Source organism: Amycolatopsis sp. cmx-4-83, from assembly GCF_046548815.1.
GTDB lineage: Bacteria > Actinomycetota > Actinomycetes > Mycobacteriales > Pseudonocardiaceae > Amycolatopsis > Amycolatopsis pretoriensis_A.
The window spans coordinates 112,686-169,622 of the sequence record NZ_JAEBEF010000010.1 but is presented as its reverse complement, the minus strand read 5'-3'; the positions used below and the strand labels follow the sequence as shown (position 1 = coordinate 169,622).

At 72.0% G+C, this 56,937-nt stretch carries 52 protein-coding genes (2 of these 52 running past the window's edge); 28 read left to right on the top strand and 24 right to left on the bottom strand.

Translation table 11 applies throughout. From position 1 onward, the window contains the following. Together ACLJQM_RS30355 and ACLJQM_RS30350 are read left to right on the top strand one after the other, a co-directional pair. Positions 1 to 1,258: the 3' portion of a PLP-dependent aminotransferase family protein gene (locus tag ACLJQM_RS30355; RefSeq protein WP_410633720.1), read on the top strand. It extends 113 nt beyond the left edge of the window; only the last 1,258 of its 1,371 coding nucleotides appear in the window; its start codon lies off the left edge, out of view; its stop codon occupies positions 1,256 to 1,258. 360 nt (positions 1,259 to 1,618) lie between these two features. Further along, positions 1,619 to 2,713, top strand: coding sequence for a D-alanine--D-alanine ligase family protein (locus ACLJQM_RS30350; protein WP_410633719.1), 1,095 nt, complete (start codon positions 1,619 to 1,621; stop codon positions 2,711 to 2,713). On the opposite strand, the gene ACLJQM_RS30345 is transcribed toward ACLJQM_RS30350, so the two are convergent. Beyond that, positions 2,710 to 3,246: a DUF3515 domain-containing protein gene (locus tag ACLJQM_RS30345; protein WP_360774298.1), complete on the bottom strand. Its 537-nt coding sequence runs from the start codon at positions 3,244 to 3,246 to the stop codon at positions 2,710 to 2,712. The two genes, ACLJQM_RS30350 and ACLJQM_RS30345, sit on opposite strands and share 4 nt — an antisense overlap. Before the next feature lie 67 nt (positions 3,247 to 3,313). Beyond that, on the bottom strand, positions 3,314 to 3,547 hold the full coding sequence (locus ACLJQM_RS30340) for an Lrp/AsnC family transcriptional regulator (protein ID WP_247013365.1): 234 nt from the start codon (positions 3,545 to 3,547) through the stop codon (positions 3,314 to 3,316). Positions 3,548 to 3,672: 125 nt separating this feature from the next. Between ACLJQM_RS30340 and ACLJQM_RS30335 the strand changes: the two genes are divergently transcribed. Both ACLJQM_RS30335 and ACLJQM_RS30330 read left to right on the top strand, forming a co-directional pair. Beyond that, positions 3,673 to 4,629: a thiamine-phosphate kinase gene (locus tag ACLJQM_RS30335; protein WP_247013364.1), complete on the top strand. Its 957-nt coding sequence runs from the start codon at positions 3,673 to 3,675 to the stop codon at positions 4,627 to 4,629. 115 nt (positions 4,630 to 4,744) lie between these two features. Further along, a complete protein-coding gene (locus ACLJQM_RS30330) occupies positions 4,745 to 5,224 on the top strand; it encodes a GNAT family N-acetyltransferase (RefSeq protein ID WP_360774292.1) in 480 nt (159 codons plus the stop codon). Here the strand turns inward: ACLJQM_RS30330 and ACLJQM_RS30325 are convergent. Further along, complete coding sequence (locus ACLJQM_RS30325) at positions 5,211 to 6,365, bottom strand: glycoside hydrolase family 27 protein (protein WP_410633718.1); 1,155 nt, start codon at positions 6,363 to 6,365, stop codon at positions 5,211 to 5,213. The two genes, ACLJQM_RS30330 and ACLJQM_RS30325, sit on opposite strands and share 14 nt — an antisense overlap. 91 nt (positions 6,366 to 6,456) lie before the next feature. Here ACLJQM_RS30325 and ACLJQM_RS30320 point away from each other — a divergent pair, with 91 nt between their 5' ends. The 3 genes from ACLJQM_RS30320 to ACLJQM_RS30310 all read left to right on the top strand — a co-directional run bounded on the left by ACLJQM_RS30320 (position 6,457) and on the right by ACLJQM_RS30310 (position 8,527). Further along, positions 6,457 to 6,987: a gamma carbonic anhydrase family protein gene (locus ACLJQM_RS30320; protein WP_410633716.1), complete on the top strand. Its 531-nt coding sequence runs from the start codon at positions 6,457 to 6,459 to the stop codon at positions 6,985 to 6,987. 30 nt (positions 6,988 to 7,017) lie between these two features. Then, positions 7,018 to 7,695: a uracil-DNA glycosylase gene (locus ACLJQM_RS30315; RefSeq protein WP_360774284.1), complete on the top strand. Its 678-nt coding sequence runs from the start codon at positions 7,018 to 7,020 to the stop codon at positions 7,693 to 7,695. Positions 7,696 to 7,756: 61 nt separating this feature from the next. Beyond that, positions 7,757 to 8,527 carry an alpha/beta fold hydrolase gene (locus tag ACLJQM_RS30310; protein ID WP_410633714.1) on the top strand — a complete coding sequence of 257 codons (771 nt, stop codon included), beginning with the start codon at positions 7,757 to 7,759 and terminating at the stop codon, positions 8,525 to 8,527. A 50-nt stretch (positions 8,528 to 8,577) separates the two neighbouring features. On the opposite strand, the gene rpmB is transcribed toward ACLJQM_RS30310, so the two are convergent. Next, positions 8,578 to 8,769 carry a 50S ribosomal protein L28 gene (gene rpmB / locus ACLJQM_RS30305; protein WP_003091970.1) on the bottom strand — a complete coding sequence of 64 codons (192 nt, stop codon included), beginning with the start codon at positions 8,767 to 8,769 and terminating at the stop codon, positions 8,578 to 8,580. A gap of 134 nt (positions 8,770 to 8,903) precedes the next feature. Between rpmB and ACLJQM_RS30300 the strand changes: the two genes are divergently transcribed. Together ACLJQM_RS30300 and recG are read left to right on the top strand one after the other, a co-directional pair. Next, positions 8,904 to 10,481 carry a DAK2 domain-containing protein gene (locus ACLJQM_RS30300; protein ID WP_410633713.1) on the top strand — a complete coding sequence of 526 codons (1,578 nt, stop codon included), beginning with the start codon at positions 8,904 to 8,906 and terminating at the stop codon, positions 10,479 to 10,481. A 4-nt stretch (positions 10,482 to 10,485) separates the two neighbouring features. Next, entirely contained in the window at positions 10,486 to 12,639 is a 2,154-nt protein-coding gene (gene recG / locus ACLJQM_RS30295; protein ID WP_410633712.1) for an ATP-dependent DNA helicase RecG, read from the top strand. A gap of 4 nt (positions 12,640 to 12,643) precedes the next feature. On the opposite strand, the gene ACLJQM_RS30290 is transcribed toward recG, so the two are convergent. Next, positions 12,644 to 13,255, bottom strand: a complete 612-nt coding sequence (locus ACLJQM_RS30290) for a TetR/AcrR family transcriptional regulator (RefSeq protein WP_410633711.1) — start codon at positions 13,253 to 13,255, stop codon at positions 12,644 to 12,646. Positions 13,256 to 13,327: 72 nt separating this feature from the next. Between ACLJQM_RS30290 and ACLJQM_RS30285 the strand changes: the two genes are divergently transcribed. The 5 genes from ACLJQM_RS30285 (at position 13,328) to ACLJQM_RS30265 (ending at position 22,413) form a co-directional block, all read left to right on the top strand. Next, on the top strand, positions 13,328 to 14,425 hold the full coding sequence (locus ACLJQM_RS30285; protein ID WP_410634070.1) for an erythromycin esterase family protein: 1,098 nt from the start codon (positions 13,328 to 13,330) through the stop codon (positions 14,423 to 14,425). Between the two features lie 55 nt (positions 14,426 to 14,480). Then, positions 14,481 to 17,180 (top strand): caspase domain-containing protein, encoded by a 2,700-nt coding sequence (locus ACLJQM_RS30280; protein WP_410633710.1) that lies wholly within the window; start codon positions 14,481 to 14,483, stop codon positions 17,178 to 17,180. A gap of 43 nt (positions 17,181 to 17,223) precedes the next feature. Further along, positions 17,224 to 18,120, top strand: a complete 897-nt coding sequence (locus ACLJQM_RS30275; protein WP_247025266.1) for a S8 family peptidase — start codon at positions 17,224 to 17,226, stop codon at positions 18,118 to 18,120. Between the two features lie 133 nt (positions 18,121 to 18,253). Continuing rightward, entirely contained in the window at positions 18,254 to 21,631 is a 3,378-nt protein-coding gene (locus tag ACLJQM_RS30270; protein WP_410633709.1) for a pyruvate carboxylase, read from the top strand. Beyond that, entirely contained in the window at positions 21,628 to 22,413 is a 786-nt protein-coding gene (locus tag ACLJQM_RS30265; protein ID WP_360774266.1) for an arginase family protein, read from the top strand. The genes ACLJQM_RS30270 and ACLJQM_RS30265 overlap by 4 nt, the downstream gene beginning before the upstream one ends. Here the strand turns inward: ACLJQM_RS30265 and ACLJQM_RS30260 are convergent. Together ACLJQM_RS30260 and ACLJQM_RS30255 are read right to left on the bottom strand one after the other, a co-directional pair. Further along, entirely contained in the window at positions 22,381 to 22,773 is a 393-nt protein-coding gene (locus tag ACLJQM_RS30260) for a GntR family transcriptional regulator (RefSeq protein ID WP_360774263.1), read from the bottom strand. The genes ACLJQM_RS30265 and ACLJQM_RS30260 overlap by 33 nt on opposite strands. Then, a complete protein-coding gene (locus ACLJQM_RS30255) occupies positions 22,770 to 23,465 on the bottom strand; it encodes a hypothetical protein (RefSeq protein WP_410633707.1) in 696 nt (231 codons plus the stop codon). Before ACLJQM_RS30255 ends, ACLJQM_RS30260 begins: the two co-directional genes overlap by 4 nt. Positions 23,466 to 23,771: 306 nt before the next feature. Here ACLJQM_RS30255 and ACLJQM_RS30250 point away from each other — a divergent pair, with 306 nt between their 5' ends. Then, positions 23,772 to 25,049: a PucR family transcriptional regulator gene (locus ACLJQM_RS30250; RefSeq protein WP_247013334.1), complete on the top strand. Its 1,278-nt coding sequence runs from the start codon at positions 23,772 to 23,774 to the stop codon at positions 25,047 to 25,049. A gap of 65 nt (positions 25,050 to 25,114) precedes the next feature. Here ACLJQM_RS30250 and ACLJQM_RS30245 read toward each other — a convergent pair whose 3' ends face one another. The 4 genes from ACLJQM_RS30245 to ACLJQM_RS30230 form a co-directional block, all read right to left on the bottom strand. Then, positions 25,115 to 25,690 carry a DUF6801 domain-containing protein gene (locus ACLJQM_RS30245; RefSeq protein ID WP_360774257.1) on the bottom strand — a complete coding sequence of 192 codons (576 nt, stop codon included), beginning with the start codon at positions 25,688 to 25,690 and terminating at the stop codon, positions 25,115 to 25,117. Next, the gene (locus ACLJQM_RS30240) at positions 25,687 to 26,250 is read right to left on the bottom strand and encodes a hypothetical protein (RefSeq protein WP_247013330.1); all 564 of its coding nucleotides are present in this window, start codon (positions 26,248 to 26,250) and stop codon (positions 25,687 to 25,689) included. The genes ACLJQM_RS30245 and ACLJQM_RS30240 overlap by 4 nt, the downstream gene beginning before the upstream one ends. A gap of 9 nt (positions 26,251 to 26,259) precedes the next feature. Then, positions 26,260 to 27,663: a DUF6801 domain-containing protein gene (locus ACLJQM_RS30235; protein WP_410633705.1), complete on the bottom strand. Its 1,404-nt coding sequence runs from the start codon at positions 27,661 to 27,663 to the stop codon at positions 26,260 to 26,262. 76 nt (positions 27,664 to 27,739) lie between these two features. Further along, positions 27,740 to 28,378 carry a DUF6801 domain-containing protein gene (locus tag ACLJQM_RS30230; protein WP_410633703.1) on the bottom strand — a complete coding sequence of 213 codons (639 nt, stop codon included), beginning with the start codon at positions 28,376 to 28,378 and terminating at the stop codon, positions 27,740 to 27,742. Between the two features lie 404 nt (positions 28,379 to 28,782). Between ACLJQM_RS30230 and ACLJQM_RS30225 the strand changes: the two genes are divergently transcribed. Next, positions 28,783 to 29,694 carry an RCC1 domain-containing protein gene (locus ACLJQM_RS30225; RefSeq protein ID WP_410633702.1) on the top strand — a complete coding sequence of 304 codons (912 nt, stop codon included), beginning with the start codon at positions 28,783 to 28,785 and terminating at the stop codon, positions 29,692 to 29,694. A gap of 44 nt (positions 29,695 to 29,738) precedes the next feature. Here ACLJQM_RS30225 and ACLJQM_RS30220 read toward each other — a convergent pair whose 3' ends face one another. The 12 genes from ACLJQM_RS30220 to ACLJQM_RS30165 form a co-directional block, all read right to left on the bottom strand. Then, positions 29,739 to 30,383, bottom strand: coding sequence for a hypothetical protein (locus tag ACLJQM_RS30220; RefSeq protein ID WP_360774244.1), 645 nt, complete (start codon positions 30,381 to 30,383; stop codon positions 29,739 to 29,741). A 78-nt stretch (positions 30,384 to 30,461) separates the two neighbouring features. Continuing rightward, positions 30,462 to 31,532, bottom strand: a complete 1,071-nt coding sequence (locus ACLJQM_RS30215) for a hypothetical protein (RefSeq protein ID WP_410633700.1) — start codon at positions 31,530 to 31,532, stop codon at positions 30,462 to 30,464. Next, positions 31,529 to 32,032 (bottom strand): hypothetical protein, encoded by a 504-nt coding sequence (locus ACLJQM_RS30210; RefSeq protein ID WP_410633698.1) that lies wholly within the window; start codon positions 32,030 to 32,032, stop codon positions 31,529 to 31,531. The genes ACLJQM_RS30215 and ACLJQM_RS30210 overlap by 4 nt, the downstream gene beginning before the upstream one ends. Next, positions 32,020 to 33,216 (bottom strand): MCE family protein, encoded by a 1,197-nt coding sequence (locus ACLJQM_RS30205; RefSeq protein ID WP_247013316.1) that lies wholly within the window; start codon positions 33,214 to 33,216, stop codon positions 32,020 to 32,022. The genes ACLJQM_RS30210 and ACLJQM_RS30205 overlap by 13 nt, the downstream gene beginning before the upstream one ends. Then, on the bottom strand, positions 33,216 to 34,277 hold the full coding sequence (locus ACLJQM_RS30200; protein WP_410633696.1) for an MCE family protein: 1,062 nt from the start codon (positions 34,275 to 34,277) through the stop codon (positions 33,216 to 33,218). Before ACLJQM_RS30200 ends, ACLJQM_RS30205 begins: the two co-directional genes overlap by 1 nt. Next, a complete protein-coding gene (locus ACLJQM_RS30195) occupies positions 34,274 to 35,308 on the bottom strand; it encodes an MCE family protein (protein WP_410633694.1) in 1,035 nt (344 codons plus the stop codon). Before ACLJQM_RS30195 ends, ACLJQM_RS30200 begins: the two co-directional genes overlap by 4 nt. Further along, positions 35,305 to 36,297 carry an MCE family protein gene (locus ACLJQM_RS30190; RefSeq protein ID WP_360774232.1) on the bottom strand — a complete coding sequence of 331 codons (993 nt, stop codon included), beginning with the start codon at positions 36,295 to 36,297 and terminating at the stop codon, positions 35,305 to 35,307. Before ACLJQM_RS30190 ends, ACLJQM_RS30195 begins: the two co-directional genes overlap by 4 nt. Beyond that, the gene (locus ACLJQM_RS30185; RefSeq protein ID WP_410633692.1) at positions 36,294 to 37,298 is read right to left on the bottom strand and encodes an MCE family protein; all 1,005 of its coding nucleotides are present in this window, start codon (positions 37,296 to 37,298) and stop codon (positions 36,294 to 36,296) included. The genes ACLJQM_RS30190 and ACLJQM_RS30185 overlap by 4 nt, the downstream gene beginning before the upstream one ends. Beyond that, entirely contained in the window at positions 37,295 to 38,569 is a 1,275-nt protein-coding gene (locus ACLJQM_RS30180) for an MCE family protein (RefSeq protein WP_360774226.1), read from the bottom strand. The genes ACLJQM_RS30185 and ACLJQM_RS30180 overlap by 4 nt, the downstream gene beginning before the upstream one ends. Beyond that, positions 38,566 to 39,411 carry an MlaE family ABC transporter permease gene (locus ACLJQM_RS30175; RefSeq protein ID WP_247013306.1) on the bottom strand — a complete coding sequence of 282 codons (846 nt, stop codon included), beginning with the start codon at positions 39,409 to 39,411 and terminating at the stop codon, positions 38,566 to 38,568. The genes ACLJQM_RS30180 and ACLJQM_RS30175 overlap by 4 nt, the downstream gene beginning before the upstream one ends. 3 nt (positions 39,412 to 39,414) lie before the next feature. Beyond that, on the bottom strand, positions 39,415 to 40,209 hold the full coding sequence (locus ACLJQM_RS30170; protein ID WP_360774222.1) for an MlaE family ABC transporter permease: 795 nt from the start codon (positions 40,207 to 40,209) through the stop codon (positions 39,415 to 39,417). Between the two features lie 815 nt (positions 40,210 to 41,024). Further along, on the bottom strand, positions 41,025 to 42,020 hold the full coding sequence (locus tag ACLJQM_RS30165) for an LLM class flavin-dependent oxidoreductase (RefSeq protein ID WP_360774219.1): 996 nt from the start codon (positions 42,018 to 42,020) through the stop codon (positions 41,025 to 41,027). A 161-nt stretch (positions 42,021 to 42,181) separates the two neighbouring features. Between ACLJQM_RS30165 and ACLJQM_RS30160 the strand changes: the two genes are divergently transcribed. Further along, a complete protein-coding gene (locus tag ACLJQM_RS30160; RefSeq protein WP_410633690.1) occupies positions 42,182 to 45,946 on the top strand; it encodes a hypothetical protein in 3,765 nt (1,254 codons plus the stop codon). Between the two features lie 187 nt (positions 45,947 to 46,133). Here ACLJQM_RS30160 and ACLJQM_RS30155 read toward each other — a convergent pair whose 3' ends face one another. Next, on the bottom strand, positions 46,134 to 48,251 hold the full coding sequence (locus tag ACLJQM_RS30155) for a HelD family protein (RefSeq protein WP_410633688.1): 2,118 nt from the start codon (positions 48,249 to 48,251) through the stop codon (positions 46,134 to 46,136). Between the two features lie 193 nt (positions 48,252 to 48,444). On the opposite strand from ACLJQM_RS30155, the gene rsmD reads away from it, so the two are divergent. The 11 genes from rsmD to ACLJQM_RS30100 all read left to right on the top strand — a co-directional run. Beyond that, positions 48,445 to 49,005: a 16S rRNA (guanine(966)-N(2))-methyltransferase RsmD gene (gene rsmD / locus ACLJQM_RS30150; protein WP_410633686.1), complete on the top strand. Its 561-nt coding sequence runs from the start codon at positions 48,445 to 48,447 to the stop codon at positions 49,003 to 49,005. Between the two features lie 43 nt (positions 49,006 to 49,048). Further along, positions 49,049 to 49,534, top strand: coding sequence for a pantetheine-phosphate adenylyltransferase (coaD, locus tag ACLJQM_RS30145; protein ID WP_247013297.1), 486 nt, complete (start codon positions 49,049 to 49,051; stop codon positions 49,532 to 49,534). Positions 49,535 to 49,676: 142 nt separating this feature from the next. Then, entirely contained in the window at positions 49,677 to 50,375 is a 699-nt protein-coding gene (locus ACLJQM_RS30140) for a ribonuclease domain-containing protein (protein WP_410633685.1), read from the top strand. A gap of 107 nt (positions 50,376 to 50,482) precedes the next feature. Next, entirely contained in the window at positions 50,483 to 51,211 is a 729-nt protein-coding gene (locus ACLJQM_RS30135) for a DivIVA domain-containing protein (protein ID WP_247013293.1), read from the top strand. A 105-nt stretch (positions 51,212 to 51,316) separates the two neighbouring features. Next, a complete protein-coding gene (locus tag ACLJQM_RS30130) occupies positions 51,317 to 51,904 on the top strand; it encodes a YceD family protein (protein WP_410633684.1) in 588 nt (195 codons plus the stop codon). An 89-nt stretch (positions 51,905 to 51,993) separates the two neighbouring features. Then, positions 51,994 to 52,176 (top strand): 50S ribosomal protein L32, encoded by a 183-nt coding sequence (rpmF, locus tag ACLJQM_RS30125; protein WP_013223689.1) that lies wholly within the window; start codon positions 51,994 to 51,996, stop codon positions 52,174 to 52,176. 13 nt (positions 52,177 to 52,189) lie between these two features. After that, on the top strand, positions 52,190 to 52,939 hold the full coding sequence (gene rnc, locus ACLJQM_RS30120) for a ribonuclease III (protein ID WP_247013289.1): 750 nt from the start codon (positions 52,190 to 52,192) through the stop codon (positions 52,937 to 52,939). A gap of 89 nt (positions 52,940 to 53,028) precedes the next feature. Continuing rightward, a complete protein-coding gene (locus ACLJQM_RS30115; RefSeq protein ID WP_360774206.1) occupies positions 53,029 to 54,384 on the top strand; it encodes a polysaccharide lyase 6 family protein in 1,356 nt (451 codons plus the stop codon). A gap of 30 nt (positions 54,385 to 54,414) precedes the next feature. Beyond that, the gene (mutM, locus tag ACLJQM_RS30110; protein ID WP_410633683.1) at positions 54,415 to 55,272 is read left to right on the top strand and encodes a bifunctional DNA-formamidopyrimidine glycosylase/DNA-(apurinic or apyrimidinic site) lyase; all 858 of its coding nucleotides are present in this window, start codon (positions 54,415 to 54,417) and stop codon (positions 55,270 to 55,272) included. A gap of 59 nt (positions 55,273 to 55,331) precedes the next feature. Continuing rightward, on the top strand, positions 55,332 to 55,766 hold the full coding sequence (locus ACLJQM_RS30105; protein WP_247013283.1) for a helix-turn-helix domain-containing protein: 435 nt from the start codon (positions 55,332 to 55,334) through the stop codon (positions 55,764 to 55,766). Between the two features lie 856 nt (positions 55,767 to 56,622). Then, positions 56,623 to 56,937, top strand: the 5' portion of a protein-coding gene (locus ACLJQM_RS30100; protein WP_360774200.1) for a hypothetical protein. Its footprint extends 252 nt past the window's final position; 315 of the gene's 567 nt are visible here — the first part of the coding sequence; the start codon lies at positions 56,623 to 56,625; the stop codon falls past the right edge of the window.

Below are 56,937 nucleotides of genomic sequence, written 5' to 3'. Positions count from 1 at the left end.
CGGCGGTGACCGGCTCCCGTCGACGCGGGCGCTGGCCGGACGGCTCGGCGTCAGCCGCACCGTGACGTCGGCGGCGTACGAGCAGCTGCACGCCGAGGGCTGGATCGCCGGGCGGCACGGGTCCGGGACGTACGTGACGACGCCGCCGTCGTTTTCGGCTTCGCAGGTGCCGGCGCCCGCCGTCCCGGCGCCCGAGGCCGTGACGCCTTCGCTGCTCGACCTGAGCCCCGGCACGCCGTGGGCGGAGGGCCTCGACCGCGCGGCCTGGCGCCGCGCCTGGCGGGCCGCGGCCGACCCCGAGCCGCTGAGCCGCGCCCACCGCGCGGGCCTGCCCGAGTACCGCGCGGCGGTGTCGGAACACCTGCTGCGCCACCGCGGTCTCGCCGCGGGCTCGGTGCTCGCGACCGGCGGCACGACGGCGGCGGTGGTCGAGCTGGCCGCGGCGGTGCTGGAACGCGGGGACGTCGTCGCCGTCGAAGAACCCGGCTACCAGCGCGCGGTGCAGGCGTTCCGCCGCGCGGGCATGCGGGTCGTGGGAGTGCCGGTGGACGAGGAGGGCCTGCGCCCGGACGCGATCCCGCCGGGCGCGCGGGCGGTGTACTGCTCGCCGGCGCACCAGTACCCGATGGGCAGCCGGCTGAGCGCGGCGCGGCGGGTGTCGCTGGTGGAGCTGGCCAGGTCGGCCGGGACGCTGGTCATCGAGGACGACTACGACGGCGAACTGCGCTTCGACGTCGCCCCGCTGCCGATGCTGGCGGCGCTGGCCCCGGACGTCGTGGTGCACCTGGGGACGACGTCGAAGATCCTCACGCCGACGCTGGGCGCCGGGTGGATGGTGGCGCCGGAGGCGATCACGTCGGCGGTGCTGGCGTACCGGGACCTGACCGGAACGCGGCCGTCGCCGGCGGGGCAGCGGGTGCTGTACGAGTTCGCCCGCAACGGTGATCTGGGGCGGCACCTGCGGAAGCTGCGCCGGGAGATGGCCGAGCGGCGGACGTTGCTGGCGGGCGCGCTGGCGGCGGCGGACATCCCGGTCCGCGGCGACGACGCGGGCGCGCACCTGGTGGTGCCGTTCTCCTCGGCCGCGGTGGAAGCCGGCGTGATCGCTGCGGCCGAGCGGCGCGGGATCCGGCTGGACGGGCTGGCGCGGCACTTCGCGGGCACGCCGTCCGCGCACGGGGTGGCGATCGGGTACGCGGGGTGTTCGCGGGACGCGCTGGCGGCCGCGCTGCCGACGCTGGTGTCCTTGCTGCGCTGAGGGGGCCGTGAACGGGTTGTTCAGGACCTCTCGGGACCCGCTCGAGCCGGACCGGGATGTCGTGAACGACTCGTTCACCTCGCTGGGCGCGGTAAAAGGGTCGTTCATGATGTTCGGCCGGCCACCGGAGGTCGAGAGCCCCGCCGGGGAGGCGGATTGCTCCGGGCGAGGCAGGATCGGAGTCGCGGGCCGGTACCGGCGGCGTGCGTGGCGCCGGGGACGGAGCACCCCGGGATCCACCGGTCCCCCGACGTACCGGACGTGCCGCGCCCCTCGCCGGTTGCGTTCGCCGCTCACCGGCCGCCGCCCGTCGCACGGGGCTGGGCTGTTCCGCGAGGTCACCGGGTACGGTGGCTCACCATGAGCGAGAAGATCCGGGTGGCCGTCGTGTTCGGTGGGCGCAGCAGTGAGCACACCATTTCCTGCCTGTCCGCGGGCAGTGTGCTGGGCCACCTGGACCCCGCGCGGTTCGAGGCCGTGCCGGTCGGGATCACCCGCGAAGGCCGGTGGGTGCTCGGCACCGGCGACTCCGCGCAGCTCGCCATCCGCGGCCGGGAACTCCCCTCCGTCGACGACGGCAAGGGCCTCGTCCTCGCCGGTGACCCCTCCAGCCAGGGGCTCGTCGCCGTCGAGGCCGGGCGGGAAAGCGAACTCCTTTCCCAAGTGGACGTCGTCTTCCCGGTGCTGCACGGCGCCTTCGGCGAGGACGGCACCATCCAGGGCCTCCTCGAACTCGCCGGCATCCCGTACGTCGGGCCCGGCGTGCTCGCCAGCGCCGCCGCCATGGACAAGGAGACGGCGAAGAAACTCCTTGCCGCCGAAGGGCTTCCGGTCGGGACCTACACCGCGCTCCGCCGTGACCAGTCCACTTTGGACGAGCAGGCCAAGAGCAGGCTCGGCCTGCCCGTCTTCGTCAAGCCGTCGCGCGCCGGGTCGTCGGTCGGGATCAGCCGGGTGACCGCGTGGGACGACCTCGACGCCGCCATCGAGCTGGCCCGCGCCACCGATCCCAAGGTGCTCGTGGAGGCCGCCGTCGTCGGCCGCGAGGTCGAATGCGGTGTGCTGGAATTCCCGGACGGCCGCGTCGAGGCGTCGCTGCCCGCCGAGATCCGCGTGCTGTCCGAAGACGAAAACGCTTGGTACGACTTCGAAACCAAGTACCTCGGGGACGACGCCGAGCTGGACATCCCGGCCAAGCTCGACGACGCCCTCACCGAAAAGCTCCGCGCCATGGCCGTGGCAGCCTTCAAGGCGCTCGACTGCCAGGGCCTGGCCCGCGTCGACTTCTTCGTCGGCGAAGACGGCGAGCTGACCATCAACGAGGTCAACACCATGCCCGGCTTCACGACGAAGTCCGCCTACCCGAAGATGTGGGAGGTCACCGGCGTGGACTACCCGACGCTGCTGAGCACCCTCGTCGACACCGCGATCGCCCGCGGGACGGGGCTGCGCTAGGAGAACCGCAGCGGCTGCGGCGCGAGCTTCGCGGCCACCGTGTCCGAGATCTGCTGCAACGGCCCGGTGCCGGCGCTGTCCGGCACCGTGAGCGCCGCGTAGACCTCGCGGTCCACGAGGTACCACGTCGACGCGCCTTCGCCCGGCACCTGCAGCCACTGCACCTTGTTCACCAGCCGCAGCGCCGCCGTCGGGGTCAGCTCCGGGGGCCGGTTCAGGCCGCAGCGCAGCACCAGCGGGTCGTCCGTGCCCCACGCGACCGTCGCCGGCGGGGCCGGGTCGGCCAAGGCGCGCACCTTCAGAGAAGCTCCATTGGACGTCAGTTCCGTCGGCACCGCGCCCAGCAGCGTCGTGCAGCCGGGTGAACCCGCGAAGGGCGCCGGCACCGGGACCAAGGGCAGCGGTCCCGCGGTGTCCGAGGAGGAGCGCTGGGTCAGCGCGAAGACGGCGACGGCGACGGCCAGGGCCACGGCGAGCGCGGTCGCGGTGACGAGCACCACGCGGGGTGGCGCTCCGGTGTCGGAATCAGGCACCCGACCACTACACCACCGAAGTCTTTTCGGGGGGTCTGGGGGGTCGTCCCCCCAGGGGCCGCACCGCTCAGAGGTGTACGACCGGGCAGGTCAGCGTCCGCGTGATGCCTTCCACGTTCTGCACCTTCGCGACCACGAGCTGGCCCAGCTGGTCGACACTGTCGGCGGTCGCCCGGACGATGACGTCGTACGGTCCGGTGACATCCTCCGAGCTGGTCACGCCCGGGATGCTCGAGATCTCGGCCGCCACCGCGGCCGCCTTGCCGACCTCGGTCTGGATGAGGATGTATGCGTGGACCACGGCGCGCCCTTTCGTCGGGATCGGTCAGCTCAGGTAGGAACGTATCGCCAGCTCATCGAAAAACATAGGGCATCCGACTATCGGTGATCGACTCTTTGTCCCGGTAGAGAAAGCAGAGGTGACCGGTGTCACCGAACGACGGAACGGTCGCCGAGACCGGGGAGTTCGCGCTCATCCGCGCCGTCACCGAAGGACGGCGCCAGCCGCCGGGCACGCTGCTCGGCCCGGGCGACGACGCCGCCGTCGTCGCCGCGCCCGACGGCCGCGTGGTCGCCAGCACCGACGTGCTCGTGCAGGGCGTGCACTTCCGGCTCGACTGGTCGCCGCCCGAGCACGTCGGGCGCAAGGCCGTCGCGGTCAACCTGGCCGACATCGCCGCCATGGGCGCCACGCCGACCACCGTCCTGGTCGGGATCGCCTGCCCGCCCGACACCCCGCGCGAGGTCGTCACCGGCCTCGCCGACGGCATGTGGGCCGAGGCCGAACGCGCCGGCGTCGGCGTTTCCGGCGGCGACATGGTGCGCGCCGACCAGCTCGTGATCAGCGTCACCGCGCTCGGCGACCTGGGCGACCGCGAACCCGTGACGCGCTCGGGCGCCCGGCCCGGCGACCTCCTCGCGGTCTGCGGCCGGCTCGGCTGGGCCGCCGCCGGGCTGGCCGTGCTCGGGCGCGGGTTCCGCTCCCCGGTCGGCGTCGTCAACGCCCAGCGCTGCCCGGAACCGCCGTACGAGGCCGGTCCGCGCGCCGCGCTCGCCGGGGCCACCGCGATGATCGACGTCTCCGACGGCCTGCTCGCCGACCTGGCCCACATCGGTGAGGCCTCCGGCGTCGGCATCGACGTCCGCACCGCCGACCTCGACGTCCCCGCGCGGCTCACCGAAGTCGGCGCCGCGCTGGGCGCGGACCCCCTGGACTGGGTGCTGACCGGCGGGGAGGACCACGCCCTCGTGGCCACGTTCCCGCCCTTCGCCGAGCTGCCCGAGGGCTGGCGCACGATCGGCGTCGTGACGATGGCGGACTCCGGGATCACCGTGGACGGGAAACCGTTTTCGCGAGAAGCGGGCTGGACGCACTGGCGCTGATGCTGTGCCGATGCTTACTGATCCGGCCACAGTCACGGCCGAATGACTTCGGAGCTCCCGCCGCGTACCGTTCGGGGGCGGCCTGCTTTTGGCCGGATCAGTAAGGTCGGTGGACGTGAGAATCGTTCCGGTCCCCTACGACCACCCCGACGCGGCCAAGCTCATGGCCGCGGTGCAGCAGGTGTACGTCGAGCGCTACGGCAGTGAGGACGCCACCCCGATGAGCCCGGCGGACTTCGACCCGCCGGAGGGCCTGTTCCTCATCGGCTACCAGGGCGGGGAAGCCGTCGCGTGCGGTGCGTGGCGCGCCCACGACGGCCCCGCGCCCGACTTCCGGGACGGCGACGCCGAGTTCAAGCGGATGTACGTCGCCGATTCCGCCCGCGGCCGCGGGTTCGCGCGGATGATCCTGTCCGAGCTGGAGCGCACGGCGGCGTTGTGCGGCCGCAAGCGCGCGGTGCTGGAGACCGGCACCAAGCAGCCCGAGGCCATCGCGCTCTACACGTCGTCCGGGTACGCCGAGATCCCGCACTTCGGCGTCTACAAGAACGAGCCCGAAAGCCGCTGCTTCGGCAAGGACCTCACCTCGGTGTGAGCTTGAGGAGGGCCGCCGCGTGCGGTCGCAGCGTCGCGGAAAGCCCGGTGCCCGCGTCCTGGTGCGCCCACAGGTCACGGACGGCCCACGAGCCCGGGATCGACGCGGAGACGGTCGCGGTGGTGCTGCCGGTGTTGAGCAGCACCACCGCGAAACCGCCGCCGGTCAACGGTTTTCCCCACACCTGGTAGCCGGGGCCCGCGTCGAGCCGCCGTCCCTGCCCGCCCGCGAAGTCCTGGTCGACGGCGATCGCCTCGGGGTTGGCGAGCGTCGTGAGATCCGCGTCACCCAGCTTCGCCGGGTCGGTGCCGGCGAACAGCGGCGCGTTCAGCACGGCCCAGACGCTGAAGTGCGCGCGGGACTCGTCGGCGGTCAGCGTGCCGTTGCCGACCTGCAGCATGTCCGGGTCGTTCCAGCCGCCGGGAGCGCCGCTGTGGACGGCGACGCCGGCCTGCTGGTCGATCGTCGCGAGCACCGAGTCCCAGGTCGGGACGAGGTCGTCGGTCGTGCGCCAGAGGTTCGCCACCGGCCGCGCCCAGGTCCACGGGCTCGAGACGCCGTATTCGGAGATCGCGTAGACGATCGGGCGGGGCAGCGCGGCGAGCTCGTCGCGCATCTTCGCGAACGCGGCCTTCCGGTCGAGGCCGTCGACGGTGTCGGCGTTGCACCAGTCGTACTTGAGGTAGTCGACGCCCCAGCGGTCGAACGTCTCGGCGTCCTGGCGTTCGTGGCCGAGCGAGCCGATGCCGGACGCGGGGTAGGCGTCGTTGGCCATCGCGCACGTCCGGCTGCCGGGCACCGCGTAGATGCCGAAGAACAGCCCGCGCGAGTGCACGTAGTCGGCGAGCTCGGCGATGCCGTGCGGGAACCGCTTCGGATCCGCCTGCAGCGAGCCGTCCGCGGCCCGGGCGGGGGCCTGCCAGCAGTCGTCGACGACGACGTACTGGTAACCCGCGTCACGCAGGCCGATGTCGGCGAGGGCGTCGGCCGCCCGCTTGACGACGTCCTCGGTGAGGTCGTAGCAGCGGACCTGGTTCCAGCTGTTCCAGCCCATCGGCGGCGTGGCGGCCAGGTCGTTCGCCCGCGACGGCGGCGGGGCGGTCAGGCTGAGCAGCCAGGTCAGCACGATGAGGAGGAGCACGAGGGCCGTGCTCCCGGTACTGGCGTTCCGGTTCGAGGCGATGCCGTGATCCAATCGCACGGCACGTGAAACCGCAGTCACCGGAGGCGGCATGCCGATCTACGCACTCGGTTCGCTCGAGCCGACGATCCACCCCGACGCCTACGTCCACCCGGACGCCACGGTGATCGGCGACGTCCGGATCGGCGCGTTCGCGTCCGTCTGGCCGCAGACCGTGCTGCGCGGAGACCACGGCTACATCGAGATCGGCGACCGCTCGAACGTGCAGGACGGCTGCGTCCTGCACTGCACCGAGCGGCACCCGACGATCCTCGGGCCGTCGTCGGCGATCGGGCACGCGGTGCACGTCGAGGGCGCGACGATCGGCACCGGCTGCCTGATCGCGTCCGGTTCGGTGGTGCTCAACGGCTCGGTGATCGAGGACGGCGGCATGGTCGGCGCGGGCGCGGTGCTCTCGTACGGCTCGTACGTCAAGACCGGGGAGATCGCGCTCGGCGTGCCCGCGAAGGTGCGGGAGAACAAGTCGTTCGGCCCGGAGAGCATCGCCATGGTGGTGGATTCCTACGTCGGGCGCGGGCAGCGGTTCCGGACCGAGCTGCGGCGGCTCGACCCGCTCGGGTGACCTCGCCCACGCCCGGTAGGCTTGCGCGCCGTGACCGCACGACCGCTGCAGGACATCGTCGAGGCAGGCTGGGCCGAGGCCCTGGAACCGGTGGCGCCGCAGGTCGCCGCGATGGGGGAGTTCCTCCGCGCGGAGATCGCCGCGGGCCGGACGTACCTGCCGGCGGGTGAACACGTGCTGCGGGCGTTCAAGCAGCCATTCCACGACGTGCGCGTGCTCATCGTGGGCCAGGACCCGTACCCGACGCCCGGGCACGCGGTGGGCTTGAGCTTCTCGGTGGCGCCGGACGTCCGGCCGATCCCGAAGAGCCTGGTCAACATCTACAAGGAGTACGCGGACGACCTCGGCCACCCGCTGCCGGCCAACGGCGACCTGACGCCGTGGGCCGAGCAGGGCGTCCTGCTGCTCAACAGGTCGCTGACCGTGCAGCCCGGGAAGTCGAACTCCCACCAGGGCAAGGGCTGGGAAGCGGTCACCGAGCAGGCGATCAAGGCCCTCGCGGCCCGGCCGGAGCCGATGGTGGCGATCCTCTGGGGCCGCAACGCCCGCAACCTGCGCCCGCTGCTGGGCGAGGTCCCGTGCATCGAGTCGGCGCACCCCAGCCCGCTCTCGGCGCACAACGGCTTCTTCGGGTCGCGGCCGTTCAGCCGCGCCAACGAAATGCTGGAGAAGCAGGGCGCGGCCCCGGTCGACTGGAAACTCCCGTAGGTTCGGTGTCCGGATCGGAGTGTCGGCTCCGACCAAGGGGAAACGGACCTTGGAGGACACCATGAACGTCACTTCGGCCGACGGCACGCCGATCTTCTTCGAGCAGCGCGGTTCCGGCGCGCCCGTGATCCTCGTGGGCGGCGCGTTCAACGACCGCACGACCGTCGCGGGCCTGGCGGAAGTCCTGGCCGCGGACTTCACGACGATCGCCTACGACCGGCGCGGGCGCGGCGACTCCGGTGACTCGCCGGACTACGCGCTCGAGCGGGAGATCGAGGACATCGCGGCGCTGATCGCCCACGCCGGCGGGACGGCGTCGGTGTTCGGCCACTCGTCGGGCGCGGTCCTCGCCCTGGAGGCGGCCGCGGCGGGCATCGGCATCGACAGGCTGGTGGCCTACGAACCGCCGTACGCGACCCCGGACCAGGACCGGGGCGACGTCCTCGGGCAGGTGCGGGCCCAGCTCGCGGCGGGTGACCGCGACGGCGCCGTGAAGACGTTCCTGATGGTGGCGGGCACGCCGGAAGAGATGGTCGAAGGGATGAAGCAGGCCCCGGTGTGGGGCTGGTTCACCGGCCTGGCGCACACGCTCCCGTACGACCTGACGATCTGCGGCCCGGGCGCCCGCCCGCGGCTGGACCACCTGGCGAAGATCGCGATCCCGGCGCTGGTGATCGGCGGCGGCGCGAGCCCCGAGGGGCTCCAGGCGGGCGCGCGCGTGGCCGCCGAAGCGGTGCCGGGGGCGCGGCACGAAACCCTGGCGGGGCAGGACCACGGCGTGCTCCAGTACCCGGAGACGCTCAAGCCGCTGCTGACGGACTTCCTGAAATAAAAAAATGGCGGGTGCTCCGAGGAGCACCCGCCACCCAAACTCTTCTCGCCTCAGCCGCGAACGACCTTGCCCGCCTTGATGCACGAGGTGCACACGTTCAAGCGCTTGCGCTGGGACACACCCACCTTGGCGTGGACGGTCTGGATGTTCGGGTTCCACCGGCGGTTGGTACGGCGGTGGGAGTGCGAGACCGACTTGCCGAAGCCGGGTCCCTTGCCACAGACGTCGCACACGGCAGCCACGTCGAACTCCTTTGGATCTGGGTCATAGAGATGAGCCCAGATGCACTGGGCAACTCGACCATAGTAACTACTGCTTTCGCGGCCCCCGGCACCGGGTCGATACGCTGCCCGGAGACCGGTCAGGAGGTTACGGGGTGCGGGTGCTGGACGCGGCGGCGGTGTCGGCCTGGGCTGCGGGTTGTGTGCACAGCCTGGCGACCCTGCGCCCGGCCATCGACGGGATCAACGTCTACCCCGTCGCCGACTCCGACACCGGCTCCAACATGCTCTTCACGATGACCGGCGCGGCCGGAGAACTGGCCGCCACGCAGCCGGCGGACGCCGCCGAAGCGCTGAAGACCCTCGCGCGGGGCGCGGTGGCCGCCGCCAAGGGCAACTCCGGCGTGATCCTGTCCCAGGTCGTGCGCGGCCTCGCGGACCGCGCCGAAGGGGAGCTGGACGGCGCGTGGCTGGCGGAGGCGCTGGGCCACGCCGACGAGGTCGCCACCGGCGCCGTCAGCCGCCCGGTCGCCGGGACCATCCTCACCGTGCTGCACGCCGTCGCGCTCGCCGTGCGCGGCGACACGAGCCCCCTGGCGGAAATCGCCGCGAAAGCCGCGAAAGAGGCCGCGTACGCCCTGGAGAAGACACCCGAGCAGCTGCCCGCGCTGGCCAGGGCCGGGGTCGTCGACGCCGGCGCCCGCGGGCTCGTCGCGGTGCTCGACGCCCTGGTCGGGGTGCTCACCGGCGCGCCCGTCGAGCAGGAGCACGCCCTCGAAGTCCACGCCGCCCCGCACAGCGAGGTCTACGCGTGGGAGGTCATGTACCTGCTCGACGGCGTCGACGAGGCGAGCCTGCCGACCCTGCGCAAGGAGCTCAGCGGCCTCGGCGACAGCGTCACGGTGGCCGGCGACGGCTCGGGCAGCCACGCCGTGCACGTCCACTGCGCCGACATCGGGGGCGCCATCGAAGCCGGCCTGGCCCTCGGCCGCCCGCGCCGGATCCGGGTCGAGCCGCTGCTCACGCCGACGCCGATCGAACCCGGCGGCGGGATCGACCGCACGGTCGTCGCCGTCGTCCACGGCGGGGAGCTGGCCGAGCTGCTGCGCGCCGAAAGCATCCCGGTGCTCGCCGTGCCCGAGGGGCGGACGCCGAGCGTCGAGGACGTGATCAGCCTGCTCAACGAGGCCGCCGGACGGCACGTGACGGTGCTGCCGGGCAGCGTCGCCCTGACCGCGGCGGTCGACACCGCGGCCGGGCACGCGATGGCCGCCGACCGGGACGTCGTGGTCATCCCGTGCGTGTCGCCGGTGCAGGTGCTGGCCGCCCTGGCCGTGCACGACGCCGGCCGCCGCACCAACGACGACGTCGTCGCGATGGCCGAAGCCGCCGCCGCGACCAGGCGTGGCGAACTGCGGATCGCCCAGGAGGAGTCGCTAACCTGGGTGGGCCGGGCCCAGTCCGGTGACGTCGTGGGCCTGGTCGACGACGAGGTGGTCCTGATCGAGCCGGCGCCCGCGTCGGAGACGAACCTGGTCGCCGCCGCGATGAACGTGCTGAACCGCATGCTGGCGCTCGGCGGCGAGCTGGTGACGGTGCTGAGCGGGGCCGCCGCGCCGCCCGGGGTGGCCGGGGAGCTCGCGGAGCAGCTGCGGGTGGAGCACCCCGAGGTGGAGCTGACCAGCTACGCCAGCGGCCAGGTGGGCACGGTGCTGCTGATGGGAGTCGAATAGCGAGATGGCCGGACTGCGCGACAAGCTGCCGTTGCTGCTGGGCGCCAAGACGGCGAAGGCGCTCGCCACGTCGTTGGACATCGAGACGGTCAGCGACCTGCTGCGCCACTACCCCCGTCGCTACGCCGAGCGCGGCGAGCTCACCGACATCGCCGGGCTGGAGCTCGGCGAGCACGCCACCGTGCTGGCGCGCGTCGAAAAGGTGAGCAAGCGCCGGATGAAGGCGCGCAACGGCACCATCCTCGACATGGTGATCACCGACGGGAAACGCCGGCTCACCTGCGCCTTCTTCAACCAGGCCTGGCGGGAGAAGGACCTCGTCCCCGGCAAGACCGGCCTGTTCGCCGGCAAGGTGTCCGCCTTCCGCGACACCCTGCAGCTGACCAACCCCGAGTACGAGCTGTTCGACGCCGAGCGCGAAGCCGAGGCGATGGACAACTTCCTCGCCGCGATCATCCCGGTCTACCCGGCGGCGCAAGGGATGCCGACGTGGTCGATCGCCAAGTGCGTGCGGCAGGTGCTCGACGTCCTCGAGGTCGACGACGACCCGATGCCCGCGGACCTTCGGCGGCTGCACCGCCTCGCCGACCTCGAGAACGCGCTGCGCGGCATCCACCGCCCGGAGAACTGGGCGCACCTGGAGGCGTCGAAGAAGCGGCTGAAGTGGGACGAGGCCATGGCCGTCCAGCTGATCTTCGCGCAGCGGCGCCACTCGGCGATCTCGCGCCCGGCGAAGGCGAACCCGCACGTCAGCGGCGGCCTGATGGACGCCTTCGACAAGCGGCTGCCCTTCGACCTGACCGCGGGCCAGCGGGGGATCGGCGACGAGATCGCCGCGGACCTCGCGACCGAGCACCCGATGAACCGGCTGCTGCAGGGCGAGGTCGGCTCCGGCAAGACGGTCGTCGCGCTGCGGGCGATGCTGCAGGTCGTCGACAACGGGCGGCAGACCGCGATGCTGGCGCCGACCGAGGTCCTGGCCGCGCAGCACGCGCGGTCGCTGCGGGAGATGCTCGGCGACCTCGGGCAGGCCGGCGAGCTGGGCGCGGCGGAGAACGCCACGCGCGTGACGCTGCTCACCGGGTCGATGGGGGCGAAGGAACGCAAGAAGTCGCTGCTGGAGATCGTCAGCGGCGAAGCCGGGATCGTCGTCGGCACGCACGCGCTGATCCAGGACCACGTCGAGTTCGCCGACCTCGGCCTCGCCGTCGTCGACGAGCAGCACCGCTTCGGCGTCGAGCAGCGGGACGCGCTGCGCACCCGCGGCGCCGGCGACACCAGCCCGCACGTGCTCGTCATGACGGCGACGCCGATCCCACGCACGGTCGCGATGACCGTGTACGGCGACCTGGAGGTCTCCGCGCTGCGCGAGATGCCGGTCGGGCGTTCGCCGATCGCCACCACGGTCGTGCCGGTCGCGGAGAAGCCCGCCTGGTTCGAGCGGATCTGGCAGCGCGTGCGCGAAGAGGTCGGCAAGGGGCACCAGGCCTACGTCGTCTGCCCGCGGATCGGCGACGAGCCGCCGTCGGACAAGAGTGACAAGCGGCCGCCGCTCGCGGTCCTCGAAGTCGCTCCCGAGCTGGAGCACGGTCCGCTGCAGGGCCTGAAGATCGGCGTGCTGCACGGCCGGATGCCCCCGGACGACAAGGACGCGGTGATGCGCGCGTTCTCGGCGGCGAAGCTGGACGTCCTCGTGGCGACCACCGTCATCGAGGTCGGCGTGAACGTGCCGAACGCCACGGCGATGGTGATCATGGACGCCGACCGCTTCGGCGTCAGCCAGCTGCACCAGCTGCGCGGCCGCGTCGGCCGGGGCAGCGTGCCGGGGCTGTGCCTGCTGGTCACCGAGGCCCTCGACGGCACGGCGACCCGCGAACGGCTGGCGGCGGTCGAGTCCACCACCGACGGCTTCGAGCTGTCCCGGCTGGACCTGGAACTGCGGCGGGAAGGCGACATCCTCGGCGCGGCGCAGTCGGGGAAGCGGTCCACGCTCAAGCTGCTGTCGCTGCTGCGCGACGAGGACGTCATCGCGGCGTCCCGGCAGAGCGCGCAGGAGATCGTGGAGCGGGACCCGGAGCTGAAGAAGTACCGCGGGCTGGCCCAGATGGTCGACGACGTCGTCGACGTCGACCGGGCGGAGTACCTGGAGAAGAGCTGACGGGTCAGTCTGTCTTCGTGAACACCCCGGCTTTCGCGGCGGCGGCGGCCGCGGCGGCGGCGACTCCGGCGTCCCGCGGTGTCACCCCTTCGCGGGAGATGAACAGGCGGTAGAAGACCGGCCCGCAGGCCACGCGCACGACCTCGACCGGGTCGGTCCCGGCCGGGACCTCTCCGCGCTCGACGGCGCGCTCGACGATGGGGGCGGAGCGGGCGTGGCGGTCGACGTAGAACTCGCGCAGGGCGTCCGCGGCGCGCGGGGAGAGGAACGCGGCCGAGATCGACGCGGTCGGGAGCTCGCGCTCGCCCGGCGAGGTGAAGTAGTGGACGAGCTCCAGGTTGACCTCGCGCAGGTCGCCCTCGAGCGAACCGGTGTCCGGCGCGGTCCACGGCTGCTCGGTGCCCATCAGCAGGGCCGCCGCGACCAGGCCTTCGGCGGACTCCCACCGGCGGTACAGCGTCGTCTTGTGCACGCCGGAGCGCTCGGCGACCGCCTCGACGGTCAGCTCGGCGTACCCGCGTTCGCCGAGCAGTTCCAGGGTGGCGTTCAGCGCGGCGAGGCGGGTCCGCTCGGTGCGGCCGCCCGGCCGGCGCGTGCCGGAAATCTCGGTTGCCAACTGCTACTCCTGTTGCGTTAGTGTGCCCAGTATGCCAGTACCGAGTCCGTCGCCGTCGCGTCCGTCGCCGACCTGATCGGCGACGCCGAGGTCGTCGCGATCGGTGAGAACAACCATCACATCCGGGAGTTCGGGGCGCTGCGCGACCGCCTGCTGCGCCACCTCGTCGAGGAGCGCGGATTCACCGTGCTCGGGTTCGAGGGCGGCTTTCCGGAAGGGCACCTGGTCGACTCGTGGCTGCGGGGCGGGCCCGGCGACGTCGCCGATGTCGCGCGTGCGGGCTTCACCTTCGGCCTGGGTGATTCGGCGGAAGTGCACGCGATGCTCACCTGGCTGCGGGGCCGCGGGGTGCGGTTCGCCGGGCTGGACGTCCCGGGTTCCGCGGGGTCGCCGGTGCCCGCGCTGAACGCGCTTCGCGAGCACGTCCTGCGGGTGGACCCGGCCAACGTGTCCCTTGTGGACACAGCGCTGGCGGCGTGCGAACCGTACGCGTCGGTCAGCAGCGCGATCGCTCCCGCGCGGTACGAGGAGATGGGCGTCGAGGCCCGGGACGCGGCGACCGCGGCCCTTGCCGTCCTTTGTGGACACGCGGTGGCGCTCGGCTACGACGAAGTCGCCGTGCACCACGCCGAGGGCGCGTTGCGCGTGGACCTCTACCTGCGTGAGCTGGACGCGCTGATGGCGGGCCGGGCGCCCGAGCCGCAGAGTTCGTCGCGGGACACCTACATGGCGGCCACGGTGCGGCTGCTGCGGCGGCTGCACCCGGGCGAGAAGATCGTCCTGATGCTCCACAACGGACACCTTCAGCGCGTACCGTTCTCGCCGATGCCCGGCATGACGGCGCCGTCGGCGGGCACCCACCTGGCCGGGGAACTGGGCGACCGCTATTTGGCGCTGGCGCTCACGGCCGTTTCCGGAACGACGACCGGGTTGGCGCCCGAGGAAACCGCGCCGCTCGGGTTCCGGATGTTCGAGCAGGAAATGGGCGAGCCCGCGGAAGGCAGCGTCGAAGCGGTACTGGCGGAGCGGGCGCCGTGCGTGGTCGCGCGGCCGGCGGGTTCGGGCATCCGCCACGCGCACGCTTCCGTGCCGGTCGACGTGGCGGCCGCGTTCGACGCCGTCGTCTGCCTGAAAGGGCAGGAAACGATTTTCCGGTCCGGCGCCGAATAGGTGTGCCCGTTCGGCTGCTTGCCGCAACGGGTGCGGCAGGCGTTCCCTGTTCGGTATGGCCGGGCGGAGGCGCGCGCTCATCGTCGCGAACGGCGAATACGACAACGCGGGTTTGCAGCGGCTGGGCTCACCCGCGGCGGACGCCGACGCCCTCGCCGGCGTGCTGGCCGACCGGGCCATCAGCGACTTCGACGTCCAGGTGGTCCGCAACGAAACCGCGCACGTGGTCCAGGCGGAGATCGAGGACCTGTGCGCGGAGGGGCGCCCGGACGACGTCCTGCTGCTGCACTTTTCCTGCCACGGCTTGAAAGACGACTCGGGCGGCCTGTACTTCGCGGCCCGCAACACCCGCCCGGACCGCCTGCGTTCGACGGCGGTGCCCGCGCAGTTCGTCCAGCAGTGCATCCGCCAGAGCCGCTCGCGCAGCATCGTCCTGCTGCTGGACTGTTGTTACGGCGGCGCGTTCGGCCAGGGCGTGGCGGTCCGTTCGTCGGGCGACGCGAACGTGCTGGACAGCTTCCGCGGCGGCCGCGGCCGGGCGGTGATCACGGCGTCGAACTCGATCGAGTACGCCTTCGAGGGCGCCCACCTGGCGGAAGGCCAGCCCGCGCAACCGTCGGTCTTCACGTCGGCGCTGGTGGAGGGGTTGCGCACGGGCGAGGCCGACCGCGACGAGGACGGCTGGATCGCGCTGGGCGAGCTGTACGAGTACCTGTTCGACCGCGTCCGCGAGCGCAACCCGAAGCAGACGCCCAGCCGCGACATCGAGATGCAGGGCGAGCTGTACCTGGCGAAGAGCAGACGCCGCCGGATCAAGCCGTCCCCCATCCCGGCGGACCTGTCGGCGGCGATCACGGCGGAGAACCCGTTCACCAGACTGGGCGCGGTGGCGGAGTTGCGGCGCCGCCTGTCGAGCGACAACCTGCCGGTGGCGATGGGCGCGTTCGAGGCGCTGAAGGTGATGGCGTCGACGGACATCGAGCACATCGCAGCGGCGGCTTCGGACGCATTGGGTGACGTGGCGGTGCGGGTGGACTCGCCGGCGATCCACCTTTCGGCCCCTGCGGGAGAGCCGGGTACGGCGACCGTGCGGGCGTTGGGCCCACCGGTGGCGAGGGAGGTGCGGTTCGAGCCGTCCCACCCGTGGATAGCGGTGACGGAGGTCGACGGCGGCGCGAACCTGACGGCGACGGCGGGGGAGAAGGGAACGCGCCGGGGCAAGCTGGTGGTGACCGGCCCGACCGGCGACGTGGTGGTGGGGGTGGAGATCAACGCGATCCCCACTCCCGACCCGACCCCTGCTCCCGACCCGACGTCTGCACCCGGCCCCGCTCCCGCACCGGCGCCCACGCGCGCTCCGAACCCCGCGCCTGACCCGGCGCCGGGCACCGCAGGGGGTTCCGAACCCGTCCCCACACCGGCGCCCACGCCGCAGGTTGCGTCGGCACCCACGCCCGCTCCGAACCCCGCGCCTGGCCCGGCACCCGACCTCACTCCCGGCCCCGCAGCGGGTTCCGCAGCTGATCTCGCGGCTGGCCCCGCAGCGGGTTCCGCAGCTGATCTCGCGGCTGGCCCCGCAGCGGGTTCCGCAGCTGATCTCGCGGCTGGCCCCGCAGCGGGTTCCGCAGCTGATCTCGCGGCTGGCCCCGCACCGGATTCCGCACCCGGCCCCGCGGCCGCACGGCAGGCCGCATCGGAGCCCGCCCTCCCGTCCGCATCACCAGCCGCACCGGCACCCACGGCCGCGGCGGAGGCCACCAAGCGCCCCGATGTGGCGTTCGGTGCGTCAGACGCACCGAACGCCACATTGGGTGCGTCGGACGCAACCAACGCCACATCGGGGCGCGCTCCCGAGCCGGAAGCCACGCCGGAGGTCGGCGCCGGGCCCGGACGCGAGACCGAAGCGGCGAAGCCGGCCACCTCGCCGGAACCGGCGTCGGCTGCGGCGGCGAAGCTCGCGACCCCGCCCGGGCAGGCAGCCGCAGCCGGGGCCGTCGATCCGATCGGTGGGTTCGCTGGGATCGCCGCCATCACCGGGGCCGTCTTCGCCGTCGTCGGGCTCGGCCTCTACTACCGGTACGGCGAACCCCTCACCTACTTCCGGCCCGGCATGGAGACCTACGTCGGGATCGTCGCCGCCTGCGCCACTCTCGCCGGGATCCTGGCCCTCGCGCCGCGCACCAGAAGCCGCACCGGCCCCGCTCTCCTGCTCGGGACCGGGCTCGCCGGCCTCTTCGGGCTCCTCCGCTTCCTCGGCGACGCCATCACCTACACCGCCGACAGCGACGCCGAACTCGGGGCCGGCTACACCTTCCTGCTCCTCGCGCACATCGCCTGGACGATCGCCGCCGTCTGCGCGGCGGTGATCCTGCGGAAAGACGCCGGGCGGGCACGCGGCCGGCCGGACTGGGCCGCGGTCGGGCTCGGGGTCCTCCTCGCCGCCGCCTGGCTCACGCAGCTGGGGGAGCTCTCGCAGCACAGTGACAGCGAGGCCGGACGCGCCGCCGCCTACTTCCTGGTCGGCGCCATCCTCGCCGTCCTGATCCCCGCCGTCGCGATCTCCCTGCGGAGCGGGTGGGCCGTGCTCGCCACCGGGACCGCCGGGCTCGCGGGGGTCCTGGTGCCCACCTTCGTGGCCGTCGCCGGCCACTCGACCGTCGCCGGGCAGGTGATCGCCTCGAGCGCGATCCTGCTGCTCGCCGTCGACACCGTGGTCCTGGCCCGGCGGAATCAGCCGATCGAGGGACAGCCCTGAGTTGTCGCCACGGCACCCCCGGGGTACCACGACGATCATGAAGATGCTTCTCGCGGCCGTGGCCACCGTGCTCGCCGGGCCGGCCGCGGCCGGTGGGGCCGGTGGGGTGCAGCCCGACCCGCCCGGCTGGGGGCTGGACCGGATCGACCAGCGCACCGGCCTCGACCACGCCTACCACTACGCGACCGACGCCTCGGGCGTCACGATCTACGTGATCGACAGCGGCGTCGACGCGAACCACCCCGACTTCCAGGGCCGCGTCGCGCCCGGGCGGGACTTCCTCAACGGCGGCAGCGACACCACCGACACCAACGGCCACGGCACCCGCCTCGCCGGGATCGCCGCCGGCAAGGACCACGGCGTCGCGAAGGGCGCGCAGATCGTCCCCGTGCGCGTGCTCGACAAGGACGGCGGCGGCGCCACCGACGCCATCATCGCCGGCCTCGACTGGGTCGCGCAGAACGCCCAGCAGCCCGCGGTCGCCGTCCTCGGGATCGGCGGGGTGCCGAACGACCAGCTCGACGCCGCGGTGAAGCGGCTCGCCGCGGTCGTGCCGGTCGCCGTCCCGGCGGGCAGCGAGACGGCCGACGCGAGCGGGTTCTCGCCGGGCCGGGTCGCCGAGGCGCTCACCGTCGGGGCGACCGACGCCCAGGACCACCCCGACAAGGCGTCCAACTTCGGCCAGGACGTCGACCTGTACGCCCCGGGCGTCGACATTCCCGGCCCGATCGCCGGCGGCACCGGCGCCGGACCCGAATCGGGGACGTCGATGGCGGCCGCGTTCGCCGCCGGCGTGGCCGCGCTCTACCGCGCCCAGCACCCGGAAACGGGCCCCGCGCAGGTGGACCAAGCGCTTGTTCAGGCCGCGACGACGGACGTCCTCAAGGGCGTCCCGGACGGCACCGCCAACCGGCTCCTTTACGCGCCGCCGGGAACCTGAGAAGCTGCCCCACCGGCGGCCCGGCGAATCTTCCACGCGCATGATGTCCATCACCTGGTATGGAACTCCCGCAGAGCGGGAAGAACCGGGTAACGTGCGTTGACTTACCGATCCATACGGGAAGGACCGGGCAATGTTCCGCAAGGTGCTGGTGGCCAACCGCGGGGAGATCGCGATCCGAGCGTTCCGCGCCGGCTACGAACTGGGCGCGGGGACGGTCGCCGTGTTTCCGCACGAAGACCGCAACTCGCTGCACCGGCTGAAGGCCGACGAGGCGTACGAGATCGGCGAACCCGGGCACCCCGTGCGCGCCTACCTCTCGGTCGACGAGATCGTCGCCGCGGCCAAGAAGGCCGGCGCCGACGCCGTCTACCCCGGTTACGGCTTCCTCTCGGAGAACCCCGACCTCGCGCGCGCGTGCGAGGAAGCGGGCATCACCTTCGTCGGGCCGAGCGCCGAGATCCTCGAACTGACCGGGAACAAGGCCCGCGCGGTCAAGGCCGCGCGCGAGGCCGGCGTGCCCGTGCTGGGGTCGTCCGAGCCGTCGAGCGACGTCGACGCGCTGGTCGCCGCGGCCGAGGAGCTGGGCTTCCCGGTGTTCGTCAAGGCCGTCGCCGGCGGTGGCGGGCGCGGCATGCGCCGCGTCGAGGACCCCGCCGTGCTGCGCGAGTCCATCGAGGCCGCCGCGCGCGAGGCCGAGTCCGCCTTCGGCGACCCGACCGTCTTCCTGGAGAAGGCCGTCGTCGAGCCGCGGCACATCGAGGTGCAGATCCTCGCCGACGGCGCGGGCAACATCATCCACCTCTACGAGCGCGACTGCTCGGTGCAGCGGCGCCACCAGAAGGTCGTCGAGCTGGCCCCGGCGCCGAACCTCGACCCGGAGCTGCGTGACCGGATCTGCGCCGACGCGGTGAAGTTCGCGAAGCAGATCGGCTACCGCAACGCCGGCACCGTCGAGTTCCTGCTCGACAAGCAGGGCAACCACGTCTTCATCGAGATGAACCCGCGCATCCAGGTCGAGCACACGGTCACCGAAGAGGTCACCGACGTCGACCTCGTGCAGTCGCAGCTGCGGATCGCCTCCGGCGAGACCCTGGACGACCTGGGCCTCTCCCAGGACAAGATCTACCTGCGCGGCGCCGCGCTCCAGTGCCGCATCACCACCGAAGACCCGGCCAACGGCTTCCGCCCGGACACCGGGATGATCTCCGCCTACCGCTCGCCGGGCGGCTCGGGCATCCGGCTCGACGGCGGCACCGCCTTCTCCGGCACCGAGATCAGCGCGCACTTCGACTCGCTGCTGGTGAAGCTCACCTGCCGCGGCCGCGACTTCAAGACCGCCGTCGGGCGCGCGCGCCGCGCCGTCGCCGAGTTCCGGATCCGCGGTGTCGCCACGAACATCCCGTTCCTGCAGGCGGTCCTGGACGACGACGACTTCCGCGCCGGGCGCGTCACGACGTCGTTCATCGAGGAGCGCCCGGAGCTGCTCACCGCGCGCCAGTCCGCCGACCGCGGCACGCGGCTGCTGACCTACCTGGCCGACCAGACGGTCAACAAGCCGCACGGCGAGCGCCCGAAGACGCCGGACGCCACGGTCAAGCTGCCGAAGCTGCCGAAGGACGCCCAGCCGGCCCCGGGGTCGAAGCAGAAGCTCGTCGAGCTGGGCCCGGGCGGGTTCGCGGAGTGGCTGCGGAAGTCGCCGCACGTCGGCGTCACCGACACGACGTTCCGCGACGCGCACCAGTCGCTGCTCGCCACCCGCGTCCGGTCGAAGGACCTCCTCGCCGTGGCGCCGGTCGTCGCGAACACGTTGCCGGACCTGCTTTCGCTGGAGTGCTGGGGCGGCGCGACCTACGACGTCGCGCTGCGGTTCCTCGCCGAGGACCCGTGGGAGCGCCTCGCCGCGCTGCGCGAAGCCGTGCCGAACATCTGCCTCCAGATGCTGCTGCGCGGGCGCAACACCGTCGGGTACACGCCGTACCCGACCGAGGTGACCACCGCGTTCGTCCAGGAAGCGACGAAGACCGGCATCGACATCTTCCGGATCTTCGACGCGCTCAACGACGTCGAGCAGATGCGCCCGGCGATCGAAGCCGTGCGCGAGACCGGGTCCGCCGTCGCCGAGGTGGCGCTCTGCTACACCTCGGACCTGTCCGACCCGGGCGAGAAGCTCTACACGCTCGACTACTACCTGAAGCTGGCCGAGCAGATCGTCGGCGCCGGGGCGCACGTCCTGGCGATCAAGGACATGGCCGGGCTGCTGCGCGCGCCCGCGGCGACCAAGCTGGTCACCGCGCTGCGCAAGGAGTTCGACCTGCCGGTGCACATCCACACCCACGACACCGCGGGCGGCCAGCTGGCCACCTACCTCGCGGCGATCAACGCGGGCGCGGACGCCGTCGACGGCGCGGTGTCGTCCATGGCGGGCACGACGTCGCAGCCGTCGCTGTCGTCGATCGTGGCGGCCACCGACCACTCGGCGCGGACCACCGGGCTGGACCTGCGGGCGATCGGGGACCTGGAGCCGTACTGGGAGAGCGTGCGCAAGATCTACGCGCCGTTCGAGGCCGGGCTGGCCGCGCCCACTGGCCGCGTCTACGACCACGAGATCCCCGGCGGGCAGCTGTCGAACCTGCGCACGCAGGCCATCGCGCTCGGCCTGGGCGACCGGTTCGAGGACATCGAGGCGATGTACGCCGCCGCCGACAAGATCCTCGGGCACCTGGTGAAGGTGACGCCGTCGTCCAAGGTCGTCGGCGACCTCGCGCTGCACCTGGTCGGCGCGGGCGTCTCGCCGGCCGACTTCGAGGCGGAGCCGAACAAGTTCGACATCCCCGACTCGGTGATCGGCTTCCTGCGCGGCGAGCTGGGCGACCCGCCCGGTGGCTGGCCGGAACCGTTCCGCACCAAGGCCCTCGAAGGCCGCGCGGCGGCGAAGCCGGTCGCCGAACTGTCCGAAGAGGACCGCACGGCGCTGGCCGAGCAGCCCCGCCGGACGCTCAACCGGCTGCTGTTCCCCGGCCCGACGAAGGAGTTCGAGGCGCACCGCGAGGCCTACGGCGACACCTCGGTCCTGCCCAGCAAGGACTTCTTCTACGGCCTGCGCCCGGGCGAGGAGTACCCGGTCGACCTCGAGCCGGGCGTCCGGCTGCTCATCGAGCTGGAAGCGATCGGCGAGGCCGACGAGCGCGGTGTCCGCACGGTGATGTCGACGCTGAACGGCCAGCTGCGGCCGATCCAGATCCGCGACCGCTCGATCGCCTCGGACATCCCGGCGACCGAGAAGGCGGAGAAGGGCAACCCGAAGCAGGTCGCGGCGCCGTTCGCCGGCGTGGTCACGCTGCAGGTTTCCGAGGGCGACACGGTCGAGGCCGGCGCCACGGTCGCGACGATCGAGGCCATGAAGATGGAGGCGTCGATCACCGCGTCCGCGGGCGGCAAGGTGGGCCGGCTGGCGATCAACTCCGTCCAGCAGGTCGAGGGCGGCGATCTCCTGCTCGTCCTGGAATGACGCTGATCAACGCGGTCCCGCAGCGCCAAGGCGCGGTGGGACCGCGTTCCGCGGAGCTGCCGGACGGCTGCCTGGCACTGGCGGAGCTGGCCGGGCACGTGCTCGGCCGGCCCGTCCACCACGTCCGGCAGACGCGTGAAGTGTCCGAAGTGGACCGGGGGATCGCGTCCCGCGCGGAGCTGACGGGCCCGAACCGCGCGGCCCAGCTGGCCGCATTGGAAGCCCCGGGCGGCCCGGTGCTGACGATCGGCGGCGACTGCGGAGCCGAGCTGGTCCCGATCGGCGTCGCGCGGTTCCGGCACGGCCCGGGCCTCGGCGTCGCGTGGTTCGACGCCCACCCGGACCTGAACACGGCTTCGACGTCCCCGTCGGGCGCGTTCCACGGAATGGTGCTGCGCTCGCTGTTCGGTGAGGGCGACGCCGAGTTCGCGGCCGACCCGGCTTTGACGCCGGGCAGCGTCGCGTTGCTGGGGACGCGGGTGTTCGACCCGGAGGAGCGCGCGGCGGTCGCCCGCGGGCTCGCCGTCACGTCGGTGGACGCGCTGGCCGTGGAGAAGCTGTACGTCCACGTGGACCTGGACGTCCTGGATCCTTCGGAGTTCCCCGGCCTCAACTACCCGGAGCCGGACGGCTGGACGATCGCCCGCCTGGTGGCCGAGCTGGACGCGCTCGCCGGGTACGAGGTCGTCGGCGCCGGGATCACGGAGTGCGTGGGCACCGCGCGCGAGGTCGAGGTTCTGGCGCCCGTCCTAGCCGCGCTCGGCCGGCTCCTCGGCCGCTGAGCCGGCGTCGGCGGCGCGGACGGCGTTGAGGGCCGTTTCCAGATCGGCGCCGAGGTCGCGGGCCTGGGTCAGGTACGCCGTCGCCGCGGCGAGGAGCAGCTCCGCCGGGGCCGGGCGGCCGGGCGGGACGGTGACCACCGTGCCGCGGGCGCGGGCCGTCGTCACCCAGCCCGCCGCCTCCAGCTCGCGGTACGCGCGCGCCACCGTGCCCGACGCCAGCCCGAGATCCCGCGCCAGCTGGCGGATCGGCGGCAGCCGCGTGCCCTCCGCCAGCGCCCCCGTCGTCACCGCGTGGACCACCTGGTCGTGCACCTGCCGCCAGGGAGCCAGCCCGTTTTCGGTGTCGACGACGATCTTCACGCCGCCGCCGGGAGCCGTTTCAGCGGGGCCGTCACCGCCAGGAACGCGGCGAGGCCCGCCACGACCACCAGGAACGACGCCAGGTTGCCGCCCGGCCAGCCGAGCGCCGTCACCCCGCCGATGCCCAGTCCGATCGCCACCCGCGCGCTGCGGCAGCGCAGCGCCAGGTCGGCCCGCGCCGCGCCGGCCGACGGACGACGGACGGCCAGCGCCGTGATCGCCGCGCAGAGCACCACCGTGCCCACCGCGAGCGCGAGGAACTTCCACTGGGCCGTCACGGCGAGGTGCACGACCGACCCGGCGGCGGCCAGCGCGCCGAGCACGAGCACCCAGGCCGGGGCGATCGCCGTCAGCGTGCGCGGGGCCAGGTCGGCCTCCCGCCGCGGGCCGCGGGCGGGCCGCTGGGCCAGCAGCTCGGCGATCAGGCCGCCGAGCAGCAGCGTGGCCACGAGCGAGCCCGTCGTCGTGTCGTCGAACAGCGGCGGCAGCGCCAGGAAGAGCCACGGGTACCAGAGCCGGCGCCGTTTCAGGTACCGGACGGCCAGCGCGACCTCCTCGGCGTCCGGGCCGGGGACGCCCCAGCGTTCGAGCAAGCGCTTGCCGTGCTTTTCGCCCGGCCAGAGCACGATCAGGATCGCCAGCCCGATCAGCCCGCCCAAGAGCGCGACCGCCAGCACGTTGTCCCACGGCATGCCGAACCTCCTCGCTTGTATCAACCACACGATACAAGCACGCCGGATGACCGCAGCGCGAGCCGCCCGTCGCGGGTACGGCCGTTCGTATGCACGTGAAGGTGCAGTCGGCGGGGTACTTGTCAGCGTTTCGCAGGCACGTCTCGTGAACTTGTCACAAAAATGACAAGAAATCGGTTTCCTCTCATTCGAGTGACACGTTCGGCGTTAGTTTTTCGATGTGTCCGTTGTCACCCCGCTTCAGGTGCGGGGTACCCGGTCGCGCGTGCGCGCGCCGGAGTCCGGGGGCGGAGCGAAGGAGCTGCGATGACGGTGGAGCGCGGATTCGAACACGCTGCGCCACCGGCCGCACTGCCCCGCAAGCTCGCGGACATCCTGCGCCCCGAGCTGGGCAGCCTCGCCGCGGAGATCGTCGACGAGATCCGCGCGACCATCCCCGCCTACGCCCGCCCGCTCGACGGGCCCTACGGCAAGTCGATCCGCGCCGGCGTCGAGTACGCGATCACGTTGTTCGTCGCGCAGATCGCCGACCCGACGGTGTCGAAGGAGCAGTCCCACGAGGTGCACCACCGGCTGGGGCAGAACGAAATGCGCGAGGGCCGCAGCCTCGACACGCTGCAGTCGGCGTACCGGGTCGGCGCGCGCGTGTCGTGGCGGCGGATCATGCGCGTGGGACGGCGAAGCGGGCTCTCGTCGGCCGTGATGTCCCAGCTGGCCGACGCGATGCTGGCGTTCATGGACGAACTCGCCTCCGTCGCGCTCGACGGCTACCTGGAGGCGAAGGCGCGCACGGCGGGGGCACTGGAAACGTGGCGGCGCAAGCTGCTCCACCTGATCCTCGAGACCCCGCCCGCGTCGCCCAAGGCGATCGCCGAGCTGGCCCAGCTGATCGGCTGGCCGGTTCCCGCCGACGCGACGCCGGTGGCGGTCTGCCCCGCGGGCGGCGTCGCCCCGGCCCGCCGCCACGCCGGGCTGGACGCGGACGTCCTCGCCGAACTCGACACCGCGGACCCGAAACTGGTGGTGCCGGGCGAGCTGAGCGCCCCGCGCCTGGCGGCCCTGCAGGTGGCCCTGCCGGACTGCCGCCTCTCGATCGGCCCGTGCGTCCCGCTCACGTCGGTGGCGGATTCCCTGCGGTGGGCCCGGAACGCGCTCCAGCTGACCGAACGCGGCGTGCTGGCCCCGCGGCCGGTGCTGCGCGCGGAAGAGCACCTGGCGACGCTGCTGGTCAACTCCGACGCCGGCCTGGTCGGCACGCTGCGGCACCGGTTGTTCGCGCCGCTGGCGGACATGACGGGCAAGCAGCAGGAGCGCCTCCTGGAGACGCTGCGTGCGTGGCTGGACAGCCAGGGCAACGTGGTGGAGATCGCGGAACGCCTCGGCGTCCACCCCCAGACGGTCCGCTATCGCATGCGCCAGCTCCAGGCGACGTTCGGCGACAGCCTCCGCGACCCGGCGGCCCGCTTCGAGATGGAGCTGGCGTTGCGCGCGGGCGCGGCCCCGCTCCCGCTGCGGTACCCGGTGAGCGACCTGCTGCCGTCACCGCGCACCGGGGCCGGGCGTCCACAGTGGACGCCCAACTGAGCCTCACCGGGTGAGAACGGGGAGCCGCGGCGCCTGGGACAGCTGCCGGGCCGCGGCTCCTCCGCTCAGAGGACGGTGATCCCCGGCTGGAACTCCGTGCTCGGGGACCGCGGTGTGCAGACCGACTGCATCGGTAGCCACGCGTCGGCCGTCTTCTTGTGGAACTGCAGGGATTCGGTGATCGGCGTGCCCAGCCCGAACACGATCGAGCCCGGGGTGCCCGCGGTGAACGTGACGTCGGGGGCCTGCTCGGTGAAGGTGAGCGAGCCGCTGTTCGTGATGGACTGCTCGGGGACGCTGCCGGTGATCGGCGCCGCGGCCGGGTTCGCGTTCGTCGCGGTGATCGTGGCCGCGAAGGAGCCTCGCACCCGGTCGTAGCCGGCCGCGACGAAGAGCGAGCGGACCGCCGGGCTCAGCACGTGGCTCAGCTGGATCCCGCTGACCGTGAAGGGGTACCCGGACGAAACCGGGTCGGGGGCCGTGAGCGAGCCGGCGAACGTCGACGTCAGCGGGGCGACGCCCGGGTACGTGCAGCTGTAGGTGAGCGTGCCGGTCCGGGCGGTCGTCGTCCCGGCGTGGGCCGGCACCGCGGTCAGGCCGGTGACGAGGAGTGCTGCCGCGAGGGCGGCCCCGGTCCTCACGAGATCGCGATGCTCGGGCTGAACGCCGTGTTCTGCGCCGGGCTCGTCACCTTGAGGGTGCAACTCGACGACCAGGGCGTCCACGTCCCGGTCGACTTCTTGTGGAGCTCCAGGGATTCGCTGATGCCCGTGCCCATCGCGAAGCCGACGGAGCCCGCCGCGCCGGCGGTGAACACCTGGGGTGAACCGATCACCGAGCCGCTCGTGAACGGGTTCGCGGGGAAAGCGCCCGAGAGCACGCCAGCCGCCGGGGTCGCGTCGCTCACGCTGAACGTCGTGCTGATCGAGCCGCGCACCTGGTCGTAGCCGAGCGCGCCCAGCAACGACTTCACCGCGGCCGAGTACACCACCGTGGCGTAGGGCGTGACCGTGAACGGCTGGCCGGGGTGGGGATCGGTGACGTCCAGGTGCGCCATGAGCGTCGTGGGCTGGGGTGCGACGCCCGGGAACGTGCAGGTGTACGTCAGCGCGCCCGTGTTCGTCGTGACTGTCGCGTTCGCCGTGCCCGCCGTCAGGCCGGTGACGAGCAGCGCTGCCGCGGTGGCCGGTCCGATCCTCATGTGATCCCCTCAGTTCGGTTTCTTGGCCGCCGCCTTCTTCGCCGCGGCGGAGCCCGTCGGAGGCCCGGTGGAGCCGTCCGGGCACTGGGTCTGGTCCGGATCGGTGCACACGATCAGGTTGTAGGTGTCGACGAACGCCTGGTTGCCGCCGCCCGAGCTCATCCCGGTCAGCAGCGGGTTCAGGTCCTGGCCGGCGGCACCGCAGCCGGTGAACGCCGGGAGGTCGAAGCCCTTCTCCGGGTCGGTGCGGATGTGGCCGACGCCGAACGCCTCGTACGGGCCGTTCAGGGTCAGCGTCACCGGCTTGCCGGACACGCACCCCGGCCCGAGGTCCAGCGGGACCCCGTTGACCTTCGCGTTGCTCAGCTTCGCCATCACCTGCAGCGTCGTGTTCAGGTAGGTGGCCCCGGTGTCCGGGTCGGTCGTGATCGCGCCGGCGAACTCGATGAGCTTGCTGTTGCGCCAATCCACCGGCAGGAACTCGACGGTCGCGGTCACCGGCACGAACCCGAAGCCGAGGAACGTCGCCGTCGCCGGGTTGAACGTCGTCGAGCCGGTCACCCGCGAGCTGCCGTCGACCAGGTTGAGGATGAACAACCCGTTGAACAGGAACGCCGGATCGGCGGTGACGGTCGCACCGAGCTTCCGGACCGTCGACTTCGTCTGGATCGTCACCAGGCTCAGCGGGACGGCGAACTCGTCTTCGGTCGGGGGATCGCCGGGGCCGGGTGCGTCAGCGGCCGCGGCCTGCTGCTGCGCCTTCGTGCCCGGCGTGACCTTGGGCAGCACCATCACCTTGCCCAGCGTCGTCGGCTGCCCGGCGTCCAGCGCGCACGCGACCGGCTTCGCGGCGGGATCCGCGGGCGGCGAGACGGCGGCGAGCGCGAGCGACGGCGCGGTGACGTCGAAGGTGACGGCCCCGACGGTGTTCAGCGCGATCTCGGGCACCGTGCCGGTGGCCGTCAGGGTGACGTCGCCGGTCTCCGGCAGCGGGGTGGCCGGCACGGCGAGGGTGACGGGGACCTTGTCCGCGCGGTCGTCCTTGTGCACGGCGAGGTCGAACCGCACCTCACCCGCCAGCGAACCGGCGGTGGTGCCGGCCGGGAGGTAGGACAGCGCGACGTCGCGGGGGAGGGTGAGCTTCGTGGAAAAGCCGCCGAGCTTCAGCGAAGCCCCGGTCCGCGCCTGGGCGGGCAGCGTGGCCGACGTCTCGGCGGTGAGCGCGCGGGCGCCGAGCGGGTCCGCGAACGGGCACGTCACCGAAACCGACGTCACCGCCTTCGTGTCCGGCGGGACCGCGGGCGCGGGTGCGGCCGAGCCGACTCCCGTGAGCGCGCCGTTCACCGCGGAGAGCAGGCCGACGCCTGCCAGCGCGGAGATCGTGAGGGTGCGGGGCCGGACTCGACGTGGCATCGGTTTCCCTGGGTGCGTGCGGAAGCGGCAGGGTGGTCCCGGTGCGGGCGGGCGCCCGCCCGCACCGGGAACCCGGTCAGCTGATGGTGATGCTCGGGGTGAACGCGGTGTTCTGCGCCGGGCTGGTCACCTTGAGGGTGCAGTTCATCGTCCACGGCGACCAGGTGTTGGTCGACTTCTTGTGGAACTCCAGGTTCGCCGACAGCCCGCTGGTCAGCGACAGGGTGGCGGTGCCCGCGGTGGCCGGGGCGGTGTAGGTCGGGATGCTGGACGTCGCGACCTGCGAGATGTTCACCGTGATCGGCCCGCCGGTCGGGTAGATGACCTGCGGGATGTTGAGCCCGGTGGCCGACGGCTGCGACAGCGTGCCGGCCGACACCGCCACCGGCACCGTCGCGGTGCCCCGGATGCCGTCGTAGCCGACCGCGGTCAGCAGCGAGTGGACGGTCGCGCTGATCGTCGCCGTGCCGCCGACGTTGCTCGGCGTGACGGAAGTGCTGTGCACGACGGAGTTCGGCGCGTCCAGGTGCGCGGTGATCGCGACCGGCTGCGGCGAAATACCGGGGAAGGTGCAGTTGTAGGTGATGCCCGCCGTGCCGCCGGCGGTGTAGGTGATCGTGGCGGCGGCCGCGGTGCCCGCGGTCAGCACCGCGATGGCACCGATGGCGGTCGCGGTCGTGGCGATACCGGCGGACAGTCTGCTGAGTCGGGACATACCTGTCATCTCCTTTGATTCAGTTCAGTCTCGGCTTTGGCTGATCGATTGCCCGCTGCCGTTGATCCCCCATCGCTTCACCCGCCCCGATTGCCCCGGGCGGCGGGACGCGATTCACCGGCGTGCGAGGTGGAGGTCCATCTGCCGAAATCGAGGCTACTCGCCAGTTCACTACGGAACAAGAGTTCCGGCCCCGCAGGGGTGACCCGGGGGAGGGGGCCGCGGAATTCTTGTGCGAAGCCGCGCAGGGGCACCACCGGATTTGGCGGATCGTGACAAAGAACGCCCGCGGCGGAGATCCGCCGGAGGCTACGGTCTACCATTTGTGATCTTGCGGGGGCAAGCACGGATAACGTAACCGGAGAAATGAGGCTATCGTGCCGGGTTCTTCACGTTGTGGACGGGTGTCATTCAAGCGGGCCGCATTCGCGTTGACGGCGGCGCTGGCCGTCTCGTCGCTCGCCCAGCCCGCGTCCGCGGCCACGGTCGGCGGCGTGATCGCCTGGGGCAAACCGGATTACGACGTCACGATCCCGCCGCCGGACGCGCTGACCGGCGTCACCGCCGTGTCGGCGGGCAGCACGACGGCGCTCGCGCTGAAGGGCGGCGCGGTCCTCGCGTGGGGGGCGAACAACTGGGGCGCCAACCAGATCCCCGCCGCGGCGACCTCCGGGGTCAGCCAGATCGCGTCGGGCTGGGGCCACGAACTGGCGCTGAAGAACGGAAAGGTCATCGCCTGGGGCAACAACTGGTACGGCCAGACGAACCTGCCCGCGTCCGTGTCGAGCGGCGTGATCGCGATTTCCGCGTCCAACATGCACAGCCTGGCGCTGAAGCAGGGCGGGCTGGTGGTGAGCTGGGGGACGCGGACCGACGTGCCGGCGTCGGCGACCACCGGCGTCACCGCGATTTCCGCCGGTGGCGACCACAACCTGGCGCTCAAGAACGGCGGCGTGCTGGCCTGGGGGAGCAACACCTACGGCCAGACGACCGTGCCGGCCGGGCTTTCTTCCGGTGTCACGGCGGTTTCCGCGGGGTTCAACCACAGCCTGGCGCTGAAGGCCGGGCGGGTTTACGCGTGGGGTCGCGACAACTTCCACCAGATCGAGGTGCCGCCGGAAGCACTGTCCGACGTGGCCGGTGTCGACGCCGGGTTCAACCACAACGTGGCCTACAAGACCAACGGCGACATCGTAGTCTGGGGCTCGAACTTCGTCGGCGAGTCGGCGCCCATCTCGTGCGGGCCGGTGTTCGCCGTTTCGGCCGGGGACAACGACAGCTTCGCGTTGAAGGAAGACCCGGCCGCAGCTTGCTGAACCCCCGGGTGGCGGGCCTTCGCGGCCCGCCACCCGGGTCGTGCTCAGGTGGCGTCGCTGGCCAGGTCGAGCGTGATGGTGTTGCCCGGCCCCGAAATCAGGGCGCCGAGCGCGATGTCGGCGATGAAGCAGTTGCTGAACTCGGGGATGGTGTAGGTGCCCTTGACCGTGATGGCCGGGGCGGTGATGTCGATGTCCTGCGCGGACAGCGTCAGGTCGAGCGGGGTCTTGGTCTTGCAGCTGCCCGGCACGGTCGGCAGCGGGATGACCGGCACGATCGGGCCGGCCCAGATGTCGTAGATCTCCATGTTGGCCTTGGCCTTCGTGACCAGGTTGCCGTCGGCGATCGTGCCGGTGGCCGGCCCGAGCGGGATCACCCGGACCTTGGCCTTGATCCGGAAGATGCCCGACAGCAGGGAAATGTCGGCCTGCGACGGCGGCAGCGCGAGGTCCGCGCTGAGCCCGACCGACCCGGTCTGGTCGTCGATGAGCAGGTTGCCCTTGAGCGAACCGGGGCCGAGCTTCAGGGCGCTGCCGGTCTTCTTCACCGTGGTGCTGCCGGTGACCTTGTAGGACACGGGGATCGGGATGACGTCGGCCGACGCCGGGGTCACGGCGACCCCGGTGAGCACGAGAGCCGCCGTCGACGTGAGGACGGCCAGTCTCCTCAGCTGCGTTGCCACGGACATAGTTCTTCTCCCTTTGCGTTTTCCCGTCCGTCCCGGGTGCTCCCGGAAACGGTGAAGTGCTGGTGGTTCTGCGGTGGTTCAGCGCGGTTCGAGTGCGGTGATGACCCAGGTGCCGTCGGCGCGTTCCGCGGTTACGGAAAGCTGCGCCGCGGCGTTGTCGGTCGCATTGTTGTCGGCCCGTACGGCTGATTGATCGAGAAAGACGAGTAACCGCGCGTGATTGTTGCGGAGTTCTTGTACTGCTATCGCCGAAACGCGCGAAGTGAGGACGAGTTTCTGCTCGGGTGCTTTCGCCCGCACTTGGGCGAAGAGCTTGTCGTACGAATCCTTGGCGGCGCCCCGGAGCACCGCGGCGGCGGCCTTTTCGGTGACGTCGGTCCGATCGTAGGAATAGGAGAAGACCCGGTTCACGGCGACGGTGATCGCGGAGGTGACCTCGGCGGTCGCCCCGACATCGGTGAGAGCGAGGTTGGCGCCGGCGGAAGTGCCGGCGGCGGAGCGGGCTTCGACGGTGAACCAGGCCCCGGCCCCGGCGAGAACGAGGGCGGCGGCGAGGAGGAGGGCGGGCAGCTGGAGCCAGGCCGGCCGGGGCTTGGCGGGGGAGGTCTCGGCTTCAGGCTCACCCTCGGCCGCGGGGTCGCCCAGGTCACCGCCGGTGGCGGTGGTGGGAGCGGCCGGCTCGTCGGCAGCCACAGCGCCCGGTTCGCTCTCGGGCACCGAGCCGTCCGACTCGCGTTCGCGGCCCGATGCGGCGACCGGCTCGCCTTCGGCGGCCGGGTCGCTCGGCTTGCCCTCGGCCGCGGGGTCGCCCAGCTCACCGCCGGTAGCGGTGGTGGGAGTGGCCGGCTCCTCCGCGGCCACAGCGCCCGGTTCGGCTTCGGCGCCCTCGGGCACCGAGCCGTCCGACTCGCGTTCGCCGCCCGATGCGGCGACCGGCTCGCCTTCGGCGGCCAGGTCGCTCGGCTCGGCTTCGCTGCCGATCGTGGTAGGTGAGGCCTGCTCTTCGCCTTCGCCGCTCGACGTGGCGGGCGTGATCGGGGCTGGGGTGGTGGGGCCACCTGCCTCGGCGGTCGCGATGGCCTCGCCCGGGCCACGCAGCTCGGCACCCGTCTCGAGGCCCGCCTCGGCCACCGTCTTCGCCCGGTTCATCGGGACCCCACCGCCAGCTGGTCGAGCGCGCTCAGCTTCCACCCGTCCGGCGTCCGGCTCAGCGCCGCGGCGAAACGGTTCCGCTTCACCGCCGGGGCCACTCCCTGCTTCGCCATCGTGATCTCCACCGAGGCCAGCATCTTCGCCGTCCCCGCGTGCTCGTCCAGCTCGCTCAGCGCGGCGTCCAGGACCCGCCCCGTCGAGACCGTCGAGTTCGCCGCCAGCGCCTGCTTCGTCCGCGCGTCCGTCCGGGCCAGCTGGTCGTGCAGCGGGCCCGTCGACGCCGTCAGCCAGCGTCCCAGGCCGCCCTCGACGTCGTGGTAGTCCAGGCTGTTCAGCTCCGCCACCAGTGTCCGGCCGCTCGCCAGGGCCTCGTCCCGCGCGGCACCGTAGGTCACCGCCGGTTCGTGGGCCGACGCGTACCAGGACCAGCCCGACCAGCCCGCGAAGACCGCCGCGGCCAGGGTGATCGCTGCCGCTCCCCGTTTCAGCGCAGCCACAGCATCTCCTCGAGGCTCGTCTTCGTCGCCTGCGTGCCGATCGTCAGCGGGCCCACCGGCACCGCGTCCGGGACCGGTGGGTGCGGCGCGTTCTGCGTGCCGCGCACCGAGCTCTCGTTGCCGTACGGCAGCGTGCACGCCGCGTCGGTGTTCAGCGGCAACGGCGAAAGGTCCCTGCTCGACCGGTGCGGGGTGTCCTCGTAGCCCGCCAGGCACGAAGGCGGGTTGTCGAAGTTCAGCACCAGCCCCATCCGCAGCTCGTGGTGCTGCTCGTCGATGGCCGAGCCGACCGCCGCCACCGCGCGGGGGACGTTCGCCAGCAGCGTCTCCTCCGCCGCCGTGCGGGTGCCGAACACCCGCGCCGTCGTCAGGAGGTTGGCCAGCACGATCGGCAGGCCCGGGTCGTTCTCCTTCAGCAGCGACGAAAGCTCCGTCGCCGCCGGGGGCGCGGTCGCGATCAGGCGCCGCAGGTCGCCGTCGGACCTGGCCAGCTGCTGGGCGAACACGCGGGCGTTGCCGCTGAACGAGCGCCACTCCGCCGAGGAGCCGACCTGGGTGCGCAGCACGGTCGCGCCGTCGCCGATCAGTTTCGACGTCTGTGGCAGGTGCGCGCTCGCCTGCTGGGTGAACGCCGTCGCCGAATCCAGCAGCGTCTGCAGGTCCGGGCCGGCGCCGCGCAGGGCGTCGTCGAGCTCGTTCACCACCGTGCGCAGGTCCTGCGTCGGCACCGACGCCGTGAACGAGTCCAGGTCGGTCAGCAGGCTGTTGACCGGCAGCGGCAGCGTGGTCGACTCGCGCCGGATGACCGAGTCCCCGCTCAGGAAGGGCCCGCCCGAGGTGCGCGGCTGCAGGTCGACGTACTGCTCGCCGACCGCCGACCGGTTCGCCACCACCGCGCGGGAGTCCGCCGGGATGGGCGGGGCGCCGTCGTCGATGAGCAGGTCGGCTTCGGTCCCGGTCAGGGTGAGCCGCAGCTCGCCGACCCGGCCGACGGCGACGCCGCGGTAGGTCACCTCACCGTTGGTGAACAGCCCGCCGCCTTCGGCCAGCTCCAGCTTGACCGTGTAGCTGCCGGAGCCGAACAGCCGGCCGAGACCGGCGTAGTTCGCGCCGACGAACGCCGTCGTGGCCAGCGCGATCACGACGAACAGGACGACCTGGACCCGCACTCTGCGCGTGAGCATCACTGACCTCCCGAGGTGAGCGGGAGCGGCGGCAAGCCCGGCGGCACGCCCTCGCCGGGCGCGGGCAGCGGCACACCGGGCGCCGGGATCATCGAGGCGAACGCGTTGATGTAGTCGCCCTTCACCGCGGGCAGCACCGAATCCGGGAAGGGGAACGTCGGCAGCAGCTGCAGCGACTGCGGCAGGTTCTCCCCGGCCGCGGCCAGCTGGCCCAGGATCGGCGCGAGCGCGCGCAGGTCCGCGACCATGTCGTCGCGGCTGCGGTCGACGACGTCGGTGGCCACGGTCGAGAGCCGGTCGAGCGCCTGCAGCATCGAGACGAGCTGGGTGCGCTGGTCGGTCAGCGATTGCAGTCCGGGCGTCAGGTCGGTCAGCGCGCCGGAGACCTGGCTGTGGCGGTTCGCGAGCGTCGCCGACAGCCGGTTCATCCCGTCGAGGGCCTCGGTGATGTCCGAGCGGTGCGCGTCGAGGTCGGTCATCAGGGTGTTCACCCCGGACAGGAACGAGCGGATCTGCCCCTCGTTGCCGTCCATCACCTTCGACAGCTCGCGGTTGATCGTCTGCAGCTGCCCGATGCCGCCGCCGTTGAGCAGCAGCGAAAGGGCGCCGAAGATCTCTTCGAACTCGGGGTTGCGGTTGGTGCGGTCCACGGTGATCGTGGCCTTGTCCGCCAGCCGCGCGACCCCGGGACCGGACGACGCGCCGTCCGGGGCGGCCAGCTCGACGAACTTCTCGCCGAGCAGGCTGGACTGGCGCAGCCGCGCGATCGCGTTGGCGGGCAGCACGACGTCGCCGTTGACCTCCAGCACGGTTTCGGCCGTCCAGCCGTCGCCGCCGAGCCGGACCTCCCGCACCCGCCCGACCGGGACGTCGCCGACCTTCACCGCGGCCTGCGGCACCAGGTCGAGCACGTCGGCGAACTGCACGGTCACCGAGTACGGGTGGTCGCCGACGTCGGCGCCGCCGGGCAGCGGCAGGTCGTAGACGCCTTTGAACTCACCGGACGAGCAGCCCGCGAGCAGCAGGCACCCGACGGCCGCGGTGGCGAGGATCCGCTTCACCGGCCACCCCCGTTGGTGTAGACGTCGCCGGTGACCGGCAACGGCAGCGGCTCGAGGTAGTAGTCGATGTTCTCGCGGCCGCGCAGCCGCCCGGTGGCCGGATCGACCGCGTTCAGCACGTTCGTCACGGCCAGCGGGACGGCGTCGATCGTGCCGGCCAGCGAGGCGCGCTGTTCGACGAGCGTCCGCGTGGTCGTCACCAGGTTGTCCACATTGGACTTGAGTGCGCCGCGGTTGTCCCGGATGAACCCCTGGACGTCGGCGAGCGCGCGGCCGAGGCCGTCGAGGGCCCGCGCCAGCTCGCCGCTGTTGGCGGCCAGCGTGCCGGAGATCTGCGAGAGCTGCTGGTTCACGCTGCCGACCTGCTGGTCGTTCGTGGCCAGCATGGTGGTGAACCGCTGGAGCTCGTCGACCGTGCCGAACAGGTCGCCCGAGTTCCCGGCCAGCGTGCGCGCCAGCTGCGCGAAGTTGCGCACGCTGTCGTTGAACGCGCGGCCGTTGCCCTGCAGGTTCTGCGCGCCGGTCTTGAGCAGGTCCGACAGCGCGCCCTGGGAGTTGGCGCCGTTCGGGCCGAGCGCCTTCGACAGCGAGTCGAGGCTGGCGTAGAGCTGGTCCAGTTCCACCGGGGTCGCGGTGCGCTGCACCGGGATCGACGCGCCGTCCGGCAGCCGCGGCCCGCCGCGGGCCGGCTTGGCGAACTGGACGTACCGGTCGGCGACGACGCTGGGCGCGATCACCAGGACCGTGGTGTCCTCGGCGACTCCGACCGAGCCGTCGACGGACATGTCCACCTGCACCTGCTCGCCGCGCGGGGTGACCGCGTCGACCTGGCCGATCCGGACGCCGAGCACCCGGACGTCGGAGCCGGGGTAGACGCCGACCGCGCGGGTGAAGAAGGCGGTCACGTGGTGCTGCCCGCTGCCGGCGAACACCCACCACAGCGCCGCGGTCACGACGAGGGCGAGCAGCAGGGCGGCGGCGATGAACCGGCTCGTCAGGACGCCGGCGCGGGTGGTGGTCAGCGCGCTCACTTCGTGCCTCCCGGGTTCTTCGGCACGGTGCACGGGTCGTGGTTCTCGGGGATGAGGCCGCAGAGGTAGGCGTCGATCCAGCGGCCGTTGCCGGTCGTGTTGGTGACCACCCGGAAGTACGGCCCGGCCAGCTGCAGGCCCTGGGTCAGGTTGTCGTTCTGCCGCTTGAGCAGGTCGGTCACCTGGTTCAGCGCCTGCAGCGCGGGCTTGAGCTGACCGGCGTTGTCCTTCACCAGCCCGCTGAGCTGCTCGGCGAGGCGCGCCGAACCGGTGAGCAGGTCGTGGATCGCGTCGCGGCGCCGGTTGAGCTCGGTGAGCAAGAGGTTCCCGTCGTCGATGAGCTTCTCGAAGTCGTCGTTCGAGTTCGCCAGCGTCGTGGTGAGCTGCCGCGCGTTCGCGAGGAGTTCGGCGATCTGGCCGTCGCGGCTGGACACCGTCTGCGAGAGCTGGGAAAGCCCGTCGAGCGCGCTGCGGACGTGCTCGGGGGAGTTGCGGAAGGTGTCCGACAGCGTGGTGAAGCTGTCCGCGAGCTGCTTGGTGTCGATCGCGCCGACGGTGTCGGCGAGGCCGTTGAAGGCGTCGGTGACGTCGTAGGGCGTGACCGTCCGGGTCCGCGGGATCGGCCGGTCCGGGTCCTGGACGTCGTCGCCGGTCGGGTTCAGCGCGAGGAACTTGCGGCCCAGCAACGTCTTGATCTTGATCTCGGCCGACGTGCGGTCGCCGATCCAGGCGTTCTTGACCCGGAAGGAGACTAGGACGTGGTCGTCGGCCAGCTCGACGTCCCGGACCTCGCCGACCTTGATGCCGGCGACCCGGACCTCGTCGTCCGCTTGCAGCCCGGCGGCTTCGGAGAACTCGGCCTCGTAGGTCGTGCCGCCGCCGACGATCGGCAGGTTGTCGTAGTTGAACGTGACGGTCAGCAGCGCGGCCAGCGCGACGCTGCCCAGCACGCCGAGGACGAGGGGATTGCGTTCCTTGAAGGACTTCACGACGAGCACCTCGCGGTGGGGACGAGCACGCCACGCGGGGGTGAGGTTTCCAGGACCCCGGTGCAGAGGAAGAAGTTCATCCACGAGCCGTAGGAGGCGACCCGGCCGATTTCGGTGAACTTCACCGGGAGGTCGGTCAGGAAGCTGTCCACATCGGACTGGTTCTGGACCAGGTTGCCGGCGAGGCCCTTCAGCCCGGCGATGCTGTCCTTCAGCGGCGGCCGGGCCTGCTCGAACAACCCGGCGGTGGACTGCGTGAGGTCGCCGATGCCGCTGATCGCGTCGCCGATCGCGGCGCGGTCGCCGGCCAGCCCGGACACCAGCTGCCGCAGCGTGGACACGAGGTTCGCCAGCGCGTCACCCTTGCCGTTGACCGTCTTCAGCACCGAGTTGAGGTTCCCGATCACCTCGCCGATCACCTTGTCGCGCCCGGCGAGGGTGGTGGTCAGCGAGCCGGTGTGGGCCAGCAGGCTTTCGACGGTGCCGCCTTCGCCCTGCAGCACCTGGACGATCTCGCCGGACAGCTCGTTGACGTCGTTCGGCGAGAGCGCCTGGAACAGCGGCTTGAACCCGTTGAAGAGATCGGTGAGGTCGAGTGCCGGGGTGGTGCGCGACAGCGGGATCTCCCCGCCCTCGGGCAGCTGCTCCCGGGTCCCGGTGCTCCCGCGCTCCAGCGCGATGTAGCGCTGGCCGACCATGTTGCGGTACTTGATGACCGCCTTCACGTCGGCGGGCAGCCGCCGCCCCTGGTCGAGGGAAAAGGCGATCAGCGCCCGGTTGCGGTCGCTGATGTCCAGGGATTCGACCTGGCCGACGCGGACGCCGGAGATGCGGACGTCGTCGCCGACGTTGAGCGAGGTCGCGTCGAGGAACTTCGCCGTGTAACGCTCGCCGGCGCCGACGCCGGTGTTCGTGATGGACACGGCCAGCAGCGCCGTCGCGAGCGCGGTGACGGCGATGAAGATCAGGCTCTTGATCAGCGGGGAGGCGATGTTCCTCACTTGAGCTTCACCTCCGTGCCGCGGTAGAGCGGGCCGACGAGCACGCTGCTCCACGCCGGGACGTCGGCGGACGGCACCCCGATCGAGGGCGCGACCAGGGTGGCCAGCAGCTGTTCCTCCTGCGGTGAGTTGGCGACGCCGAGGTCGCCCTGGCCGCCGGTCAGCAGCGGGTGCCCGGTGGAACCCGGCGCCGCGGCGGCGGTGCCGGTCGTCGGGGCCACGCCGGAGGGGTAGCAGCGCGGCTCGCCGCCCGCGGTGTAGCGCGGGTCGTCCTTGCCGGGGAGGTACTTGCCGCTGTCGGCGGTGATCGCGACGTCGGCGTGCAGGCCCGGCTGGCCGGTGCCGGCGCCGAGCACCTGGTCCATGGATTTCCTCAGTGCGTTCAGCGAAGCGAGGGTGCAGACGAAGCTGGGGGAGTACTTCGCGGCGACCTCCAGCGGCGCGCGGCTGTCGGCGGCCAGGGAGATGAGGTTGTCGCGGTTGTTCGCCAGGAAGGCCGTGACCTCCTGCGAGGACGACGTCACCTGCTGGTAGACCCCGGCCAGCTCGCTCTGCTTCTCCTTGACGGTGTTCAGCGTGACGGCGGAGGAGGTGAGCGCGTCGAGGAGGTCGGGGGCGATGTCGCCGTAGAGGTTCGAGACGGTGGCGAGGTCGCGGATGTCCGACGTCAGCTGGGGAAGGTCGGGGTTGAAGTTCTTCAGGTACGCGTCCGCGGTGCCGATCGTCTGCCCGAGCTGCTCGCCGCGGCCCTGCAGCGCCGTGGAAACCGCGGTCAGCGTGGTCGCGAGCTTCTGCGGCTGGACGGCTTGCAGCACCGGGAGCAGGTTGTCGAAGACGCGTTCCAGCTCGATCGCGTTCGCCGAGCGGTCCTGCTCGATCGTGTCGCCGGCGGTCAGGTGCGGGGCGCGGGCACCGTCCGGGATGGACAGCTGGACGTACCGCTCGCCGAACAGCGTCTTCGGCACGAGCAACGCGGAAACGGTGCGCGGCAGCATGTCCACCTTGCCCGGCTCCAGGGCAAGCGCTATCTCGGCGCCCTGCGGCGTCGCCCGGACGTCGCGGATCTCCCCGACGAGCACGCCGCGGGCCTTGACCTGCCCGCCCGCGGACAGCTGGTTGCCGATGCGGCTCGTCTTGAGCGTCACCGGGACCGTGCTGACGAAGTCCTTGTCGTAGATCTTGATGGAGAGCGTGACGAGCACGCCCATCACCACCAGGAACAGCACGCCCGCGGTGCGGATCCCGGCCTTGCGGCGGGTGTCCCGTCTCATCCGGCCACCTGCACGGTCGTCGTCGCGCCCCAGATGGCCAGTGACAGGAAGAAGTCGAGCACGCTGATCGCGACGATCGCGGTGCGGACCGCGCGGCCCACCGCGACACCGACACCGGCCGGGCCGCCGCTCGCGCGGAAGCCGTAGTAGCAGTGCGCCAGGACCACGACGACGCTGAACACCAGCACCTTCCCGAACGACCACAAGACGTCGCCGGGGGGCAGGAACAGCAGGAAGTAGTGGTCGTAGGTCCCCGCGGACTGGCCGAAGAACCACACCGTGATCTGCCGCGAGGCGAGGTAGCTCGAGAGCAGCCCGATGGCGTAGAGCGGGATGACGGCGAGGAAGCCGGCGATCACCCGCGTCGTCACCAGGTACGGGACGCTGGGGATGCCCATGACTTCGAGGGCGTCGATCTCCTCGGAGATCCGCATCGCGCCGAGCTGCGCGGTGAAGCCGCAGCCGACGGTGGCGGACAGGGCGAGGCCGGAGACCAGCGGCGCGATCTCGCGGGTGTTGAAGTAGGCGGAGACGAACCCGGCGAACGCCGACGTCCCGACCTGGTTGAGCGCGGAGTAGCCCTGGAGGCCGACGACCGTGCCGGTGGCGACGGTCATCCCGATCATCACGCCGATCGTGCCGCCGATGACGGCCAGCGCCCCGCTGCCGAAGCTGACTTCGGCGAGCAGGCGCACGATCTCGCGCAGGTACCGGCGGATCGCCCGCGGGATCCAGGCGATCGCGCGCAGGAAGAAGAGGATCTGGTCGCCGAGGGTGTCGAGGAAGCCGAACCGGCGGTCGACGGCTTCGCGGACCCTGGCGGCCGGCGTGGTGGTCACCATCGGTCAGCTCCCCTTCGGCGGCACGAGCTGCAGGTACACGGTGGTGAGCACCAGGTTCAGCACGAACAGCAGCAGGAACGTGATGACCACGGACTGGTTCACCGCGTCGCCGACGCCCTTCGGCCCGCCCTTGGGGTTCAGCCCGCGGTAGGCGGCCACGACCCCGGCGACGAAGCCGAAGATCAGCGCCTTGATCTCGCTGATCCACAGGTCGGGCAGCTGGGCCAGCGCGGAGAAGCTCGCCAGGTACGCGCCCGGCGTCCCGTGCTGCATGATCACGTTGAAGAAGTAGCCGCCGAGCACGCCGACGACGCTGACCATGCCGTTGAGGAAGATCGCGACCCCCATCGCGGCCAGCACCCGCGGCACGATCAGCCGCTGCACGGGCGAGACCCCGAGGACCTCCATGGCGTCGATCTCTTCGCGGATGGTCCGCGAACCGAGGTCGGCGCACATCGCACTGCCGCCCGCACCGGCGATGAGCAGCGCGGTGACGATCGGGCTGGCCTGCTGGATGATCGCGAGCACGCTCGCCGCGCCGGTGAACGACTGCGCGCCGATCTGCGTGGTCAGCGACCCGATGTGCAGCGCGATCACCGCGCCGAACGGGATGGAGACCAGCGCGGTCGGCAGGATCGAGACGCTCGCGATGAACCAGAACTGCTGGATCAGCTCACGCACCTGGAACGGGCGGCGGAACGTCAGCCGGACGACGTCGAGCCCCAGCCCGTAGAGCCGTCCGGTCTGCCGCAGCGCGGCGGCCCCGGGGAACGACGTCGTCGTCGTCCGTTCGGCCATTCGTGTGCCTCCCCAGCGGTTTCGGCGGCACGCCGAATACACCCGAGGTGAGCAAAGGGAAATGGTCCGAACGGGGTAACAATTGTCGGCCATTCACGGTCTCGGGGGACGCCGTGCCGTTTCCTACTGGTCGGTACGCTAACGACGGCCCTGCTGGGAGACAAGAACTTGAGCAGGATCACGCGGTCACGGGCTGGTAACCGCGCATTTCTTGTCGAGTACTGACAAACGGATCGGATCTTGTTGTCAGCGAAGGGAAAGAAAAACGCTCTGTGAGTCTGGTGCCGCGGTGCGACCTGCACGGTCGTGACCATTCCCGCTCACCGGAACACCGGGCTGGACGGCCACGCGGGGAGGGTAGGTCCCCGTGTGCCGCACGTCCAGAGTTGCGCCTCGGCCCCGCTGCCGCGAATGACTCATGGGGGCCGTCGGTGGTCTCGAATGGGTCATTCGCGACGTTCGGGTCGGGCTCTGCCGGGGGGTGGGGAGGTCATGAACGACTCTTTCACTGCGTCTGGTGAGGTGAAAGGGTCGTTCATGACGTCCCGGGCCGGCTCGGCAGCCGCGCACGTCCGGAGTTGCGCCTCGGCCCCGGCTGCCGTGAACGACTCATTAGGGACGTTGGTGGTCTCGAATGGGTCGTTGGCGACGTTCGGATCGGGCTCTCCCGGGTGGGGCCGGGTGGTCGTGAACGACTCTTTCACTGCGTCTGGTGAGGTGAAAGGGTCGTTCATGACCTCCCCGCGCCGGCTCGGTAGCCGCACGTCCAGCAGCCGCCGGGCCGTGTCAGGCCGGGAAGGCGCGCGAGCCGGCACTCAGGACTTGAGGCCGGCCACCAGTTCGTACGACCGCACCCGGTCCGCGTGCCCGTGCACCATCGTCGTGATCATCAGCTCGTCCGCGCCCGTGTCGCCGAGCAGCTGCTCGAACCCCTTCTGGACCGTCTCCGGCGAGCCGACGATGCTCGACCCGAACCGCTCGGCCAGGAACGCCCGGTCCATCTCCGTGTACGGGTACTCCGCGGCTTCCTCCGGCGTCGGCAGCGCGATCGGCCGCCCGCGGCGCAGGCTCAGGAACGTCAGCCCCGACGGCCCCGCCAGGAACTGCGCGCGCTCGTCCGTCTCCGCCGCGACCACGGACACGCCGAGCATCACGTACGGCTCGGAAAGAACCGGAGAAGGCTGGAAGTTCTCCCGGTACAGCTGCACAGCCGGGATCGTGTTCTCCGCCGCGAAGTGGTGTGCGAACGAGAACGGCAGCCCGAGACGCCCGGCGAGCTGGGCGCTGAAGCCGCTCGAACCCAGCAGCCACACCGGCGGCTGGTTGCCCTCGGCGACCACCGCGTTGACGCCGCGGGCCTCCGAGTGGGTGAAGTAGCCGATCAGCTCCTGCAGGTGCTCGGGGAAGTTGTCCGCCGACAGCCCGCCGGGGCCGCGCAGAGCGAGCGCCGTGCGCTGGTCGGTGCCCGGGGCGCGGCCGATGCCGAGGTCGATGCGGCCCGGGTGGAACGCCTCCAGCGTGCCGAACTGCTCGGCGACCACCAGGGGCGCGTGGTTGGGCAGCATCACGCCGCCCGAGCCGACGCGGATGCGCTCGGTCGCGTCGGCGACGTGGCCGATCAGCACCGACGTCGCCGAGCTGGCGATGCCGGGCATGTTGTGGTGCTCGGCCAGCCAGTAGCGGTTGAAGCCCAGCCGTTCCGCGGCGCGGGCGAGGTCCAGGGTGTTGCGCAGCGTCTCGCCGACGGTGTTCCCCTCCGACACGGGGGACAGGTCGAGCACGGACAGCGGCACGTCAGGCAGTGAGCTCACAACCGGGTCCAACGCCCCGGTGCCCGCATTGCTTCCCGGCCGCCGGTGACGATCTTCACGCCGTTCGCGCCGAACGGCCACGGGCCGGGCCGCAGTGGGGATACGGTGGCCGAACCGGAAAAAGAGAAACAGGAGGACGGGTGCCGCGTCCGGAGCGACCCTTGGATCCCGGGGACGATCTGCTGACCGAATTCGCCGCCGATCTCCGGCGTTTGCGCGAGAGCGCCGGGAACCCCACTTATCGCGAGCTCGGCCGGCGCGCGCACTACTCGGCCGGCACGCTGTCCGAAGCCGCCGGTGGGCGGAAACTCCCCAGCTTGGCCGTCACTCTGGCCTACGTCCGGGCCTGCGGCGGGGCCCCCGGGGAATGGGAAGAGCGGTGGCACGCCGTCGCCGAAGAGTCGCGCCGGGACGGTGCCGATTCACCGCCCGAGCCCGAATCCGGGGAAATCCCGCCTTACGTCGGCCTGTCCGCATTCACCTCAGCTGATGCGCGGCGATTCTTCGGCCGGGACAAGCTGATCGAAAAGCTCGTCGCGCGACTGGCGGGACAACGTTTTCTCGCCGTGCTCGGCGCCTCCGGCTCGGGCAAGTCCTCGCTGCTGCGCGCCGGCCTCCTGCCCGCCGTCAAGGGCCCGGTGGTGCTGCTCACCCCGGGCGCCCGGCCACTGCAGGAGTGCGCGGTCAAGTTCGCGGCCGCGCTCGGCGTCCCGGCCGGCGCCCTGCTCGACGACTTCGCCGCGCACCCGCGCAACCTCGGCCTCGCCGCCCGCCAGCTGACCGACGACGGCGCCGAGGACGTCGTGCTCGTCGTCGACCAGTTCGAAGAGGTCTTCACGCTCTGCCAGGACGAGCAGGAGCGGGCCCGCTTCCTCGACGCGCTGGTCGCCGCCACCGCCGGCCCGGACAGCCGGACGCGCGTGGTGCTCGGCATCCGCACCGACTTCTACACCCACTGCGCGCGGCACGCGGTGCTCGCCGAGGCGATGCAGGACGCCCAGGTCCTGGTCGGCCCGATGACCACCGAGGAGCTCCGGCAGGCGATCTCGCGGCCCGCCGTCGACACCGGTCACCGCGTCGAGAACGCGCTGGTCTCCCGGCTCGTCGCGGACGCCACCGGCCAGCCCGGCGTGCTGCCGCTGCTCTCGCACGCGCTGCTGGAGACGTGGCGGCGGCGCCGCGGCACCACGCTCACCCTGGCCGGCTACGAGTCGACCGGCGGCATCGAGCGGGCCATCGCGCAGACGTCCGAAGGCACCTTCGGGAAGCTCTCGGGCCGCCAGCAGCGGCTGGCCCGGCAGATCTTCCTCCGGATGACCGCGCTCGGCGAAGGCACCGAAGACACCAAGCGCCGGATCGGCCGCGCCGAGCTGGACACCGACGACGAAGACACCGCCGTCGTCCTCGGCGAGCTGGCTTCGGCCCGGCTGGTCGCCCTCGACGACACCGGCATCGAAATCGCCCACGAAGCCCTCATCCGCGGCTGGCCGCGGCTGCGCGAGTGGCTCACGCAGGACCGCGAAGGCCTGCGCGTGCACCGGCAGCTCACCGAGGCGACCGACGCGTGGGAGTCCGTCGACGAAGACCCCGGCTGGCTCTACCGCGGCACCCGGCTGGCCGTCGCGCGGGAGTGGGCCGCGCGCCAGGACGCCGCGCTGTCCCGGCGGGAACGGCGGTTCCTCGACGCGAGCCTCGCCGTCGAGCACGCCGAGCGGGAGCGCGACCGCCGTCGCACCCGGCGGCTGCGGCAGCTGGTCGCGCTGCTCGCGGTGCTGCTCGTCTTCGCGGTCGGCGCCACCGTCTACGCCGTGCGCGCCGAGTCGACGGCCACCGACCAGCGCAACAACGCGCTCGCGCAGAAGGTCGCGAGCCAGGCGCTGGCCATGCGCGCGACCAACCCCGCGCTGGCCGCGCAGCTCGCGCTCGCCGCGTACCGCCTCGACCCGGGCGCCGACGAGCGCAGCAGCGTCCTCGGCATGTTCGCGACGCCGTACTCGACCCGGCTCACCGGGCACACCGGCCGCGTCAACACCGTCGCCCTCCGCCCGGACGGCCGGGTCATGGCCACCGCGAGCTGGGACAACACCGCGCGGCTGTGGGACATCGCCGACCCGCACCACCCGGTGCCGCTGGGCACCCTCGGCGGGCACACCGCCAACGTCAACAACGTCGCCTTCGCCGCCGACGGCCGGACCGCCGCCACCGCGAGCTTCGACGGCACCGTCCGCGTCTGGGACGTCTCCGACCCGGCGCGCCCCGGCCCCGGCACCGTGATCGAGAAGCACGAAGGCAAGGCCTACGCCGTCGCCTTCAGCCCGGCCGGGCCGCTGCTGGCGACCGCCGACGTCACCGGCACGCTCCGGCTCTACGACACCACCGACCCGGCCCGCCCGCGCCCGCTCGGCGAGCTGACCGGGCACACCTCCTACGTCAACAACCTCGCCTTCAGCGCCGACGGCAAGCTGCTCGCCTCCGCGTCGGCCGACAAGACCGCGCGGCTCTGGGACGTCGCTTCGCGGACGCAGCTCGGCGTCGCCACCGGGCACACCGACGTCGTGCACTCGGTGGCGTTCAGCCCCGGCGGGCACACCCTCGCCACGGCGAGCCAGGACCAGACCGCGCGGCTGTGGGACGTCACCGACCCGGCCCGGCCCGCGCAGCTGGCGTCGCTCACCGCGCACAAGGCGACCGTGCGCTCGGTCGCGTTCACCGCCGACGGGCGCACCCTCGCGACCACCGGCTTCGACCGCACTGCGCGGTTGTGGGACGTCACCGACCCGAAGCAGCCCCGCGAGCGGCTGGCCCTGCCCGGGCACATCGGCGTGGTCGGCTCCGCGGTGTTCACCCGCGACGGCCGCACCCTCGCCACGGCCAGCGACGACCAGACGGCCCGGCTCTGGGACCTGCCCGGCCCCGGCATCCCGGCGCACACGGCCCAGGCCTGCCACGTCGCCTTCGGCCGCGACGGCAGGCTGCTCGCCACGAGCGGCTACGACGAAGCCGTCCGGCTGTACGACCGCGCGGACCCGGCCGCGCCCCGGCTCCTCGCCACGATCGGCGGGTTCGGCAACGCGGTCTGCGGCGTCGCGATCAGCCCGGACGGCCGCACGCTGGCCACCGGCAGCTGGGACCACACGATGGCGGTGCGGGACATCACCGACCCGGCGCACCCGGGCCCGCAGACGGTGTTCAACCGCTACCACGACGACATCGACGCGGTCGCCTTCAGCCCGGACGGCCGGTTCCTCGCGACGGCGGGCGACGGCCACACCGCGCGGCTGTGGGACCTCGCCGACCGCCTCCACCCGGTCGAGATCGCCAAGCTGGAGGGCCACGAGGACGACGTCCACACGCTCGCGTTCAGCCCCGACGGCCGCACGCTCGCCACCGCCGGCTGGGACCACACCGCGCGGCTCTGGGACGTCTCCGCGCCGCGGGCCCCGCGGACGCTGGCGAAGCTCGACGGCCACACCGACACGATCTTCTCGGTCGCCTTCAGCCCCGACGGCAAGCGCGTCGCGACCGCGAGCGCCGACCGCACGGTCCGGCTCTGGGACGTCACGACCCCCGCGCCGGTCGCCACGGTGCTGGCCGGGCACACCGACATCGTCATGTCGGTGTCCTTCAGCGGCGACGGCCGGACGCTCGCCACCGGCAGCTACGACCGGTCGGTCCGGCTGTGGGACGTCGCCACCGCGGCCCCGGCGGCGGTGCTGCCCGAAGAACGGGATCGCGTCTACGCCGTGCAGTACGCGCCCGACGGGCACACACTGGCGGGAGCGGGCGCGGACGGCACGGTGCGGCTGTGGGAAACCGATCCCGGCCGCGCGGCCGAGCGGATCTGCGCGGTGGCGGCCCCCCGGATCAGCGAAGCCGAGTGGACGGCGAGCCTGCCGGGCCTCGACTACACCCCGCCCTGCCCCTGACGTTGTTCGGCGTTGTTGTTCGGTGGCGCCGCGCGGACACCGAACAACGCGGATCGGCTAGACATGCCCTCGGACGGAAACGTCCCCGAGACGTTCATTTCACCGGGGGTCTGAAGGGCCCCTTCAAGGGCACGGGAACCCCGCCTCCCGCCCCTCGAAGGGGCCCTTCAGCGTCTCTGGGCGAAGGTCAGGCCGGCGGCAGCCAGTCCGGGTTCGAGGCCAGCACGATCAGCTGCTGCGTCGCCCGGGTCAGCGCCACGTACAGCACCCGCCGCCCGGTCGTCGACTCGGTGATCAGGTCGTTCGGCTCCACGAGGACCACCGCGTCGTACTCCAGGCCCTTCGAATCCAGGCTGCCGACGACCTTCAGCCGCTCGTCCGCCTGCCCCGACAGCCAGCCCGCGACCTCCGGCACCCGGTCCATGGCCGTGATGACGCCGACCGTGCCCTCGACCCCGCCCAGCAGCTCCTTCACCGCCGCCTGCGTCGCCGACGCCAGGCCGGTGGCGTCCACCGGGCGGACCTCCGGCTCCACGCCCGTCTTGCGCACGGCCACCGGCAGCTCGCCCGACTCCGCGTGCCCGGCCACCACCTTCGCCGCCAGGTCGAAGATCTCCGCCGAGTTCCGGTAGTTCGTGCGCAGCGTGAACCGCCGGCGGGCGGTCTTGACGCCGAATGCCTGGTCGCGCGCCTGAGCCGCCTCCGCGGGGTCCGGCCAGGAGCTCTGCACCGGGTCGCCGACGACGGTCCAGCTCGCGTACTTGCCGCGCCGCCCGACCATCCGCCACTGCATCGGCGAGAGGTCCTGCGACTCGTCCACGACCACGTGCGAGTACTCGTCGTAGTGCTCGGGCCGCGTCGGTGTCCCGCCGGAGCGCTGCGGCTCCACCTCGATCACCTGGCGGCGCTTGCGCTTCGGCGGCGGCCCGATCAGCACGCGCAGCTCGTCCAGCAGCGCCACGTCGGCGATCGACCAGCCCCGCGACCGGTCCGCGAGGTCCGCGGCCAGCATCGAGATCTCGCCGCGGTTCAGGATGCCCTTCGACGCCGCCGCGAGCCGCTTCTCCTCGCCCAGCCACTTGAGGATCTGCGCCGGGTACAGCACCGGCCACCACACGACCAGGAACCGGTGGAAGTCGATCCGCTCGCCCAGTTCGGTGATCAGGTCGGCCCGCTCGAACGGCTTGCCGTCGGCCTTCGCGTACTCCTCGGCCTTCGCCGCCAGCGCGTCGAGCAGCAGCTCGGCGGCCCGGATCCGCGACCGGTTCGGCGGCGCGCCCTGCGTGTGGGCCTTGCGGCGCACCTTCTCCAGGTCGCGCGCGTTCAGCTTCAGGACTTCGCCGCGGTAGACGATCCGCATCTCGTCGGGTGCCTCCGGCGGGGTGTCCCGCAGCGCCCGCAGCAGGATCTTCCGCATCCGCAGCGACCCCTTGACCGCGGCGAGCGGCGCCGCGTCCTGCCGCGTCGCCTCCAGGCCGTCGAGGACCTCGCCGAGCGCGCGCAGTTCGACGTTCGTCTCCCCCATCGAGGGGAGGACGCGCGAGATGTAGCTGGTGAACACGCCGGACGGCCCGATCACGAGCACGCCGGCCCCGCCGAGCTGGCGGCGGTAGCGGTAGAGGAGGTAGGCCGCGCGGTGCAGCGCGACGGCGGTCTTGCCGGTGCCCGGCCCGCCGGTGATCTCGGTGACGCCGCGCCACGGCGCCCGGATGACCTCGTCCTGCTCCTTCTGGATGGTCGCGACGATGTCGCGCATGCGTTCGCCGCGCGAACGCCCCAGCGCGGCCATCAGCGCGCCTTCGCCGACGATCTGCATGTCCTCGGGCACGGCGTCGGCGATCAGCACGTCGTCGTCGACGTCGAGGACGTTCTGGCCGGAGCAGCGGATCACGCGCCGCCGCACGACGTCCATCGGCTCCTCGGCCGTGGCCTGGTAGAACGCGGCCGCGGCCGGCGCGCGCCAGTCCGTGACGAGGTTGTCGAACTCGGCGTCGCGGATGCCGAGCCTGCCGACGTAGGTGCGTTCGGCGTCGTCGAGGTGGTCGAGCCTGCCGAAGACGAGACCCTCGTACTCGGCGTCGAGCGTCTGGAGCGTCTGATTGGCGTGGTAGACCATCATGTCCCGCTCGAACAGCATCGACGCCTGTTCGAAGATCGCCTCGCGCTGCGCGCCCTGGCCGATCTCGTAGCCCTTCGTGCGCATCGCCTCGGCTTGGGCACGCAGTTCGTCCAGACGGGTGTACACGCGATCGACGTGGGCTTGTTCGATGGCGATCTCGGCCCGTCTGACCCGAGGTTCCGACACGCATGGCTCCTTGACAGCTCTGGATCGCCTCCGAGGGCGAAGAACGACTCTACGCGTCGGCTTCCGCCCGCACACCGATGTCCCGGCCATCAGTGCCCCGTGTCATCGAATGCCGGCGGGGGTCCGGGTGGCGGAGCCCCCGGCGTGGGGTGCGGGGCGCGGCCCCGCAAGGCGCTGCCGCACAATCGGGGGGGTGACCAGGATCGTGGCCGGAACGGCGGGCGGACGGCGGCTCAAGGTGCCGCCCAAGGGCACCCGGCCGACGTCGGAACGCGTGCGGGAAGCCCTGTTCAACGCGCTGGAGACGGCGGGGGAGCTGGAGGGCGCCCGCGTCCTCGACCTCTACGCGGGCTCCGGGGCGCTCGGCCTCGAAGCGCTTTCGCGCGGCGCGTCGGACGCGCTGTTCGTGGAGTCCGACCGGCGCGCGGTGGAGGTGCTGCGCGGCAACGTCGCGGCGCTGGGCCTGGGCGGCACCGTCCGGGCCGGGCAGGTCGAGGCCGTCGTCGCCGCGCCCGCGCCCGCTTCCTACGACCTGGTGCTGGCCGACCCGCCCTACGCCGTGGACGCGGCGGCGCTCGGGTCCGTGCTGGCGGCGCTGGCCGCGGGCGGCTGGCTGGGCCGGGCGGCGCTGGTGGTGGTCGAGCGCGCGGCCCGCGACGGCGAGCCGGACTGGCCGCCCGGCTTCGCGCCCTCGCGCGCGAAGAAGTACGGCGACACGGCGGTCTTCTGGGCCGAGTACACGCCTGTGGCGTGAGCCACGCGGCGGAAACGGGGTGCGGCACGGTAGCGTCCGCGCCATGCGGCGTGCGGTCTGTCCCGGTTCCTACGATCCGGCCACCAACGGGCACCTCGACATCATCGAGCGGGCGGCCCAGCTGTTCGACGAGGTCGTCGTCGCGGTGGGGGTGAACCGGTCGAAGAAGGGGCTCTTCGAGGTCCCCGAGCGGCTCGAGATGCTCCGCGAGATCACCGCGAAGCTCGGCAACGTGCGGATCGACTCGTGGGAAGGCCTGCTGGTCGACTACTGCCGCGACAACGGCATCGTGGCGATCGCCAAGGGCCTGCGCTCGGTCAGCGACTTCGACTACGAGCTGCAGATGGCGCAGATGAACCGCGAGCTCACCGGCGTCGAGACGCTGCTGATGGCGAACAACCCGGCGTACGGGTTCGTGTCCAGCTCGCTGGTCAAGGAGGTCGCCGCGCTCGGCGGCGACATCGAGCACCTGGTGCCGCCGATCGTCTACGAGCGCCTCACGGAGAAGTTCCCGAAGCTCGGGGCCTGACTCTCCACAAGGGACTTCCCGCAACCCGGGACGCCCGGTTCCCGTCGTTCGGCCCCCTACGTTCGTCGGAACTTGCCGCCCGGGGTGGCGGAGTTCACGTTCCCGTCTTCTGACGATCATTCGATCGGGTTACGGTCCGAAAATGACCAACTACCGATCACGCCTGGTCGCGGTTCTCTTCGCGCTCCTGGCCACGTTGTTCACGGGGGTCACCGCCGCCGAAGCGGTGACGAGTTCGCCCGCCGTCGCGGAGCAGAACTCCTGCGGGGACCTGTCGGGCTTCACGCACAAGGCGCTTTCGTCGCTGCCGGCGGAGGCGACGACGACGTACAACCTGATCCAGAAGGGGGGCCCGTTCCCGTACCCGAAGAACGACGGAGTCGTCTTCGACAACCGGGAAGGCATCCTCCCGTCCTGCACGTCGGGCTACTACCACGAGTACACGGTGCCGACCCCCGGTTCGAGCACCCGCGGCACGCGCCGCATCGTGACCGGCTCGGGCGGCGAGTACTTCTACACGGGCGACCACTACGCGACGTTCCAGGTGATCGACGTCGGCGGCACCACCACCCACGCGTGCGGCGACCTGTCCGGCCTGGCGAAGATCGGCTACTCGCAGCTCTCGGCGGCGGCCCGCGCGGTCGTGGACAGCGCCCGGAACGGCACCTCGGCGGGGACGACGTACGAGAACCGCGAAGGCGTGCTCCCGGCCTGCGCGTCCGGCTACTACAAGCTGTTCGCGGTGGGCACGAACGACCGGGTGATCTCGGGCGGGGCGGGCGAGCTGGCCTACACCCCCGACCACTACGCCACGTTCAAGCGCGTCGACCTGAACTCCTGATCTCCGGCCGCGGCGCCGGGGGAGGACACGCCCGGCGCCGTGCGCCTTCACCGGTTCGGCGCGGGCAGCGGGCAGACTGGTCACAGCGACAGGGGATTGGAGTTGCCGTGTACCGGGTTTTCGAGGCGCTCGACGAGCTCGTCACCATCGTCGAGGAGGCGCGCGGCGTCCCGATGACGTCCAGCTGCGTGGTGCCGCGCGGCGACGTGCTGGAACTCCTGGACGACGTCCGCGACGCACTGCCGGCGGAGGTCGACGACGCCCAGGACGTCCTCGACAAGCGCGACGACCTGATCCACGCCGCCCGCAAGGAAGCGGGCGAAGCGGTGGCGGGCGCGAACGCCGAGGCCGAGCGGACGATCGCCGAGGCGACCGACGAGGCCGAGCGCATCCTGGCCGACGCGCGCGCCCGCGCGGAAGCGATGCTCGCCGACGCCCACGACCAGGCCGACCGCACGGTCGCGGCGGGCCAGGCCGAGTACCAGAACCTCACCGACCGCTCCCGCGCGGAGTCCGAGCGCATGGTCCAGGCCGGCCGCGACGCCTACGACCGCGCCATCGAGGACGGCCGTGCGGAGCAGTCCAGGCTGGTCGCCCAGACGGAGGTCGTCCAGGCGGCCCACGCCGAGTCGGCCCGCATCGTCGACGAGGCCCACGCGGAGGCCGACCGCCAGCGCCAGGACTGCGACGCGTACGTGGACGGCAAGCTGGCGGAGTTCTCGGAGCTGCTGGCGACGACGCTGCGAACGGTGGATTCGGGCCGCAACCACCTGCGTTCCCCGGCCAACCTCCCGAGCGGCGGCGGCCGGCCCACGCTGTACGACTACCAGGTGTGACGAGCTTCTCAGCCACGCGCTCGCGACCCTCCACGCACCCCTGCCGGCCCGGCCTGCACCGTCCCGGGCCCGAACCACTGGCGGCCACTGCGTACCCTGGACAGGATGTCCGAGAACAAGACCCCCCAGCTCGACGACCGAAGCCCCTGGGTGATCGACACCCGTGAGCTCGGCCGTCACGCCGGCCTCAGCCGCGCCGTCCAGCGCAGCGTGCCGGTGGAGACGCCGCTCGGCGTCCCCGACGTCATCACCATCGAGGCGGGTTCCGAGCTCGAGCTCGACCTGATGCTCGAATCCGTCGTCGAAGGCGTCCTGGTCAGCGGCACCGCCACGGCGATCGCCAAGGGCGCCTGCGCCCGCTGCCTCGACCCGCTGACCGAAGAGGTCGAGGTCGAGGTCCAGGAGCTGTTCGCCTACCCGGGGTCGGCCACCGAGGAGACCACCGACGAGGACGAGATCCCCCGGCTGGTCGACGACCGGATCGACCTCGAACCCACCGTCCGCGACGCGATCGTGCTGGCCCTGCCGCTGGCCCCGCTGTGCACCGAAGACTGCGCCGGGCTCTGCATCGACTGCGGCGTCAAGTGGGCCGATCTCGAGCCCGGACACGGGCATGAGAAGATAGATCCTCGGTGGGCCGCACTCGTCGAGCGCTTCGACGAGGACGCGGGCGAAATGCCCGGGCCCCACTGAAAAAGCAGAACCTGACGAGCGTCCAGCTCGATCCGGTGAGAAAGTTCGCTCGCACGACCGCGAGCAGACCGTCTTAAGGAGATCTACTCGTGGCCGTCCCGAAGCGGAAGATGTCGCGATCCAACACGCGCTCCCGCCGCAGCCAGTGGAAGGCGGCTCCGGTGCAGCTGGTGCCCTGCTCCAACCGCGCCTGCAAGCAGCCGAAACTCCAGCACATCGCGTGCCCGTCGTGCGGCCAGCACAACGGCCGCCAGGTCGTCGAGCCCGCCTGATCGGACAGCCGACATGGGGGGCAAGACGCCCGGGGGACCACCAGCCGATCCGGCGCCGTTGCTCGAGGCGCTCGGGGTCACACTCGACCCCGAGCTGCTCGGGCTGTCGCTGACCCACCGCTCGTACGCGTACGAGAACGGGGGCCTGCCGCCGAACGAGCGGCTGGAGTTCCTCGGTGACGCCGTGCTCGGCCTGGTCGTCACCGATCACCTGTACACCACGCATCCCGACCTGCCCGAGGGCCAGCTCGCGAAGCTCCGCGCCAGCGTCGTCAACATGCACGCGCTGGCCCGGGTCGCGCGCGGGCTCGGCGAGGGCGGGCTCGGGGCGCACCTGCTGCTCGGCAAGGGCGAAGAGCTCACCGGCGGCCGGGACAAGGCGAGCATCCTCGCCGACGGCCTGGAGGCGGTGATCGGTGCGACGTACCTCGCGCACGGCATCGAGATCGCCCGCAAGCTCGTGCACCACCTCTTCGACGGTCTGCTCGCCGAAGCGCCGTTGCGCGGGGCCGGGCTCGACTGGAAGACGAGCCTGCAGGAGCTGACGGCGTCGGCCGGTCTCGGCGTGCCCGAGTACCGGGTCGAGGACACCGGGCCGGACCACCGCAAGGAGTTCACGGCCACGGTGCTGGTCGCTTCGCGTCCGCTCGGCGACGGTTCCGGGTCGACGAAGAAGGAAGCGGAGCAGAAGGCCGCCGAGACGGCTTGGCGTTCGCTCTCCGCCGAACTCGAGGCACAGAAGAAGGACGAACCGGAGTCCTGATCACCGGGAACTTCCGTTGACGGTTCCGCCCGCCACTCAGTAGCGTGATGATCATCCGCCGCGCTGGAAACCACTGAGAGGTAGGGCGGATGCGTCTTTTCTTCGTTCCCCTGATCGCGGCGGCGCTCGTCGTCGTCCCCGGCCCGGCGGCTTCGGCCGCGACGATCCGGGTCACTTCGCTGTCGGCGTTGCAGTCCGCGCTCGACAAGGCCAATCCCGGCGACACGATCGCGCTCGCCGACGGTTCCTATTCCGCGGGCTCGACGCTGTCGATCAAGCGGTCCGGCACGGGTTCCGCGCCGGTGACCGTCGCCGCCGAGCACACCGGCCAGGCCACCATCACCGGCTCGAAGACGTTCGCCTTCGCGAGCGGCGTCTCGAACGTGGTGCTGCGCGGGTTCAAGTTCCGCAACGGCGCCTCGCTGACGGTGCCGGCCGGCGCGTCGAACAACCGCTTGACCCGCAACGACTTCCAGCTCACGACCGGCGGCAACTGGGTGACGGTCAGCGGCGACGACACCGTGCTCGACCGCAACGTCTTCCAGAACCGCACCAGCCAGGGTGTGTTCCTGCAGGTCCTCGGGCCGTCCGGCGGCATGGCGAAGCACGTCCACGTGCACCACAACTACTTCTACAACCACCAGTTCGGCGGGACGAACGGCGGCGAGTCGATCCGGCTCGGCCTCAGCGACCGCCAGTCGTACTCGGCGAACGCGCTGATCGAGAACAACCTCTTCGAGAAGGCCGACGGCGACAGCGAAGCCATTTCGGTCAAGTCGTCCGACAACGTCGTGCGCTACAACACGATCCGCGACAGCAAGGGCTACATCGTGCTGCGCCACGGCAACCGCAGCGTCGTCGAGGGCAACCTGCTGTTCGGCTCGGGCATCCGGTTCCACGGCAACGACCACAAGATCGTGAACAACTACGTGGCCGATTCCGGTGACCGCGCGATCGTGTTCGGCTCCGGCGACGAGGCCGACAGCGGGCCGACGAGCAAGCTCCACGACCGACCCGATCGGGTGACCGTCGCGTACAACACGGTGCTGGGGTCGAACAGCGTCATCGACGGCGACGGCGGCGACTTCAAACCGAAGGACTGCGTGGTCGCGGACAACGTCGTGAAGGGGACGTCCGGCACGCTGGTGACGCTGCCGAGCGGGTCGACCGTCAAGTACGAGGGCAACATCACCTTCGGCGGCACCGCGGGCATCCCGTCGCGCTCGGTCGACCCGAAGCTGGTCAAGGACGCGGCGGGGCTGTACCGGCTGGCCGCCGGGAGCCCGGCGATCGACGCCGGGGTGGGCTCGTACCCGTTCGCGGCGAAGGACTTCGACCTGCAGGCTCGCGCCGGCGCTTACGACGTCGGCGCCGACGAGTACCTCGCGTCCGGTGCGACCCGCGTTCCCCTGACGAAAGCCGACGTCGGACCGGCCGCTCCGTGAATTGTCGTACCTGCCGGGCACAATGAAGGCATGCCCGAACTCCCCGAGGTCGAAGTCGTCCGCCTGGGCCTGCAGGCGCACGTGGCGGGCCGGACCATCCGCGAGGCGGAGGTCCTGCACCCGCGCGCCATCCGGCGGCACGCGCTGGGTGCGGAGGACTTCACGCAGCGGCTGAGCGGCACCCGCGTCGAGGCGGCGCGGCGCCGCGGCAAGTACCTGTGGCTCGAGCTGTCGGACAAGGAGGCGCTGCTGGCGCACCTCGGGATGAGCGGGCAGATGCTCGTCCAGCCCGGGGGCGCGCCGGACGAGAAGCACCTGCGGGTCCGCCTGCGCTTCGCCGACGATGGCCCGGAGCTGCGCTTCGTCGACCAGCGCACGTTCGGCGGCCTGGCCCTCGACGACCTCAACGACGTGCTGCTCCCGGACACGATCGCGCACATCGCCCGCGACCCGATGGACCCGGCGTTCGACCTCGACGCGGCGGTGCGCGCGCTGCGTTCGCGGCGCACCGAGGTCAAGCGCGCGCTGCTGGACCAGACGCTGGTTTCGGGCATCGGCAACATCTACGCGGACGAAGCCCTGTGGCGCGCGAAGCTGCACTGGGCGCGGCCGACCGAGAAGCTGACGATGGCGAAGGGCCGCGAGCTCCTGTTGGCGGCGTCGGACGTGATGAACGCGGCACTGGGCGCGGGCGGCACGTCGTTCGACGCGCTGTACGTGAACGTGAACGGGCAATCCGGCTACTTCGACCGGTCCCTGGACGCGTACGGCCAGGAAGGCCTGCCGTGCCACCGCTGCGGCACGGCGATCCGGCGGGAGCCGTTCATGAACCGCTCGTCGTTCTTCTGCCCCCGCTGCCAGCCCCGGCCCCGGGCCAAACTTGGGTAGATAAATGGTGTTTGCCTTTCAGCTAGGATGAATACGCCTGGCAGCTGAGGGAGTGCATCGTGGTCAAGGAGCCCGGAAAGTCGACGCTGGCCGACAAGATCGACCGGCTGTTCCACGTGGTCCGCAGGCCCGATCGGGAGCCGTACAGCAACGAAGAGGTCGCGAAGGCCTGCCGCGAGGCCACGGGCGAAAGCTTTTCGACGACGTACTTGTGGCAGCTGCGCACCGGCCGCCGCGACAACCCGACCAAGCGCCACCTGGAAGCACTGGCCCGCTTCTTCGGCGTCCCCCCGGCGTACTTCTTCGACGACGAGCAGAGCAAGAAGATCGCCGAGGAGCTGGCCCTGCTGGGCGCACTGCGCGACGCGGGCGTCCGCGACCTGGCCCTCCGAGCGGTGACCCTGTCGGCCGACGGCCTCGACACCATCAGCGACATGATCGACGCGATCGCCCGAAGGGAGGCGGGCCGCGGGGCTCCGAAGAGGGAGAACTGAGGTGCCGCTGTTCGCGGTGCCGGCTTCTTGCGCCCTTACGCGGACGTGCTTTGTTCCGCTCAGGAGATCGAGCCGGCCCCCGGTCGCAGCCGTGAGCCGCCCCGCTCGCGCGGGCGGGCCGCCGGTGCCGGGAGCCGCGACCGAGTCGGCGCTGCCCCGCCCGTGAGGTGCAGCCGGCCAGGCCTCTTCCCGCCCAGCGACCCGAGTCGCCCTGCCACCCGTCCGCTCGCCGGGCGGGTCGCCGCCCCGAGCCCCCTCCGCTCGTGATGTCAGGCCTGCGGGACCACCTCCCTCGCCGGTCGCTCGGCTGGGCGGCGGCGGTGCTGCTCGCGAGGTCGGGCCTGCGGGACCACCTTCGTCGCCGGTGGCTCGGCGGCGGCGGCGGTGCTGCTCGCGAGGTCGGGCCTGCGGGACCACCTTCGTCGCCGGTGGCTCGGCGGCGGCGGCGGTGCTGCTCGCGAGGTCGGGCCGCGAGACCACCTTCGTCGCCGGTCGCTCGGCTCGGCGGCGGCGGTACCGCTCGCGTGGTCGGGCCCGCGGGACCACCGCCGCCACCGGTGCCTCGGCGAGGCGAGGCCGCCGCCCCGCTCGCGAGCCCCAGTCGGCAAGCGCCCCCTCCCAAGCCGCCCCGCCCCCTACGCTCGCGAGGCCGACCCGGCCCCCGATCGCCGGCATCCGGTGGTGGGATAGCGTCGACCTGGCGTGGCTGGGCCGTCCGGGTGTCCGATTCGCTTCCGTGGAACCCCATCCGGGACCTGAGCGTCCGAAGGTGCTCCGGCCGCGTATCCCCGCGGGGTTCGCCGCGTTGAACCGGCCGGGGCCGTTCGTGCGGGGTGGGTGGGGTGGAGGAGGCCTGATGGTGCGGCGACCTTCCTTGCGACGGCCGTCCCGCGCGTTGTGGCGGCGGGCGCGGCGGGTCGCCGACGGGGTCAGCCTGCCGGAGCCGTTCGATGCCGAGGCGTTCGTCGCCGGGCTGGCCGCCGAGCGGGGGCGGCCCATCGAGCTGATGCCGGTCAGCGCTCCCGAAGGCGCGCCGTGCGGTCTGCTGATGAGCACCGAACGCGCCGACTACATCCTCTACCCGACCGACACGACCGCGCTGCACCGGCGGCACATCCTGCTGCACGAGGTCGGGCACCTGCTGTGCGGTCACACGGGTTCCGACGCCGGT

What these genes read in the sequence shown, in the direction of transcription:
- ACLJQM_RS30320 (WP_410633716.1), top strand. Translation starts at nt 6,457, where the DNA reads ATGCCGATCTACGCACTCGGTTCGCTCGAGCCGACGATCCACCCCGAC.
- ACLJQM_RS30250 (WP_247013334.1), top strand. Translation starts at nt 23,772, where the DNA reads ATGACGGTGGAGCGCGGATTCGAACACGCTGCGCCACCGGCCGCACTG.
- recG (WP_410633712.1), top strand. Translation starts at nt 10,486, where the DNA reads ATGGCCGGACTGCGCGACAAGCTGCCGTTGCTGCTGGGCGCCAAGACG.
- ACLJQM_RS30240 (WP_247013330.1), bottom strand. Translation starts at nt 26,250, where the DNA reads ATGAGGATCGGACCGGCCACCGCGGCAGCGCTGCTCGTCACCGGCCTG.
- ACLJQM_RS30215 (WP_410633700.1), bottom strand. Translation starts at nt 31,532, where the DNA reads ATGAACCGGGCGAAGACGGTGGCCGAGGCGGGCCTCGAGACGGGTGCC.
- ACLJQM_RS30350 (WP_410633719.1), top strand. Translation starts at nt 1,619, where the DNA reads ATGAGCGAGAAGATCCGGGTGGCCGTCGTGTTCGGTGGGCGCAGCAGT.
- rnc (WP_247013289.1), top strand. Translation starts at nt 52,190, where the DNA reads ATGGGGGGCAAGACGCCCGGGGGACCACCAGCCGATCCGGCGCCGTTG.
- ACLJQM_RS30280 (WP_410633710.1), top strand. Translation starts at nt 14,481, where the DNA reads ATGGCCGGGCGGAGGCGCGCGCTCATCGTCGCGAACGGCGAATACGAC.
- ACLJQM_RS30180 (WP_360774226.1), bottom strand. Translation starts at nt 38,569, where the DNA reads ATGAGACGGGACACCCGCCGCAAGGCCGGGATCCGCACCGCGGGCGTG.
- ACLJQM_RS30220 (WP_360774244.1), bottom strand. Translation starts at nt 30,383, where the DNA reads ATGTCCGTGGCAACGCAGCTGAGGAGACTGGCCGTCCTCACGTCGACG.
- coaD (WP_247013297.1), top strand. Translation starts at nt 49,049, where the DNA reads ATGCGGCGTGCGGTCTGTCCCGGTTCCTACGATCCGGCCACCAACGGG.
- ACLJQM_RS30230 (WP_410633703.1), bottom strand. Translation starts at nt 28,378, where the DNA reads ATGTCCCGACTCAGCAGACTGTCCGCCGGTATCGCCACGACCGCGACC.
- ACLJQM_RS30235 (WP_410633705.1), bottom strand. Translation starts at nt 27,663, where the DNA reads ATGCCACGTCGAGTCCGGCCCCGCACCCTCACGATCTCCGCGCTGGCA.
- ACLJQM_RS30175 (WP_247013306.1), bottom strand. Translation starts at nt 39,411, where the DNA reads ATGGTGACCACCACGCCGGCCGCCAGGGTCCGCGAAGCCGTCGACCGC.
- ACLJQM_RS30275 (WP_247025266.1), top strand. Translation starts at nt 17,224, where the DNA reads ATGCTTCTCGCGGCCGTGGCCACCGTGCTCGCCGGGCCGGCCGCGGCC.
- ACLJQM_RS30205 (WP_247013316.1), bottom strand. Translation starts at nt 33,216, where the DNA reads ATGCTCACGCGCAGAGTGCGGGTCCAGGTCGTCCTGTTCGTCGTGATC.
- ACLJQM_RS30170 (WP_360774222.1), bottom strand. Translation starts at nt 40,209, where the DNA reads ATGGCCGAACGGACGACGACGACGTCGTTCCCCGGGGCCGCCGCGCTG.
- mutM (WP_410633683.1), top strand. Translation starts at nt 54,415, where the DNA reads ATGCCCGAACTCCCCGAGGTCGAAGTCGTCCGCCTGGGCCTGCAGGCG.
- ACLJQM_RS30115 (WP_360774206.1), top strand. Translation starts at nt 53,029, where the DNA reads ATGCGTCTTTTCTTCGTTCCCCTGATCGCGGCGGCGCTCGTCGTCGTC.
- ACLJQM_RS30140 (WP_410633685.1), top strand. Translation starts at nt 49,677, where the DNA reads ATGACCAACTACCGATCACGCCTGGTCGCGGTTCTCTTCGCGCTCCTG.
- ACLJQM_RS30310 (WP_410633714.1), top strand. Translation starts at nt 7,757, where the DNA reads ATGAACGTCACTTCGGCCGACGGCACGCCGATCTTCTTCGAGCAGCGC.
- ACLJQM_RS30265 (WP_360774266.1), top strand. Translation starts at nt 21,628, where the DNA reads ATGACGCTGATCAACGCGGTCCCGCAGCGCCAAGGCGCGGTGGGACCG.
- ACLJQM_RS30130 (WP_410633684.1), top strand. Translation starts at nt 51,317, where the DNA reads ATGTCCGAGAACAAGACCCCCCAGCTCGACGACCGAAGCCCCTGGGTG.
- ACLJQM_RS30255 (WP_410633707.1), bottom strand. Translation starts at nt 23,465, where the DNA reads ATGCCGTGGGACAACGTGCTGGCGGTCGCGCTCTTGGGCGGGCTGATC.
- ACLJQM_RS30270 (WP_410633709.1), top strand. Translation starts at nt 18,254, where the DNA reads ATGTTCCGCAAGGTGCTGGTGGCCAACCGCGGGGAGATCGCGATCCGA.